The following is a 57671-nucleotide window of genomic DNA, read 5'->3' as shown; positions in this document are numbered from 1 at the left end:
GTCGCCGGCGTCCGCGCCGATGAGCAGCGCGTCGACGACGAACAGCAGGCCGAGCAGCAGGACGGCCCAGGGGGCCCGGCGCCCCGGGGGATGGGCGGCCGGGCCCCGGTCTGTGGTGGCGGACCGGCCCGGGGAGGTGGTGGTCAGGGCCATGGGTCCCCGTTCCGGTCCGGGAGGCGGGCCAGCAGCGCGTCCAGCGCGGCCGGTGAGCCGGGCCCGCCCAGGACGGCACGCCCGCCGACGACCCCGTCGGGCCGTACGTAGACGGCCTGAGCGGCGTAGCCGTGGGCGGCCTCCGCCCGGTCGTAGGGGGTGTCGGTGCGCGGGGCGGGCGCGCCGGGGCGGGTGCCGCCGATGAGCAGCACCTCGGCGGTTCCGCAGCGCCGTGCGGCGTCGGGACCGCTGTCCGTGGTGTCGGCGAGCACCACGACGGTGTGCCGGCCGGCGGCCAGGTACTGGTGCAGCGTCGCGGCGCCGGCCCCGGGCGAGCCGGCCCGGGTGTGCCGCAGGGTGAGCGGCAGGTCGGGGACCCGGCGCCCGGGGCGCAGCGCGCCGTCGGTGCCGTCCGCCGCCGACACCGCGGGCGATCCCGTCAGGTCGAGGTCGACCTGGGCCAGTTCGGGGACGAACCGCCGTTCCAGGAGTCCGCGCCGGGACAGTACGCGCATGGCCGTGTCCCGTACCGCGCGGGCGGGGCGGGAGCGCAGCAGCCACAGTTTGGTCTGCCGGTCGGCGTTGCGCACCGCGGTGACGGCGGTGGGCCGCCGCTCCGCCTCGTAGCTGTCGAGCAGCGCCGGGTCCGCGCCCCGGCACACCGCCGCGAGTTTCCAGCCGATGTCATAGCCGTCCTGGACGCCGGTGTTCAGGCCCTGCCCGCCCGCCGGGCTGTGGCAGTGCGCGGCGTCCCCGGCCAGGAACACCGCGTCCCGCCGGAAGGCGGCGGCGACCTTGGTGTGCACCTGGAAGCGGCTGGACCACCACAGGTCGCCGATCCGCCAGCCGCCGGGGCCGCGGGCGTCCAGCAGGGTCTGGAGTTCGGCCCGGTCGGGGGGTTCGGTGACCCCGCCGGCGGCCTGGTCGAAGAACACCCGGTGCCCGCCCTTGGGCAGCGCCACCACCACCAGCACACCGCGCGGGGTGAGGTGGTACTGCGCCTCGCGTTCGGGCGGCGGTACCGCTCCCGAGGCGTGAAGTACGGCGTCGCCGAGCAGGAACTCCCGCCCGTAGGTGCTGCCTTCGAAGGGCACGCCGAGCCCGGTGCGTACCGTGCTGTGGGTGCCGTCGGCGGCGATCAGCCAGCGGGCGGTGGCGGTTTCCCCGCCGCCGGCCCCGTGCGCCGTGCGCAGGACCGCGCTGGCCCCGTCCGGGGTGCTGGTCACGGCCTTGACCTCGGTGTCCCACTCGACGGTGCCGCCGAGCTGAATCAGCCGCTCGTACAGCAACTCCTCGGTGATGGGCTGCGGCACGCACAGCGGGCCGGGGAAGCGGGTGCCGGTCAGTGAGCCGAAGCCCACCTCGGCGACCCGCCGCCCCCCGGACCAGTACGACGCGCCGGCCAGCGGCAGTGCCCGTTCGGCGAGCGCGGCGGCGATGCCGAGCCGGTCCAGGACCTCCAGGGCGCCGCTCCACAGGATCAGTGCCTTGGGGGTGGTGGAGGGGCCGGAGCGGCGTTCCACCACGCGTACCGGTACGCCGTGCCGCAGCAGGGTGCAGGCGGCGGTCAGGCCGGTGGGGCCGGCGCCGGTGATCAGCACCGGCGGGGCACCGGCACGGGCACCCGAATCCGCACCCGTGCCCGGGTCCGTGTCCCCGCTCATCGGGTACCTCCCGTCGCGGTCAGCCCCAGGGCGTCGCGGACATCGGCGATGGCCTGGGCGGGGTCCTTGAACAGCACGGCCCGCAGGCCCAGGCGTTCGGCCGCCACCGTGTTCTCCTCCGTGTCGTCCAGCAGCAGGCAGTTCTCGGCGGGGGTACGCAGCCGGGCCAGCAGCCGCCGGTAGATTTCCGGGTCCGGCTTGCGCACACCCTCCTCGCTGGAGTCCACGACCACGTCGAAGAGTTCGTCCACCGGCACAGTGGCCCGCCAGCGCGGGCCCCACTCCCGGACGTTGTTGGTCAGCAGCGCCACCCGGTGCCCGCTCGCCCGCACCTCGCGGACCAGCGCCAGCACCTCCTCGTTGGTGCGCCGCCCCCGGAACCACAGTTCGCCGAACGGCCGGCCGGCCAGCACCTCGGCGGCCTGCGGCGGCAGCCCGGCCAGCATCCGGTCGGTGAACTCCGCCTCGGTGATGTCGGCGACCTCCAGCGCGGCCATCGGGCTGATCCCGTACCGCGCGGTGGCGCCGGCGAAGGCCGCGGCGATCGGCTCCAGGCCGATCCCGGTGGAGCGGGCGAAGACGGCGTAGGTCTCGGCCAGCGGATTGGTGAGCACACCGCCGTAGTCGCAGACCAGGACGCCGGGGCGGTCGGGACGGGTCAGCTCCACGGCGCGACCTCCATGGTGACCTCGCTGACGGTGGCGGAGCCCTGGGTGAGCAGGACGGTCACCGGTACGGCGATGACGCCCAGGTCCCCGGCGTGCCGCACCCCGCCGACCTGGGCGGTGGCGGTCGTCGTACGGTCCAGCTCGGCGAACGCGCCGAACGTGGCGGCGACATCGGTGACCAGCAGTGCGGCGGGCGAGAGCCCGTGCAGCCGGGCCACGGTGGCCACGGCCAGCTGGCGGGCGGCCTCCAGCTGGAGGTTGCCGGGTATGTGGTCCAGTTCGTGGTCGAACAGGTGCGGGTGGCCGGTGTTGACCACCAGCCGGGCCATCGAGTTGCCCGAGGGGTCCACCGTGGGTTCGGTGATGACCACGTTGCGCGGATCGCGGCGGCCCACCGAGCGGGCCTCGGCGGGTACCAGGCGTGGGCTGAGCACCAGCGCGGATTCGCCCCCCGGCGCCTGGCCGCGGCCCTTGGCGCGCAGCACCCCGAAGGCGCGGTGGCTGACGAAGGTCAGCCGGCCGGTGGCCTCCAGGGCGGTGTGCCCGTCCACCAGCAGCGCGCCGGAGAAGGAGAACCCGAGGACACGTCCGGCCCGGTTGCGGTCCGGGAGGACGGTGATCCTGATGACGGCGTGGGCCGGTCTGCTCCCGATCCGCAGGGCGGGCAGCGAGCGGACCGAGAAGCCCAGTTCCATGAAGATGAAGGCGCTGGCCAGCGGCACGTCGAGATGCCGGTGTGCCACCAGGACTCCGGACTGCCGGAGCACTTCGACCAGCAGCAGGAAGTCGTACGCGGCGGAGTGCTCGCCCACGACGTGCCCGCGCGGCAGTTGGGCGGCGACTTCGAAGGACAGGTGCCCGCCACCGGTATCGGTGGCGGGGGTGATGGTTACGTCCGTCCCCGTGGCGGCCGAGTCGGTGACGAACACCTCGGCCACGGACATGCGGTGAACCAGGGCTCGCGGCACGGTGGTGTCGTACCGCAGCTGGTCGGACGGGGCGGGCGTGGGGAGTTGCGTTGGCAGGGTCACGGCCGTTCTCCTCCAGGTCCGGTGAGCAGCGCCGAGCGGAAGGAGGCGCTGCTTGGTACGTCCGGGACCGACGATGGCGCGGGGCGCTGACCGATCGCTGGAAGGTCCGCTGAAGAACGGCTGAAGCGGGTTTGCCCGGCGCGCCTCGCATACGCGGACGGGGCCCGGCACAGAACATGGGCCGGGCTTGTGAAGGGTTGGTGCCGCTTCCCGGAGTCGGTCTTGTGAACTCCGCGCTGTGGCGGTAGCCGCGCCCGTCGCCAGGAACCTATGATCCCAACGGACTTCAGGGGGGAAGCCGATGGCGAAGAATGCGATCCGTTGTGAAGTGCTCGGGCCGTTACGGGCCCTGGACGGAACCGCCGAGATCGATCTGGGCCCGCCGCGGCAGCGTGCGGTGCTCGCGGCACTGCTGCTGCGCGGCCCGCGCCCGGTCACGGTCGACGGCATCATCACCGCGGTGTGGGGCGGCTCTCCGCCCGGGCACGCGGTCAATCTCGTGCAGAAGTACATCTCGGGACTGCGGCGCGCCCTGCCGCCCGGCACCCCGATCACCCTCACCGGCAGCGGCTACGTCCTGCGGCCGGAGGGCGGCCTCGACCTGTGGGAGTTCGAGGAACTGTGCGCGCGGGCCCGCACCCTGCGGGACGCCGGCCGGCCCGCCGAGGCGATCGACGCGCTCGGCCGGGCGGTCGGACTGTGGCGGGGCGACCTCGTGGAGGGCACCGACGGACCGGGCATCGAACTGGAGCGCGACCGGCTCACCGAGCGCCTGGTCGCCGCCGAGGAGGAAATGTACGGTCTGGGGCTGCGGCTGGGCCGGGGCGCCGAACACGTCCCCGAACTGGTGCGGCTCACCAGCCAGTACCCGCAGCGCGAACGGCTGCACGGCCTGCTGATGCGTTCCCTGGCCCAGTCGGGGCGGCAGACCGAGGCGCTGGACGTGTACACACGGGTACGCCGCCGGCTGGCGGAGGAGTACGGCGCCGACCCGGGGCCCGAACTGCGCGACGCCCACCAGTGGGTGCTCTCCGGAGCGGCCGACGAGCAGCGGCCCGGCCCAGGTGCCGGAGCCGGGGCCGGAGCCCGCGAGGTGGGCCGGGACGGTGGCGGGGACGGTGATGCGCGGGCCGCGGTCGCCCCTCCTGCGGGTCCGGCCCCGGCGGCGCTCGCCGGGGGGTACCCGCCGGTCGCCGAACCCGCCCAACTGCCCTACCCCGTCTTCGGCTTCACCGGCCGCACCGCCGAGGTCAAGCGCATCACCTCACTGCTGCTGTCCGGCGGCATGCCGGTGGTGTGCGTGGAGGGCACCGCCGGGATCGGCAAGACGGCGCTGGCGGTGCGCTGCGCCCAGCAGGTGGCGGCGTCCTTCCCGGACGGCCAGCTCTTCGCCGACCTGCGCGGCTTCGATCCGCTCGCCCCCGTCGAACCGGGCCAGGTCCTGGGGGAGTTCCTGCGCGCGCTCGGCGTCCCGCCGCGCCGCATCCCGCCCGCCGTGCACGAGCGCTCCGCCCTGCTGCGCTCCGTCCTCGCGCACCGCCGTGCCCTGCTGGTGCTCGACAACGCCGCCGACGCCGACCAGGTGCTGCCGCTGCTGCCCGGATCCGCGCACTGCGCCGTGCTGATCACCAGCCGCCGCCGGCTGACCGGGCTCGCCGTGCACAGCGGCGCGCACCGGGTGCAGTTGCCCGTGCTCAGCGTCAGGGAGTCGGACGCGCTGCTGCGGACCGTTCTGGGGCCGCCCGCCGCCGGTGACGAGGCCGCCATCGCGGAGATCGCCCGGCTCTGCGGCCATCTGCCGCTCGCCCTGCGGGTGGTGGCCGCCCGGGCGGCGATCTCCCCGCACATCCCGCTGGCCGCGGTCGCCCGCCGGCTGGCCGCGTCGGGGCCGCTGGCGGGGGTGTCGGCGCCGGAGGACGAACGGGTCTCGGTCGCGGCCTCGCTGGCCCTGTCCTACCGGGGACTCGACACCACCGTGCAGCGGGTGCTGCGGCACATCGGACTGATCCCGGGCCCCGACCTCACGCAGGCCGCCGCCGCGGCCGTCGCGGGCGTCGCCGAACCTGTCGCCGGACGGGCGCTGTCGGTGCTGTCGGCCGCGCACCTCATCGAGCAGCACCACGCCGACCGGTTCCGCTTTCCGCACGATCTGCTGCGCGAGTACGCCCGGCAGCGGGTCTACGCCGAGGAGGACCGCGGCGAGCGCGAGGCGGCGGTACGCCGGCTGTCCGCCTGGTACCTGCGGACCGCGTCGGTGCTGGGCGGCGGCTCCGGGCACCCGCACGTGGTAGGCCCGCACGGCCGGATGGAGACCGCGGAGGGTGGCCGGGACGGGCCGGCCGGCCCGGAGTCCGCGCTGCCGAACGCCGAGGCCGAGCTGCCCAACTACGCGGCGATGGCGGCCTACGCCGCCCGGCACGGCCCCTACCCGGTGGCCTGGCGGCTCGCCGGGACGCTGCACGACCTGTGCAAACGGCGCTCGCTGGTCGCCGAGTGGCTGACCATGGCCGAGGCGGGGCTGCGCGCCGCCGAACGGGCCCAGGACGCGCGGGCAGCCGCCGAACTGGCCCTGACCCTGGTGGACGCCTCGCTCACCGCCGGACTGATGGCCCAGGCCGAGCGGCACGCCCAGCGCGCGCTGGCCATCGGCGAGGAGTACGGCTGGCCGCGCATCCGGGCCGCCGCCCACGAGCAACTGGGACGCAGGCACTGGACGATCGGCGAACTCGGCGCGGCCCGCGAACGGCTGACCGAGTCCGTACGGCTCTACGGGGAGGGCGGGGACGGCAGTCATCTCCACACCGCGACGGCGCTGTGCGCGCTGGCCCGGGTGGAGGCCGACTCCGGCGCGCTGGAGCGGGCGTCCGGTCTGTACGGGAAGGCGCTGCGGCTGAGCCGGGCGGAGGGCGTACCGCACCTGGAGAGCATGGTGCTGGTCGAACTCGCTCTGGTGCACCGGGCGCTGGACCGTTCCGAGTCGGCGGCGCTGTCCTTCGAGGCGGCGCTGGCGCGCAGCCGCGCCAACTGCACCGGGCACCGCCCGCAGGCGCTCGCGCTGGCCTATCTCGCCGAACTGGACGCGGAGCGCGGGCGGGCCGAGCTGGCCGGGGAACGCGCGGCCGAGGCGGTACGGATCGCCCGGGACCAGGGCGACCAGTGGGCGCTGGCCGAGGCGCACAACGCGGCCGGCCGGGCCCTGGCCGCCCTCGGTGACCCGGCCGCCGCGGTCGGCCACCACCGGGCGGCGCTGGAGCTGGCCGGCACGCTCACCTACCGGCGGGCCGAACTGCACGCCGTGGTCGGGCTGGCCGCCACGACCACCGAACCCGGCTGGACCGGCCGGGCCACCGCACTGGCCGCCGCCCACGGCTACGACCTCGGCCAGCTGGGCGGCGCGCCCGCTCCCTGAGAGGTGTCGCGGACCGATCCGTTGTGGGTGGGGATGTGCACGGGGTTGCGGCTGCGGCAGCCGCCGCCGTTGCCCGGGATCTCGCCGGCCGCCGTGTGCCGGGTGATCCAGCGGTCGCGGCCCCCGGGCACAACCGCGCCGTCACCGCAGGAGCACAGCCTTCCGCCGGCCCTTCAGCGGTCGATCTCCTCGAACAGGGCCTCCCAGCGGTCCAGGACCCGGGGGAGGTCCAGGGGGGCCACGTGGTTGCGGGCCGCCGCGCCGTAGTGGTGGCGGCGGGGCGTGTCGGTCATCAGGTGGGTGAGGGCCTGGGTGAAGGCGTGGGTGTTGCCGGGCGGGACCAGGGTGCCGGTGTGGCCGTCCTTGATGAGTTCGCGCACGCCCGCCGACAGGTCGAAACTCACCGTCGGGACGCCGCAGGCCGCCGCCTCCGCCACCGCCATGGGGCGGCCCTCGCGGTCGCTGGTGAGGGCCAGCAGCGACAGTTCGCGGTAGGCGGCGGCCATGTTCTGGACGCTGCCGCGGAAGTGGACCCGTTCCGCCACGCCCCGCGAGGCCGCGTGCGCCTCCAGCGTGCCGCGCAGCGGCCCGTCGCCGAAGAGGTGGAGTTCCCAGTCGGGCGCCCGGGTCGTGGTGTCCGCGAACGCGTCGATCAGCCGGTCCAGCCGCTTGACCGGCTCCAGACGACCCACCGCCCCGATCCGCCGGGTGTCCAGCCGGGCGGCCAGACCCGGGCTGAACGGCAGCGGGTTGGGGATGGTGGCCGCGTTGGGGAGGCGGTCGCGGCGGAAGAGCGCGGCGTCGCCCTCGCTGAGGAAGACGGACTTCTCCAGCTCCGGGTAGTGCCGCAGGATCAGCCGCAGGTTGGCGGAGGCCCGCGCCTGTTCGTACGACTCGTGGTACTGGCCGATGCCCCGCAGATGCGGCCATTCGGCGGCGCGCAGCCAGTCGGCCGCCCACGGTGAGCCGATGATCAGGTAGCCGGTGTCGACGGCGGCCAGCCGTTCCTTCAGTTTCACCAGCGCCTCGTCGCGGTGGTCCGACCGCGCGCGCTGTTCCCTGATCCGGGACCAGTTCAGCCGCTCGGCGAAGGTGTTGGCCCGCCAGGGTTCGGGTGCCGGCTCCGGGTAGAGCGTGGTGTGCCGGTAGCCGGGGTCCGGCTGGTACGTGTGCGGCTCGGGGCTCGGCCGGATGCCGATCAGCTCCACCCGGTGCCCGCGCCCGGCGAACCCCTGGGCCAGGGTGTGCAGCACCCGCTGGGAGCCGCCCATGGAGTCCACGTCGATGCCGATCAGGAAGATGTTGCGGTGTTTCATCAGGCGATTCCTTCGAAGAAGCGTTCCACCACGGCCCAGCTGGCGCCGCCGGTCTCGTAGGTCGTGAAGCGGTTCTGGAACGCCGCGTACCGGTCGGCGTGCTCCTTCTGCACCCGGTCCAGGTCGTTCACCACCTCCACCAGTTCCCCGGTCTCCGTCAGCACCGGGCCGGGCGCGATCTCCGCCAGGTCGTAGTACGCGCCGCGCGCGCTGTTGCGGTAGTGCTCGTAGTCGTCCGCGAACAGCAGGACGGGCCGCCCCAGGTTGGCGTAGTCGAACATCACCGAGGAGTAGTCCGTCAGCAGCGCGTCCGAGGCCAGCAGCAGATCGTTGATGTCGGGGAAGCCGCGCCCGTCCCGCACCACCGGGGCCACCTCGCGCGGCACCTCGAAGCGTTCGTAGTAGTGCGGGCGGACCACGATCGTCCACTCCTGCCCGATGCCGGCCGCCAGTTGGGCCAGGTCCACCCGCAGCGACGCGCCCGAGCCGCGTGCCCCGTCCCGGAACGTCGGCGCGTACAGCAGGACCTTGCGCCCGTCCGGGATCTGCAGCCGCACCCGCGCCGCCTGCGCCCGGTCCCTGGCCTCCACCTCCCGCCAGCGCACCAGCACGTCGTTGCGCGGCAGCCCGCAGCGCAGCAGCTCACCGGTGTAGCCGTTGGCCCGGACGAAGGTGCGCTCGAACTCCTCGCTCGGCGCGATCAGCAGGTCCCAGCGGGCGACCGCTTCCCGGTGCTGCCGCTGCTTGTCCTCGCTCCCGAAGCGCAGTTCGGGGATGTCGAAGCCCATGTGCTTGAACGCCTGGCCGTGCCAGGTCTGCAGGTAGCGGGTGCCGCGCGGTTTGCCGTACGCGGCGGGGAAGCCGTGCGAGTCGACCCAGTAGCGGGCGCGGGCCAGGGTCCGCACGTACTCCCAGCTGCCGCGCCGCACCAGCGGGACGCCGGGCGGGAAGCCGGACGGGTCGCCCGCGTGGGACCACACGGCGTTCAGGGGCAGTCCGCGCCGCACCAGTTCCTCGTAGATGTAGCGGGGGCTGTCGGCGTAGCCGCGCCCCTCCAGCGCTTCGAAGACCACCAGGTCGCGGTCCCGGGGCAGCCGCTTCAGCTCCTGGTACGTCCAGGTCTTCAGGCGGGGGCCGGACAGCCGGCGGCTGACGCGGGCGGTCTTGCGGCGGACCGGGCCGAGGGCCGGGGCGATGACCTCGGCGCCGGCCAGCAGTCCGGAGCGGGACCAGGTGAGTTCGAGGCGGCCGGCGCCGCGTTCCTCCACGGCGACGCCGATGGAGTGTCCGGCGAGCCGGGTGCGGCGGGCGGGCAGATCGCCGGGGGCGAGCAGGATGTCGGTGCGGCGCAGCCCGAGCCGTTCCAGGGCGATCACCGGGTGGCGGCGGCCCTTGAACCCCTTGGCGGCCATGGGCACTTTGCGCAGGTCGACCTCGATGTCGGCCTCGTAGCGGTCGGTTCCGGCCGGCACGTAGGCGAAGGGGACGCGCAGCGGCTCGCCCGAGGTTGCCAGCCACAGTTCGGCGGTGATGCCGTCGGGGTCGGCCAGCAGCCGGGCCGGGTCGTACGTGCGCAGGCCGAGGCGCAGTTTCGCGCCGGCGGTGGTGACCCGGGTCAGCTCGTGCCGTACGGGGCGGGAGGTGAAGGGCTGGGCGTCCAGCTGCCACTCGGTGATGTCGAGTTCGGCGAGCGCCTCGGGGTCGTCGGGCAGGTGGTCGCCCCAGTAGGTGCGTTCGCCGTCGCGGATCACGGCGGGCGGGGCGAGCAGCGGGCGGCCCAGGGTGCGGGCGGCGGCCTGGGCGTCCTCGAAGCGGCCGGCGGTGAGCAGGTACTGGCACACGCGCTGTTCGCGGGGGAGCTCGGCGCGCGCCTGCGGGGTGATCCCGGTGCTGAGGTACTCGGAGACCACCTCGGTGAACTCCCCGATCCACTCCAGGTCGCGGAAGGGCAGGTCGCCGAGGTAGAGCCGCAGGTCGTGACGGAGGAACTTGGTGTCCTTGGCGGGGCGCAGCGCGGCGTTGCCGCTGTCGGTGAGGAAGGTGTCGATGAGCCGGGCGGCGTGCACCCGGTCGCGGACGTTGGCCATCTTGTGCCGGCTGGAGGAGATGGACAGCTGGCCGGGGTCGTGGGCGAGGTACCAGGTGTACACGGGCCAGGGCACGACGGCGAAGCGGTCGGCGAGGGTGAACGCCTTCGCGGTGAACAGCTGGTCCTCGTAGTGCATGCCGGTCGGGAAGCGCAGCCGGTGGCGGGCGATGAACGCGGCGCGGTAGAGCTTGTTGGTGGACAGGTGGTCGGTGAAGAACTCGGGCGCCCGCGCGATGCCGTCCACCACGCGCACATCGCTGTCGAACAGCTCCGGGTACCACAGGGCGCGGGCGCCGTTCTCCTCGTTCACCCGGGTGACCTCGCCGGTGACGAAGTCGACGCCGGTGGCCTCGGCGGTCAGCAGCAGGGATTTGCAGGCGTGGCGCGGGAGTTCGTCGTCGCTGTCGAGGAACATCAGGTACGGGGCGCGGGCGGCGTCGATGCCGGCGTTGCGGGGGGCGCTGCAGCCGCCGCTGTTCTCCGGCAGCCGCAGGACGCGTACCCGGGGGTCGGTGGCGGCCAGTTCGCCGGCGACCCGTTCGGTGTCGTCGGTGGAGCAGTCGTCCGCGATGATCACCTCCAGGTTGCGCAGGGTCTGCCGCAGGACGGAGTGGACGGCGCGGGGCAGCCGGTGGGCGTCGTTGTAGGTGATGACGACGACCGTGACGTCCGGTGTCAGCGTCGTGTCGGTCATGGGGTTGCGCCCCCTCGGGGTTCGATGGGTTCGATGCGGTCCACCTGGTAGAAGCCGGCGACACAGCGCGCGGCCCAGTCGCCCTCGGCGTTCTTGGCCATGAAGGGCTCGGTGAGCCCGGCGATGTGCAGCGGCTGGTAGCCGACGGCGGTGGCACCGGCGGCGGCCTCGGTACGGATGCGGGCGTCCTGCGCGTCCCAGGCGGCGGCGCGGTCGCGGGTCTCGGTGGCGAGGGACCGTACGTCGGGGAGCAGTCCGGCCAGGGCGCCCAGGGTGGCGGCGGTGGTGAGCAGGGCGGCCACGGTGCGGGCGCGGGGGCGCAGCCGGGTGGCGAGGACCTGGCCGGCGAGCATGCCGTAGCAGCACAGGGCGAGCAGCAGGGGCAGCAGGAAGCTGTTCCAGGTGCGGTAGTACGTCCAGCCGCCTTCCCCGTAGCCCAGCCGCAGGGCGGCGACGACGGCCAGGGAGGTGAGCGCCACCGCGAGGGCGGGGACGGCCAGGGCGAGCCGGCCGGAGATCCCGGGCAGCGCGGGCAGGACGACCATGCCGGAGTCGGCGCCGCGCCGTACGGGGGTGTCGGTGGCCGGCTGGGGGTACCCCCGGCCGGAGGCTGGCGGAGGGTGGGGCGCGGTCAGCGGGGGCAGCGACAGGGGTGCGGTGCGCAGGGCCAGGCCGAGCAGGACGCCGACGGTGAACGCGCCGAGCCACACCCAGGAGCCGGCGGCGCGCCCGAGGAACTCCCACACCCGCAGCCAGTCGTGCACGGTGGCGGAGAGTTCGGCGGTGGAGAAGGGGTCGCCGGCGGGCGGGTGCACGCGCCGCCGGGCGCGGGCGCCGGGGGAGGTGTAGAGCAGGGCGAGCCCGGCGAGCAGGCCGAGGCATCCGGCGGCGCACCAGGTGAGGACGTAGTGGCCGTCGGGGGTGCGGCGGCGGGCCAGGGCGGCGAGTCCGGCGAGGCCGGCCAGGACGAGGGCGACCGCGCTGAACGCCTCGCTGAGGGTGCCGAGGAAGACCCCGGCGGCCAGCACCCCGAGCACCGCGGCACGGCGGGCGCGCTTGCCGCGCCGCTGGGCCCACAGCGCCCAGACGATCAGCCAGAGGCCGATGATCGCGGGCAGGGTGTGGGAGATGGTGGAGGGGGCCCACAGCAGGGTCTGGTAGGGCAGCGGCGAGGCGTACACCAGCAGGGCGGGCAGGACGAGGGCGGCGGCGATCAGGGCCGGCAGTGGAGCCTCACGGCCGGTGCGGACGGCCAGGGTGCGGCCCAGGACGACGAGTCCGGTGGCGAGGGTGAGGAGCAGGAAGGCGGGCAGCAGCTTCGGGCCGAGCAGCCCGGCGGTGTAGGTGACGCCGTTGAGGAAGGCGTTGGCGATCCGGCCGTTCTGGGTGGTGTAGAAGTCCCAGGTGATGCCGTGGACGCCCATCTCGCGGGTCTTCCAGGCGGCGCACCAGTCGTCGGAGGTGGGACGTACGTACCGTCCCAGGGCGGCACTCACCGCGAGCAGCGCGCCGGCTCCGGCGGCCACCGCGAGTGCCGGGCGGCGGCGCGATGCGGTGGTGCGCGGTGTCACCCGGACGCCCTCCTTCGCATGTCGCAAATGGGATGAAATAGGTGCATTGCACCATACTGAGGCACGCCGGGCTGTCCACGGCAGCGCGGATCCCGCGCGTTGTGCGGGAGATCGGGAGATCCGGGACAACCGGAAGGAAAGCTCGGCCATGAAGCTGTCCGTCGTCGTCCCCTGCTACAACGAAGAGGCCGTCATCGACCGCTTCGACCAGCAGCTGCGCACCAGCCTCGACCGGCTCGGCGTCGGCTACGAGCTGTGTTACGTCGACGACGGCAGCGCCGACAACACCCTCACCCGACTGCGCGCCCTGCGCGTCGAACACCCCGCGAACACCCGCTACCTCTCCTTCAGCCGCAACTTCGGCAAGGAGGCCGCCATGCTCGCCGGACTGCGGGCGGCCGACGGCGACGCGGTGGTCCTGATGGACGCCGACCTCCAGCACTCGCCCGAGCTGATCGGCCACATGCTCCAGCTGCACCGGCGCGGCCACGACCAGGTGGTGGCCAAACGCGACCGCTCCAGCGACAAGGCGGTGCGCGGCCTGCTGTCCCGGCTGTACTACCGGGCCGTCAACCGCTGGGTGGACGTGCGGCTGACCAGTGGCGTCGGCGACTTCCGGCTGCTGTCCCGGGCGGCGGTGGACGCGCTGCTCTCGCTGCCCGAGAACAACCGCTTCTCCAAGGGACTGTTCTCCTGGATCGGCTTCGACACCGTCACCTTCGACTGCCGCGACGCCGAACGGCAGGGCGGCGGGGGCAGCAAGTGGCGGTTCGGCTCGCTGCTCAACTACGGCATGGACGGCCTGATCTCCTTCAACAACCGGCCGCTGCGGATGGCCATCTACACCGGTCTGGCGCTGGCGGCACTCGCCGCCGGGTACGCCGGCTGGGTGATCGTCACCGCCCTGAGCGGCGGGGTCACCGTTCCCGGATACGTCACCCTGGTCGCCATCATCGCCGGGCTCGGCGGGCTCCAGATGCTGATGCTCGGCCTGATCGGCGAGTACATCGGGCGCATCTACTACGAGACCAAGCGCCGGCCGCACTACCTGGTGAAGGAGAGCGGCGAGGTGCGCTCCCCGGCGCCCGCGCCCCTCGCCGGCGCCGGCCAGGCTCCGGCACCGGGATCGGCCCCGGCCCCGGCCGTCGAGCCGGCCCCCGCCGAGGACCTCGAACGATGACGACGGTGCCCCGGGCGGCCCAGCTGGCCCAGTTCGGCCGGTTCGCCCTGATCGGCGTCGTCAACACCGGCACCTTCTACCTCTGCTACCTGCCCCTGCACCGCTGGCTGCCGTACTTCTCCGCCTTCACGCTCGCCTACCTCGCCAGCATGGTCGGCTCCTTCTTCCTCAACACCTACTTCACCTACCGCACCCGCCCCAGCTGGCGGAAGTTCGCCTTCTTCCCGCTGACCCAGCTCACCAACTACCTCGCACAGAGCGCCGGCCTGTATCTGCTGGTCAGCGGCGCAGGACTGAACAGCACCACCGCCCCGCTGCTCGCCGCCGCCGGCGCCGTACCCTTCACCTATCTGGTGTCCCGGCGCATCCTGCTGCCCCATCCCCGCGAGGAACCCGCTCCATGAGTCTGTCCCGCCGCGCGCTGCTCGGGGGCGGGCTCGCCTCCGTCCTCGGGGCCGCCACCCTCATCGAGGCCCTGCGCCCCATACCCGGCGGTGAGGACCACGACGCGCTCCCGGACCCGGCGGAGAACGCCTCGGTCGTGCAGATCATCGCCCACCCGGACGACGACCTGTACTTCATGAACCCCGACGTGAGCTGCACGCTGGGCGGCCCCGCCGCGCTCACCACCGTGATCCTCACCTCCGGCGAGTCCAACGGCGTCAACGGCAACGGCGGCCCCGGGCGGCCCTCCCCGAGCGAGGGCCACGAACGCTTCGCCCGTGCCCGGCAGAACGGACTGCGCGCCGCGTACGCCCACATGGCCACCGGCGACCACAACAGCCGCTGGAACTCCGTCATCCTGTCCACCGCCGGCGGCTTCCCCGCCCAGTGCGACACCCTGCTGGCGCGCCCCTCCCTGCGGCTCATATGGCTGCAACTGCGCGAGGCGCGCAAGGTCTCGGACGAGGTGCCGCAGTCGCTGCGCGGACTGTGGCGCGGCCAGGTCGGGACGCTGGAATCGCTGCGGGCGCGCGGCAGTGTGGTCGGTGAGGACTTCACGGTGACCGGCGACCAGCTGACCGCCGCCCTCACCGGACTGCTGCGGGCCTCCGGCCCCACCCATGTCAGGTTCCAGGACCCGACCCCGGACCGGCGCCCGGGCAAGAAGGTGTACGCCGACCACCAGGACCACATGTACGGGGCGAGGTTCGCCCAGCTTGCGCTGGAGCGGTACGCGGCGCAGGACCCCGCGCACTTCAGCGTGCAGAGCTACCTCGGCTACCGGGGCGGCACGCTGCCCCCCACATTGAGCCCGGCCGCCGTCGAGGCCAAGGCGCGCACCCTGCACATCTACGGCGGGGTCGGCGCGACCTGCGGCGACCCGGACGGCTGCGGCGACTACAAGACGGGCGCCACTCCCGTGCTGCGCTGGGTGCCGGTCATGCGCGACCCGCGCGAGATGGGCACCGACTGGCTGCACCGGCTGGACGACGACGGGGTGCTGGCCTGCGCGGTGCTCAGCGGACGGCTCGCGCTGTGGCGGAGGGAGGCGGGCGAGACCCGGTGGGAGGGCCCGGAGCTGCTGCCCGGGACGGGCATCGACGACGGGCTCGTCATGGTGCGCCACCCGGACGGGCGGCCGGCGGTGTACGGGACCCGTACGGTCGGCGGCGCGCCGGGCGACGCCGGGTACCGGCGGGAGGTGATCGCCTCGGTGGGGCTCGGGCCGTGGGAGTCGCTGGGCGCGCCGGGCGGCACGGACGCGGAGGCGAGCTGGCAGCTGTCGGTGCCCGCCGTCGGGGTGGACGCGGCGGGGCGGGTGGTGGTCGCGGTGCGGAACGCCGAGCACGGACTGAGCGCCCGCACCCGGGACCCGGGGGCGGGGGAGTGGGGCCCCTGGCAGGACCTGGGCGGCTCCAACGCGGGGAGCCGGCCGGTGGCGGCGACCGCCAGGGACGGCCGGATCAGAATCCTGGTGGCCACGCACGAGAAGGTGCTGCTGTGGCGGCAGCGGGCCGACGGCGGGTTCGGCGACCCGGTGGACGCCGGACTGCCCGCCGTCACCGGGCCCCTGACGGCGCGGCAGGCGGGTGCCGGGGTGAAGCTGTACTTCCGCGAGCCGGGCACGGGTGCTTTGCAGACGGCGGTGGTGGACGGGGTGGAGGGCGCGAAGCCGCAGGTCACCTTGATGCCCGGCGGGGTGGGGTGCGGGCCGGTGGCGGAGGCGGACGACGCGCTGGTGGCGGTGCGGGACGAGGCGGGCCGGGTCGCGGTGGCCGTATCGCCCGCGCCGTGGGTGACGGAGAGCCATATGGCCGTGGGCAATCCGGCGGCGGTGGCCACGGCCAGGGGCCGGGCGACGGTCGCCTACCTGGGCGCGGACGCCCGGCTGCGTTCCACGGAGTTCGACACGGCCTAGCCGCTCTTGGGGCGGGCGCGGACGTGCATGCGCTCGCCCTGCGGGCCGAACAGGCTGAGCAGTTCCACCGGCCGGTTGTCGGCGCTGCCGAACCAGTGCGGCAGCCGGGTGTCGAACTCGGCCGCCTCCCCCTGCCCCAGCTCCAGGTCACGGTCGGCCAGCAGCAGTCGCAGCCGGCCGCTGAGCACGTACAGCCACTCGTACCCCTCGTGGGTGCGCTGATCGGGGACCGGCTGCCCCTCCGGCTGGCCCGGGATGATCATTTTGTACGCCTGGAGCGGCCCCGGGTGGGCGTTGAGCGGGACGACGGTACGCCCGCCCTGGATCTGGCGCGGCGCCAGCCGTACCCGGGGATCACCCACCGGCGGGGCTCCCACCAGCTCGTCCAGCGGCACCTGGAACGCCTTGGCGAGCGGCAGCAGCAGTTCCAGCGAGGGTCGGCGCTGCCCGGACTCCAGCCGGGAGAGGGTGGAGGTGGAGATGCCGGTCACCTCCGACAGCGCGGCCAGCGTCACCCCCCGCTCCTGGCGCACCCGCCGCAACCGCCCCCCGACCTCGGCCAGTACATCCGTGAACTCCATGGCCCCAGCGCACCACGGCGTCCCGATTATGGCAACTCGTTCTTGCCGGATGTGGCTGGCGCCACCACCGGATCCGGGGCGGTGAAGGTCTCGTTGTTGGCCGGGACGCCCACGCCGGTCCAGGTGAAGGGGATGCCCTGGGCGTGGCGCGGGTCGGGGTGGTCCATCAGCTGGAAGTGCACGTGCGGCTCGCTGGAGTTGCCGGTGTTCCCGCACTCCGCCAGCGGCTGGCCCGTGGTCACCCGGTCGCCCTCGCGCACCCGCAGCGAGCCGCGCCGGACATGGGCGTACAGCGCGTACCGGCCCTCGCCCAGGTCGATGGTCACGTGATTGCCGATGACGCGGTGCGGGCCGGCGATGTCGCGCAGGAAGCCCTCGGCGAGCAGATAGGCCAGGGCGGGCCAGGAGTTGCGGCTGCGATGGTCGCGCTGGGAGTCACGGGCGCTGACCACGGTGCCCTCGGCCACCGCGAGCAGCGGGGCGCCGAACGCCGGGAAGTCGCGGTTGGGGCGGGACAGCGGCCACCAGCCGAAGGCGGGGCGCGAGCCGTCCGCCGGTTCGGCGACGATGTCGATGGCGTGGCTCTGGCCGTAGCCGTGGGTGCCGTGGCTGGGGACCTTGTCCGCCGGGCTGTTCATGGCCAGCCAGCGGCCGGTCACCGGGGGCGCGACCTCCAGCGGCGGCGGGTACTCCCGGTTCCTCGGCGGGCGGGTGGAGACGTACGTGACCATCACGCCCGACAGGAGGAAGGCCCACGCGAGGAATGACGGAATTCCGTAGAAGATCTCCAGCACGGCGAGGGCGAGGAACGCGGTCCAGCAGGTGCGGGCCAGGGCCGGGGCTATCGTGCGAAAGGTGTCCATGGGGGGCTCCTCGGGACGTTCAGCCGGGTGACTGGGTGATGGCCAGCGCCGCCAGCAGCGGGATGACGCGGGTGACGGGGATCTCGTGCCGGCCGCGCTGGGGGGTGTGCAGCCAGCCGGCCGTGGTCAGCTGCCGCAGGTGGTGGTAGATCTGGCCGGTGGTGCCCAGGTCCTCCAGTGCGGCCAGTTCGGCCACGGTGCGGCGGCCGTGCACGATCTCCCGCAGCAGCCGCATCCGTACCGGATGACCCAGCGCCGCGAAGGACTCCGCCGCCTGCTCCCAGTCGGCGGCCAGCACGGTGTCGGTGGCCAGGCCGAACTGCCACTCGGTGAACTCCTCGGTGGGCAGCCGCGCCGAGCCGGTGAACAGCACTCCGCCCGTGCCGTCCCCGGGCAGCCGCGCGCGCAGCCCTTCCAGTGCCCAGAAGTCCCCGGCGGGCCCGGACCCGCTTCCGCCGGCGGGGCCCGCGTCCGCGCCGCCGGACCCGCTCTCCAGGGCGGCCACCCGGCTCTCCAGCGCCGCCACCCGTTCCTCCAGGCCGTCACTCATACGGAATAGCGTACATCTTGTACGTGATTACCGAATGAAGCGCCAGCCCGTCCAGGCCGACGTGATCATGTCCCGCACCCCGCGCCGCGCGCTCCAGCCCAGGTGCTTGGCCGCCGCGTCCGTCCGCGCCACCACCCGCGCCGGATCGCCCACCCGACGCGGCCCCACCTGCGGAATCAGCGCCTCGTGATGCGTCAGCACACCGATCTGCTCGGCCATCTCCCGCACCGAGACCCCTTCCCCGCGCCCGATGTTCAGCGTCAGATCCCCCGCGAACGGCTGCTCCGACAGCGCCCGCGCCGCCGCCACATGGGCCTGCGCCAGATCCTCGACATGGATGTAATCCCGTACACAGGTGCCGTCCGGGGTCGGATAGTCGTCCCCGAAGATCAGCGGCGGCAGCCCCGCGTCCAGGCGTTCGAACACCATGGGGATGAGGTTGGAGACGGAGGTGTCCGCCAGCTCAGGTGCCGCGGCGCCCGCCACGTTGAAGTACCGCAGGCAGGCCGTGGAGATGCCGTGCGCCCGCCCGGCGTTGCGCACCAGCCACTCGCCGATCAGCTTGGTCTCGCCGTACGGGCTGATCGGCGCGCACACGGTGTCCTCCGTCACCGGCCCGTCGTCCACGGGGGTCCCGTAGACGGACGCCGAGGAGGAGAAGACGAATGTCTCGATCCGCGCCCCGCGCACCGCCTCCAGCAGGATCTGCAGCCCGTGCACGTTCTCCCGGTAGTAGCGCAGCGGCCGGGTGATCGACTCCGCCACCTGCTTCTTCGCCGCCAGATGGATGACCGCGCCCACCTCGTGCCGGGCGATCGTCTGGTCCAGCAGCACCCGGTCCAGGGTGCTGCCCTCCACCAGCGGCACCCCCTCCGGCACCCGGGCCCGCACCCCCGTGGACAGATCGTCGTACACCACCGGCCGCTCGCCCGCCGCCAGCAGCGCCCGTACGACGTGGGCGCCGATGTAGCCCGCTCCGCCGGTGATCAGGAAGGTTGTCATCCGGGTTCTCCTTCGGTCAGTTCTTGAGCATGCGGTGCAGCCGGGCCGTCGCCACCCCCGTGGCGCCGCGCACCCCGGGGGCGACCCGCAGCGCCAGCGCACCGTGCGAGGTGGTGTACGGCTGCACCAGCAGCAGCCCGTGCCGCCGGCTGGGCAGCACGGTACGGCGCGGGGCCGCGCCCACGGGCCGTACCCCGGTGACCACCGTCCGGCCCCTGGCGCAGCGGATGCCCGCCCTGATGTCCCACACCGCCAGGGCGGCGTCGGTGGCGGGCAGCGCGGTCAGGTCCAGCCGGGGGGAGGCGACCCAGCCCGTGCCGTCGGGGAACAGCGCCACGCTGCGCCGCTGCCCGAGCCGGCCGCGCTCGCGGTGCCACAGTTCCACGTCCACCCCGTAGATGTCGGCCGCCGCCAGTCGCCCGTACAGCTCGTGGACGCGCAGCCGCAGGACGGGGTACGCGCCGGGTCCCGCGAGTTCGGCGTCCACGGTGAGCGGCAGCGCCTCCAGGGGGAGGTGGTCCAGGCCCTCCAGGGGCAGGTCCGGCAGGTCGGCGGACCAGACGGGATGGCCGCCGGAGGTGGCCAGCGGGGGCAGCAGCCGGGGCGGGGCGGCGGTCAGCGCCGCCATCCTGGCCAGTTCGCGGGGGGCGGGCGAGGCCAGCAGCAGGGCGGTCAGCCAGCGGTGCGCGGGGCGGGCCGCGGCCCGTTCCGCCGGGGCGAAGGCGGCCAGGTGGGCGCGGGTCAGCGACCACCACCAGCGCTGGAACTCCGCTCCGCGCGAGGGGAGTTCGCGGATGTACAGCGGGAGGTCGTGGTCGAGGAACTTGGTGCGGGCCGCCGCGGCGAGCCGCTCCGCGCCCGCCGTCCGCAGCACGTCGACGGCCTGCCGGTGCGCTTCGAGGCGGCCCGCCCAGTGCTCGATGCGCCCCCGGTCGAGCGAGATGGACAGGGTGGCGGAGCGGCGGCGCACCTGCCAGACGTACACCGGGTCCGCGATCACGGCCAGCCGTGGGGCGGCGGCCAGGACCCGGGCGGTGAAGACGAAGTCCTCGTAGGGGAAGCGGCCTTCGGGGAAGGTGATGCGGTGGGCGCGCAGGAAGTCGCGCTCGTAGAGCTTGTTGACGCACAGCGTGTCGTGGACGAGTTCCGGGTGGCGGCGCGGCGGGTCGTACACGGCGGGCGCGGCGGGTGCCTCGAACAGGGCGGGCTGCCAGGGGCGTTCGGTGCCGGCGGGCAGTTCGCGGCGTACGCACCGGCCGGCGGTCACCGGCGCGTCGTGCCGGGTTGCGGCGGTGAGCAGCGCTGCGGCGGCGCCCGGCGGCAGCAGGTCGTCGCTGTCCAGGAACATGACGTAGCGGCCCCGGGCCGCCGCGAGGCCGGTGTTGCGGGGGGTGCCGCAGCCGCCGCTGTTGACGGGGTGGCGCAGCAGCCGCAGCCGGGGTTCCCGGGCGGCGAGCCGTTCCAGGACGGCGGCGGTGGCGTCGGTGGAGGCGTCGTCGACGGCGATCACCTCGGCAACCGCGGGGCCTTGCGCGAGCGCGGAGCGCACCGCGTCGGCGACGTGGGCGGCGTCGTTGTAGGCGATGACGACGACGCTGACGCTGCGGGAGGTCATGGGGCGCCACCCTGGCGGGCCGGTACGGGGCCTGCGGCCCTGCGGGGCTCGGGGCCGGTGACGCGGTGGGCGCGCGGCTGCCGAGGCTGCGCTCCGCCGGGCTCCGGCCGGGGACCGTCCCCGGCGGGCGGGGTGACCGGGGGGACGGAGCGGCCGTCGAGGAAGACCTCGCGGACGACGCGTTCGGCGGCCCGGCCGTCGTCCCCGGAGGCGAAGCGGGCCCGGAACGCCGCTCGGCGCCGGGCGGCGGCCGGGTCGTGCCACAGCGGGCGGGCGGGGTCGGTGAGCAGCGCGAGGAGTTCGTCCTCGGTGCGGGTGACCGGGCCCGGCGGGCAGTCGGGGAGTTCCAGGCACACACCGCGGGCGGTGCGGTAGTCGGCCCAGTCCTCGGCGTGCACGACGATCGGCCGGTCCAGGAGCGCGTAGTCGAAGATCACCGGGTGGTAGTCGGTGATCAGCACATCGGCGGCCAGGCACAGCTCGATGAGCGAGGGGCGGCCGGCGGCCGGGGGCGTCTCCGGGGCGTGGGTCAGCAGGAGATGACCGGGGCCCAGGCGGGCGGCGAGGCCGGGCACGTCGAGGCGCGGGATGGCCGGGGCCGGCTCGTAGGGGCGCTCGGCCGGTGCGTACAGCAGGACGAGCGCCTCCTCGGGGATGCCGAGCCGGGCCCGCACGGCGCGTACGTCCTCGGCGGTCGCGGTGACCAGCCGGTCGGCCTGCGGGGAGCCGTACTCCAGGAGGGCGTACGTGCCGGGGTAGGCGTGCCGCGCGGTGCGGGTGGCGTGCGGTCCGGCGGACAGGGCGGCGGTCCAGCAGTCGATCTGCCGCAGCAGAGAGGGCAGATCGGCGGGGCCGTCCGGGCCGTGCGGCCGGGCGATCGGGGTGCCGGTGTGGGTCTGCAGCCGCAGCTGTCCGGTGCGCGGGGCGCGTGGGACGGAGCCGGGGAACGGGGCGTCGCTGATGAGGTAGCGGGCGCGGGCCAGTGCGCGGGCGGTGGCCGGGGAGTGCGGGTGCAGCCGGCGCGGGCCGCCGTCGGGCAGGTGCGGGGCGTGTTCGGGGCCGGCCACCCAGACGGTGCGCAGGTGCGGGGCGAGGGCGCGGGCTGTTGCCTCCAGGGCGGCGGGGTGGCCGGTGTAGGCGCCGGTGGCGGGCAGGAACACCGCCAGTTCGGGCCGCAGGGGGCGCAGGAGGTGCAAGCGGTAGTGGAGATGGAACGCGGCGGCGCGCACTCCGCGACCGCAGGCCGCCAGCCGGGGGAGGAGGAACCGGACGGCGCGGCGGACGGTCCGTGCGGTGGTGGCGCGCAGCCGGCGGGCGAGGACGGGAAGGCTGCGGGTGCGGCTCCTGGCGTCGGTGAGCGCGGTGGCCCCCGAGGTGGCCCGGTGCCGGGCGCACAGCGCGGCGGCCCGCCGGAAGAACTCGGCGCGGGTGGCGGGCGGGAGCAGTCCTGGCCGCTGGTGGAGCTCGGTGAGGTGGGCGACCATCCGGTGGTAGAGGGCGGCCCGCCAGCGGGGCGCGGTGACGGTCGAGAACAGCCGGTCGTACTGGCGCAGGACGTCGAGGTGCTCACGGCCGCGGGGCGGGTGCGCGGGCATGGCGGCCCGGCGTACGCAGCAGCGGTCCAGGACGGCGACGGACCCGGCGGCCAGCAGGGCCTGCGGGCCGAAGGGGATGTGCTCGTAGTGGCCGGGCGGGAAGCGCAGCCCGAGGCGGTCCAGCAGATCGCGGCGGTGGGCGCGGGTGTGCGCGGCGGGGTCCAGCCACAGCAGCCCGGGGCGGTCGGCGAGGGTCATCACCTCGGGGGGCTGCTGGCTGTACAGGCCGCGCGGGGCGTCGCCGGTGGTGTCCCGGAACAGCAGTAGCTGCGGGTCGCCGGTGGCGCGCAACCGCGCGTCGATGGCGGGCAGGGCGCCGGGGGCGAGGGTGTCGGTGGCGTCGAGGAAGAGGACGTACGTGCCGCGGGCCCGTTCCAGGGCGGCGTTGCGGGCGGCGCCGGGGCCCGCCGGGTACGGCAGCCGCACCCGTACGAGGCGGTGGTCGGCGGCGGCGTACCCCCTGATGACCTGGTCGCTGGTGCCGGATGACGCCTCGTCGACGGCGATCAGTTCGAGGTCGGCGAGGCGCTGGCCGAGGACGGAGGTCAGGGCGGCGTGCAGCTGCTCGGCGGATGCCTGGTGGACGGTCACGATGACGCTGAAGCGGGGCACGGCACCACATCCACCGGACGAGGGAGCAATACACGGACCATCCGACAATCGCTCAAGTGGTAGGGGAATCGGTGGATGCCCGGGAGATCGCCCGCCGGGTCCCTCCGTTCGGAGCAATCCCGGCGCCGGGGCGGGCGGTACGGTCCGGGCGACCCCCCGGATTCGACCGGCCCGTCGCCGCCCGGGACATCCCTCGCCCCCACCACCGTCGCCCGCGCGAGGTGCCACCGTTCGGCCGGGTCGGGCCGGACGTCAGCATGGTGCCGGGCGGGAGCACTCCGGCCACGGCGCGGGAACACCGGGATCCCCGGTCCTCTCGTGCTACAGCAGCGTCATGCCTCCTCGTGAGATCAAAAGGAGTGGACCGGTCCACCGGACCACCTCACACTTCTGCCATGACGGAAGCAGAGCTGTTGCCGGAGGTCGAGCACTACTACACGCACGGCACCGACGAGGACGCGCGCCTGACCCGTTCCGCCGACGGGCGGCTGGAGATGCTGCGGACACAGGAGATCCTGCGCCGCTTCCTGCCACCCGCCCCGGCGCGGGTGCTGGATGTCGGAGGCGGTACGGGCGTTCATGCGCGATGGCTCGTCGAAGACGGATATCACGTGGACCTGATCGACCCCGTCGCGCGCCACGTCGAGCAGGCCAGCAAGGTGTGCGGGGCGACGCTGGGGGACGCGCGGAGCCTCCCGGTGCCGGACGCCGGCTACGACGCGGTGAACCTGCTGGGCCCGCTGTACCACCTCCCGGACCCCGCGGACCGCCGGCAGGCGCTGGCGGAGGCCGTACGAGCGGTTCGGCCGGGCGGCCTCGTCGCTGCGGCGGGTATCAACCGCTACGCGAGCGTCTTCGATCACGCGGCGGCGGCACAGCTCCACACCGACCGTATGCAGGAGTCCGTTTCCGAAATCCTCGCGTCCGCCCTGCACGACGGCCGCGGGCGGTTCACCGTCGCCTACTTCCACCGTGCCGAGGAACTCGCCGAGGAGTTGCGGGAGGCCGGACTGGTGGACGTCCAGGTGTTCGGGGTCGAGGGCCCGACGTGGTCACTGCTGAAGGCCGTGGAGCACCACTCAGGTGCCGCACCGACTGAGGCGTTGTTCCGGTCGGCCCTCGCGGCGGCCCGGTTGGCCGATCCCTACCCCGAACTGCTCGCCGCCAGCTCGCACTTGCTGGCCGTCGGCCGGTCCCCGGGCGCCACCGCATGAGGTGGTGGTCCGCCGCCACCTCACGCCGCCGCGCCTCGGGCGCACACAAGGGGGCCGTCCCGACCGGGACGGCCCCCTCGCGCGCGTGCTCCGCCGCGGTTACTTGACGGAACCCGCCATCACGCCGGTGACGAACTGCCGCTGGAAGGCGAAGAAGATGCCCAGCGGGATCAACATCGACAGGAACGCGCCCGGCGCCAGCACCTCGATGTTGCTGCCGAACTGGCGCATCTCCTGCTGGAGCGCCACCGTCATGGGCGGGGAGCTGGAGTCGGCGAAGATCAGCGCCACCAGCATGTCGTTCCACACCCACATGAACTGGAAGATGCCCAGCGCCGCGATGGCCGGGCCGCCCAGCGGCAGCACCACCCGGGTGAACAGCCGCAGCTCGCCCGCCCCGTCCAGCCGGGCCGCCTCCAGCAGCTCGCGCGGGATCTCCGCGAAGAAGTTCCGCAGCAGGAAGATGGCGAACGGCAGCCCGAAGGCGGAGTGGAAGATGACCACGCCCACCGTCGTCTCGAAGATGCCGAGCGTGTTGAACAGCCGCGCCACCGGAATCAGCGCGACCTGCACCGGCACCACCAGCAGCGCCACCACCAGCACGAACAGCCAGTCCCGGCCGGGGAAGTCCAGCCAGGCGAAGGCGTACGCGGCCAGCGCGCCCAGGATGATCACCAGCACGGTGGAGGGGACGGTGATCGCGATCGTCGTCCACAGCGAACTGGTGAAGGCGTCATTGCTCAGCAGCGCGCTGTAGTTCGCCCCCGTGAACTGGCCCGGGTCCGTCAGCGCCTCCCACCAACCGGAGGACGCGATGTCCCGCGGATCGCGGAAGGAGGACGCCAGCAGCCCGGCGGTGGGCAGCAGCCACAGGACGGCCAGGACCGTCAGCACCACCCGGACCGCGCCGCTGCCCGCGATCGCGCCGACGCGCGAGGCGAACGACGGCTTCGGCGGGCCGGCCGGGGTTTCCGTACGGTGCGGCGGCGGGTTGGGGGCGGCCGTGGCGGCCGCTTCGGTCGAGGCGCTCACCGCTTCTTCTCCTGTCGCAGCCGCCGCACATTCATGATCATCATCGGGATGCACAGCACCAGCAGCAGTACCGCGATGGCACTGCCCAGACCCTGATTCGCCCCGCCGCCGAACGACGACCGGTACAGCTCAAGAGCCAGTACGTTGGCGTCCGCCTGGGAGGAACTCGGCGCGATCACGTACACCAGGTCGAAGACCTTCAGCACATTGATCATCAAGGTCACCAGCACCACCGCGAGCAGGGGTGCCAGCAGCGGCACGGTGATCCGGCGGAACACCTGCCACTCGTTCGCGCCGTCCACCCGCGCCGCCTCCAGGGTCTCCCGGGGGACGGCGGCCAGGCCGGCGGCGATCAGCACCATCGCGAAGCCCGCCCACATCCATACGTAGCTGGCGATGATGGCGGGCGTCACCAGCGCCGGGCCGAGCCACTCCACCCCGTTGTACGCGGCGGTGAAGTTGCTCGCGGCCAGCCGCAGTTGCGTACCGTCCGCGTCCTCGGCCGGCAGGCTGAAGGTGCCGTCACCTCCAGTGGTGGCCGAGGCGGCGACGGAGCCGTCCTCCCGTACCGCCTCCACCGTGATCCCCGACAGGGCCTTCTCGCCCGGGTCGATGACATCGGGGGCGCCCCCGCCGCCGGGTGCGAAGTCGAGCCACACGGTGCCGGTCACCGCCCCCGGGTCGGCGGCGGCGGGCGCGGCCTCCGCCGCGCCCTCGGCATCGGCCGGCTTGACCCCGACCAGCGGCAGCAGCGCCGGCTCCCCGGCGCGTGCCGGAGTGGCCAGCAGGTACGAGCCGTCCTCCTGCCCCGCCAGCTCCCCGTTGGGGCGCGGACGGGCGTCGGGCCACTCGGCCCCGCCGGAGAAGGTGTCGTGCACCGCCACCACCGCGGCGTTCGCCAGACCGCGGTCCGGGTCCTGCTCGTACACCAGCCGGAAGATGATGCCGGCGGCCAGCATGGAGATGGCCATCGGCATGAAGACCACCAGCTTGAACGCGGTGGCCCAGCGGATGCGTTCGGTGAGCACCGCGAAGATCAGCCCCAGCCCGGTGGCGACGGCCGGGGCCACCACGATCCAGATCAGGGTGTTGCTGAGCGCCTTGCGGGTCGCGTCATTGGTGAACAGATCCTGGAAGTTGTCCAGGCCGACGAAGGTGCTGCCCGACGCGTCGAAGAGACTGCGCTGGATCGAGTACCCGATGGGGTAGACGATCAGCGCGCCGAGCAGCAGCAGGGCCGGCAGCAGAAAGCAGGCGACGGCCCAGGGACGAGCCCTGATGACCGCCACTGCCTTGGCGGAAGCCATGGTCGTAAGTCAGCCCCGCTCCGTGTCAGTTGCCGTACGCACGCACGGCCTGGGCCTCCAGGTACTCCTGGGCGCCCTCGATGTCGGCCGGGTCGCGCAGGAAGTTCTGCAGGCCCTGCCACATGCCCTGCCCGGTGGTGCCGCCGAACGCGGCGGGCGCCTGGTCGGACATGTCGAAGCGGAAGTTGTCACCGGCGGCGATCAGCGCGGCGGCGATGTCCTGCGTGACCTGGTCCGGGTACGCCTCAAGCTCCAGCGCGTGGTTGGGGGAGAGGTAGCCGCCCGGGCCCGCCCAGACGCGCGCCGCGTCGGTGGAGGCCAGGAACGCCAGCAGCGCCTCCTGCGCCTCGGTGGCGGTGCCGTCGGTGGTCAGCGCCACCGCGGCGTCGCCCGCCGTCACCACCGGGGCCTCGCCGTCCACGGCCGGGAACGGGAAGACCAGCGCGTCCTCGCCGACGACCGCGTCGGTGTTGCCCGCGATGAACGCGGCCACGAAGTCGCCTTCGTACACCATGCCGGAGGACGGGGCCTCCAGGTCCGAGAAGGTGTTGGTCACGGAGGCGGGGAAGTCGGTCTGCAGCGCGCCGGAGGCGCCGCCCGCCAGCAGGGTGTCCTCGCCGAAGAGTTCGCCCAGGGTGGTGAGCGCGTTGGTGACGGTCTCGTCCGTCCACGGGATCTCGTGCGCGGCGAGCTGGTCGTACGCCTCGGGGCCGGCCTGCGAGAGGTAGATGTTCTCGAACCAGTCGGTGAGTGTCCAGCCGTCGGCGCCGGCCACCGACACCGGGGTCGTGCCCGAGTCGGACAGCAGCCACGCCGTGTCGATGAACTCCTGCCAGCTGGTGGGCTCGGTGGCGCCCGCGGTCGCGAAGGAGGTGGCGTTGTACCAGACCAGCGACTTGTTGGCGACCTTCACGTACACGCCGTACTGTTCGCCGTCGTACGCGCCCAGGTCCTGCCAGCCCTGACCGAAGTTGGCGTCCAGCTGCTCCTGGACGGTGGGGCCCAGCGGGGCCAGCCAGCCCTTCTCCGCGAACTCGTGCAGCACACCGACCTGCGGCACCATGACGATGTCCGGCGGGGCGCCGCCCTCGATCTTGGTGCCGACGAAGTTGGACACGTTGTCGCTGCTGGGCACGAAGCTGACCTTCGCGCCGGTGCGCTCCTCGAACTCGTCGAGCACCGCGACGAAGTTGTCGCGCTCGGCGCCCGTCCACACGGCCGCCACCTCCAGCGACTGGCCGCTGAGGTCGGGCAGTTCTATGGAAGCGGCGTGCTCGCCGTCGCTGTCGTTGCCTCCGCTGCCGTTCCCCCCGTCGCTGTCGCTGTCGCCACTGCACGCCGCCGTGAAGGCGAGTGCGGATACGACGGCCACCGCCGCGGCCGCGCGGGCCGTTCTCCGGGGTCCCCGAATCGAACTGCGCATGAGTTCCGTCCTCCATCGATCTGGCGTGGCGGGCTCACGGCACTCGGTTGTGCGGTACCGGGCATGCCACGCCGCACGTCCTTGTGCCCCTCGTCCTACGCTCCGGCGTCGGGGCAGGCAAGAGCAGCTGTGGTGCCAACCCCCCTTTGTGACTACCCCGTTATCGGTTGTCGCAGCTCAGCGAGGGAAAGCGTTCGAATGTGTGGACGTATGTCGGAGTGTGTGGGTCAAACGAGAGAGGCGGTGCCCGCGGGGTCCGTGCGGCCCGCCCGCGCCGCCGCCGAGGCCAGCAGCGCGATATCGGTCGGCCCGTTCCCCAGCTCCCGCACCGGCCGCCGGGCGGGCGGATCGCCCGCCGTGGCCCAGTCGACCAGGGTGACGGTGGGCCGCAGCGTCGCGGTGCGCGGGATGCGGCCGGTGACCCGCCCCACCTGGAACGGGATCAGCTGCCCCGAACCGGTGCGCAGTTCGGCGCGCCCGGCGGGCGAACCCGACAGCGTGACGCGTGCCCAGGCCGTGTCCGGCAGCCGCCCCCCGGGGGTGCCGGTGCCCGGCGCGCCGCCGGAACCGGCCGTGATGAGATGCACGCCGAGCCGATGCCCCTGGCGGGCGATCGACTCCAGCACCCGTATGACGGAGCCGGCGGCCGGCCGCCCCGGCGCGCCGAGCGGCGGCGCCAGCAGCAGGTCCAGATCGTCCACCAGCACCACCAGCCGGGGGAGCGCGGCCTCGCGGCGCGGGTCGTCGGCGGGCGGCCGGGGCGCGACCACACCCGGTGCCGCACCGGACGCCTCCTCGCCCAGCAGCAGGGCGCGCCGCTTCAGCTCGGCGCGCAGATCCTGCGCGAACGCCCGCATCCGTACCGGGTCCGAGGCCGCCAGATGCCCGGCCGCCTGCGGCAGTTCGGCGGCCGGGCGCAGCCCGCCGCCGGTCGCCGACCCCTCGATCAGCAGCAGTGACAGGGCGTCCGGGCCGGCCGAGGCGGCGAGCGACACGGCCAGCGAACACAGCAGTTCGGTACGTCCCGAGGCGGGAGGCCCCGAAATCATCAGCGGCGCGCGGGCGGCGGCCAGATTGGCCTCGACCGGGCCCGTACCGCCCAGGCCGAGCACGAACGGCAACCCGGAGCGGTGCGCCCAGCGCTCGCGCAGGGTGGCCGGGGTGACCCGGGGCAGTGCCAGGACATCGAGCAGCCGGACGCTCTCGGGCAGCGGCTGCGGGGACGGCGCGCCCACGGCGCCGTCCTCCTGCTCGCGCAACGGCGCGAGCGCCCGCGCGAACCGCTCGGCCCACGCCGGGGAGACGGCGTCGGCGGTGATGACCGGTCCCGGCCGCCCGTCCTCGCCGATCAGCCGCAGCGAGGTGGCGACGGCTCCGCTGAGCACTCCGGCGGTGCCGCAGGCCCGGAAGGCGGCGCAGGAGCGCCGGGCGGCGGCGAGGGCCTCGTCCAGGGGAGAGGCGGGCGTGGCCGGCGGGGTCTCGGTGAGCACCAGCAGATGGATGCCGGCGGCCGGCCCCTCCGCCGCGAGCCGCGCGGCGGCCTCGCGGGCGGCGGCGCTGCCGGGGTCGCCGTCGAGCAGCACGACGGTACGCGGGCCCTCGTCCGGCTCCCGGGCCACCTGGGAGAGTTCGCGCAGCCGCGCGGTGATCTGGGCGGGGTCGAAGCCGAGCAGCAGCCGGCAGTTCTCGCCCCGGGCGGGGCGCAGATGCGGCAGCCAGCCGAGCCAGGACCACTCGCGGGCCCTGCCGTCCGCCAGCACGGCGATCCGCAGGGCGGAGGGGGCGTGCAGGGCGGCCAGTTGGGCGAGGACGGTCCGCGCCAGACCGGTCAGCCGCTCGCGCGGCCCGGCCAGCCCGAGCGAACCCGCCCGCGGCAGGCCGATGGTGACCGGCAGCAGCGGCCCGGCGGGGCGCTGGGTGGTGCCAAGACGAACTGTGTACGCCTCGGGGTGCGCGGCGTCGCGCGCCCAGAGCCGGGGGTCGCCCTCCAGCGCGGACAGCAGTATGGCGGCCGGATCCGGCCACCGGGCGTCGGCGGCGGCCGCCTCGGCCCGCGCGGCGGCGGCCTCCTCGGGGTCGGCTCCGCGCCCGGCTCCCCGCCCGACCCGCAGCGCCCAGCCCACGATCCCCTTGCGCTGCCGGACGGCCTGCTGTCCGACGAGCGTGACCTGCCCGTCCGGTCCTTGCTGCCCCTCGTGCGGACGGTGGCCCTCCGGGCCGGAACCGATCCGGGGCCGCTCCTGCGGCGGGGGCGGGGCGGCGATCCGGGTGGTGCGCGGCTGGTCGCCGTCGGCGTCGGGCAGCTCACCTTCCGCGTGAGCGCCGGCGCCTGCCGGGGGGTGCTGGGCGGCACCCGTGGCGGACGGCTCCGCGCCGGCTTCCGCCGCGCTTCCGCGCCGGCCGCCGGTCCGCGGCGGGTTCACCCCCGGGACGTCCATGGTGCCGGGGCGTTCCGCAGGCCCGGACCGTACCCGGTGGGCGGAGGCATGGCGCTCGGCCTCGGCCGCCGCGCCCCCGCCCCGGACCGGAACGTCGGTGCTCGCGCCGGCCGGCGCGAGCGGGTGGCCGGAGGCAGGCCCGCCCTCGGGCCCGGCGGCGGCGTCCCGGCCCGGGGCGCCGTGCGGGCTCGGGCCCCGGGCGGCTCCGGCCGTGACCGGGCCGTCGTGCGCGCGCCCTTCGTCCACACCTGTGTGCTCCCGGCGCGGGGCGGAGGGCCGATCGCCGCCGTTCGACGGGGCGGGCACGCTCCGGGCGGTACATCCGGTGTCCAGCACGTCGCGGGCCTCGTGGCCGCCGGTGGCCCGGTCGTTCCCGCCGGCGGACGAGGACTCGCGGCGCGGGGTGCGCCCGACGTCCGGCGGAGCGCCGGTGTCCCGGCCGGAAGCGGTACCGCCGGTGCGGCCCCGGGGGGCCGGGCGGGTGCTGTCGAAGAGGTCGCGCTCGCGCACGCCGGTGCGGCCGGTGCCGTCCTGATCGCCGGCACCCGGGCCGGGGGCGCTGTCCGTGGTGGTGTCCGTGGTGGTGCCGCACTTCTCCCGCGCGCGGTCGCGGTCGCCCTGCTCCGAGGGGGGCGCGGTGGCGCCGGCCCGCTCCCGGGCGTCGCCCGGGGAGGCGGAGTAGAGGTCGGGCTCGCCGGCGCCCGCGGAGCCCCGGGCCCCGGGGACCGGCGAGGTCGCGGTGCCGGGGCGCTCGTCGTGCCGCCGGGCCACCTCCGGGGCGTGGGGCGGCCGGTCCGCGCCCGTGTGGTGGGCGGTCCGCTCCTCCCGCCACCGGGGTGCCCCGCCCGCGCCGGAGCCCTCGGACGCGTGGCCGTCGCGCTGGGCCGGCATGGTGGCGCCGTCCCGCGAGCCGCTCTCCCGGACGTGGCCGGCCGCCCGTTCCGCCTCCGGGGCGTAGCCGCCGGGCCGGGCCCGGGCGGCGGACGCCGCCGCGTCGTGCCGGGACGTGCCCCCGTCACCGGCCGGTGTCACGCCGTCCGGTCCGGCCTCCCCCACCGGTGTGCCCCCACCGGGCAGCCCGGAGGCGGATCCCCGTGCGGCCCCGACCGCCCGAACCGTCGCCGCGGGGACGACCCGCAGCGTTGATTCGCCGAGCCGCAGCGGTGCGCCCGCCGGGAGCGGGGTGGCCGGGGCGGTAACGGGCCGGCCGTCGATCTGGGTGCCGTTGGTGGAGTCGAGGTCGGTGACCGTCACCGAGCCGTCCGGGCCCAGCGTCAGCGCGCAGTGCAGCCGTGACACATCGGGGTCGCGCAGCGCGACGTCCGCGCCGGAGGACCGCCCGATCCGTACCTCGCCGCCGTTCAGCAGGTGCACCCCGCCCGCGTCGGGCCCGGCCACCACCAGCAGCCTGGCCGCCGGGGCGGGCGGGCGCGGCCCGGTGAGCGGCTGGTGGAAGGAGAGCACCGCGCCCTCCACGAGCGGCGGCTGGCCCAGCAGGGCGAGCTGCGGGTCCAGGCGCTCGTCCTCGCAGTACACCGTGCCCGGCGCACCCGCGCCCGGCACCGCAGCGGCGGCCAGCGAGCCGAGTACGTCGGCGAGCGGGGTGTCGGCGGGAGCGGTGATCTGGACGTCCACCCCGCCGTCGGCGGTGCCCCGTCCCAGAACGGTCAACCTGATCTGGATCGGCATCGGCCCTCCCGCTCGCCCCGCCCGCCCGGTGTCATCTCCGGTCGGTCGTCTGCTCGTTCGCCCGAACGCATCCGTTCGATCGCATCGGATGCTGATGGTGAAAGCATCCTCGCACCCGGCGCTGACACCTGGCCCCGTCAGCCGCAGTTAATGATCTTGATTGCCCGGATCTGACCAGATCTGATCGCTCAGCCGGTCCTCCCGCCGGGAACCAGCTCCCCGCGGCGCGGCATCGTAACCTTCCGAACAGACGGCCGCCCGGGTGCACCGGCGACGGCATTAGAGTGGAGAACTCGGTCTCGTCACCACACGTCCTCACTCGTCATCATCACCACCATCAGCGAAGCATCAGGGAGCACACGTGCGGCCGGTCGGCAGCAAATACTTGCTCGAAGAGCCCCTCGGGCGCGGCGCTACCGGGACCGTGTGGCGGGGGCGCCAGCGGGAGGCCGCCGGGGACGAGGCGGCCGTCACCGGCGCACCGGGCGAGCTGGTCGCGATCAAGGTGCTCAAGGAGGAGCTCGCCCACGACCCCGATGTCGTGATGCGCTTCCTGCGCGAGCGTTCCGTGCTGCTGCGCCTCACCGACGACAACATCGTCCGCACCCGCGACCTCGTCGTCGAGGGCGAGCTGCTCGCCCTCGTCATGGACCTCGTCGAGGGCCCCGACCTGCACCGCTACCTGCGCGACAACGGACCCTTCAGCCCCGTCGGCGCCGCCCTCGTCACCGCCCAGGTCGCCGACGCGCTGGCCGCCGCGCACGCCAAGGGCGTGGTCCACCGCGACCTCAAGCCCGCGAACGTCCTGATGGCCGGCGGCGGACAGGACGGCGCCCCGCTGCGCCCGCTGCTCACCGACTTCGGGATCGCCCGGCTCGCGGACTCACCTGGGGTGACCCGGGCCCACGAGTTCGTCGGCACCCCCTCCTACATCGCCCCCGAGTCCGCCGAGGGCCGCCCGCAGACCTCGGCCGTGGACGTGTACGCGGCCGGCGTCCTGATGTACGAGCTGATCACCGGCCGTCCCCCCTTCGCCGGGGAGAACACCCTTCAGGTCCTCCAGCGCCACCTCAGCGAGCAGCCCGCACGGATCGACGGGCTGCCGGAGCCGCTGTGGACGGTCATCGAACGCTGTCTGCGCAAGAGCCCCGACGAGCGGCCCAGCGCCGTGAGCCTGGGCCGGGCGCTGCGCACCGTGGTGGCCGGGATCGGCGAGCACGCCACCCAGGAGCAGGCGGACGCGGCGTACGGGGTGGCCGCGCTGCTGGCGCCCGACAGCGCGCCGGTGAAGGTGACGGGCCCGGGCGGGCCCGATGCCCAGCCGACACAGGCGCTCTCCGGGGGGTCCTACGATCCCGGCGCCGCCACCAGCGTGCTGCCCTCCGCCGGTGGGGCCGGCGGTGCGGGAGCCGGTGCCGGTGCGGGTGCGGACGGTGGCCTGGACGGCACCCGGGTGATGCCCGCCCAGCAGGGCCCCGACGAGCCGCAGGCACCGCCGCCGTGGGCGGACCAGATGCGCGCCGCCCGGGACCGCAACGAGCAGACCCAGTTCCAGCAGCTCGACCCCGAGCAGGACCCCCTCTACCGCGCGCCGCAGCGACAGCCGCAGCGCCGCCAGCCCCCGCAGCCCCAGCCGCAGCCTCAGCGCCGTCCGCAGCGGCGTAGCTCGGCGGCGGCCGGGCACTTCGGGTACGCGGACGAGCAGCGCTATCAGCAGCAGCCGCAGCCCCAGGCGCAGCCGTACCAGCAGCCCCCGCAGCGGTACCAGGAGCCCCCGCGCCGCCGCGAGCCGGAGCGCGACCGCGAGCCGCGCGGCCGTTCGCGCAGCGCCAATCCCATGCGGATCCCCGGGCTCGGCTGCCTCAAGGGCTGCCTGTTCATGGTGGTGATCATGGCCGTGATCGCGTTCCTGCTGTGGAACTTCACGCCGCTTCCGGAGTGGGTGGCCGAGGGCCAGAGCTTCTGGGAAGCGACCAAGGACTGGTTCAACACCGTCGGGGAATGGCTCGGTCTGGTGGAGAAGGCGCAGGACGTGACCTCCGGCTCCTGACACGTCGGTGACCTGGGGGATTTGTCGACTTCTGGAGATGGATTCCGGCCGCCGCTTGCCCACAAAGCGGGGCAAGGCGGGCGGCCGGGGCCGCCGATGGCCGGATCGCCGTCGTAGCCTCACGCCATGGCACGGAACATCGGCAGCCAGTACACGACCCACCGCGTCCTGGGACGCGGAAGTGCCGGAACGGTGTGGCTCGGGGAAGGGCCGCAGGGCCCTGTCGCCATCAAGCTGCTGCGCGAGGACCTCGCCACCGACCCGGAACTGGCGGAGCGCTTCGCCCACGAGCGGCACGCCCTGCTCGGCCTGGAGCACCCGCACATCGTCGGCGTGCGTGACCTGGTGATAGGGGGCGAGGACGGCCAGGACCTCGCCCTGGTGATGGACCTGGTGCGCGGCCCCGACCTGCGCACCCACCTGGAACGGGAACGGCGGCTCGCCCCGCACGAGGCGGTGGCCATCACCGCCCAGATCGCCGCAGGCCTGTCCGTCGCGCACGCGGCGGGCATCGTGCACCGCGACATCAAGCCGGAGAACATCCTGCTGGAGCCGGCCGCCGACGGCACCGGCACACCGCCGACCGCCCTGTTGACCGACTTCGGCGTCGCCAAGCTGATCGACGAACCCCGGCACGGCGGCAAGGGCGGGGTGGTCGGCACCCCCGACTACGTCGCCCCCGAGATCGTCGAGGGCCTGCCGCCGCGCGCGGCCGTGGATATCTACGCCCTGGTGACGGTGCTGTACGAGCTGCTGGCCGGCTTCACTCCGTTCGGCGGCGGGCACACCGGGGCCGTACTGCGCCGCCAGGTGACGGAGACGGCCGCCCGGCTGCCCGGGGTGCCGGACCCGCTGTGGGAAGTGCTGCAGCAGTGCCTGGCGAAGGCCCCGGCCTCGCGGCTGCGTGCCGCGGAGCTGGCCTCCCGGCTGCGCGAGATCCTGCCGTCGCTGGAAGGACTGCCGCCGCTGGACATCGGCGACCCGGACGGGGCGGACGAGCCCCAGGAGCCGGCGGACCCGCCGCGGCCGGCGCCGGGGCCGCTGCCGGCCGCCGTACCGCTGGTGCGGGCCGACATCCCCGACGACGAGCGGGCCACGCACACCCGGATGCGGGTGCCGGACGCCGAGGAACTGGCCGGCGGCGCGCACGGCACGGCGCGCACGCCCCGCGCCCCTGGCCAGGCCCGCGCCGGCTCGGCCCGCCACGCGGCGGCGGCCCGCCGCAAGCGCCGGCTGGCGATCACGGTGGCGGCGGGCGTCCTGGCCGTGGTGGCGGTCGGCGGCTGGCTGCTGACCGGGGGCGGCGACGACGACAGCAACTCCCACCGGCCCCCGCACACCACCACCGGCGAACCCGCCCTCGCCCCCTGATACCCGGCGGGCCACCGGACACGGACCGCACCGTGGCGCCGTCCGGCCTCGCCTCGTGCGGGGTACGGGGCGGGCACGACGGACCGCCGCGGCGGGGACGGGCGTCGTGGGGACACCGGTCCCCTCCGAGCACGCGGCCACCCGGCCCCGGGCTCGGTCGCACCGCCGGGAGACGGCCCTGCGCCCGGCTCCGGCCGGGCCCCGCAGGGCCCTGCGCCCGCCCGGAGGGCGACTGGCGGCGGGGTGGGATGCGGCAGCCGTTACGCTGGTGTATGTGGCAGCCGTCGATGTATCCGAAGCTCTGAAGTCTCTCGCCTCCACCATGGAGTCGATCGAGGCCGTCCTCGACCTTGACCAGTTGAGGGCCGATGTGGCCGCGCTGGAGGAGCAGGCGGCGGCGCCCTCGCTGTGGGACGACCCCGAGCACGCCCAGCAGGTCACCAGCAAGCTGGCCCTGCTCCAGGGCCAGGTGCGCAAGACCGATGAACTGCACAGCCGGATCGACGACCTCGAAGTGCTCTTCGAGCTGGCCGAGGCCGAGGACGACGCCGACACGCGGCGCGAGGCCGAGGCGGAACTGGCGGCCGTCCAGAAGGCCGTGGACGAGTTGGAGGTCCGCACCCTGCTGTCCGGCGAGTACGACGGCCGCGAGGCGATGATCAGCGTCCGCGCCGAGGCCGGCGGGGTCGACGCGGCGGACTTCGCCGAGCAGCTCCAGCGGATGTACCTGCGCTGGGCCGAGCGCAAGGGCTACCCGACCGAGGTGCTGGACACCTCGTACGCGGAAGAGGCCGGCATCAAGTCGACCACCTTCACCGTGAAGGCCCCGTACGCGTACGGCACGCTCTCCGTCGAGCAGGGCACCCACCGCATGGTGCGGATCTCGCCGTTCGACAACCAGGGCCGGCGCCAGACCTCCTTCGCGGGTGTCGAGGTGCTGCCCGTGGTGGAGCAGACCGACCACATCGACATCCCGGAGAACGAGATCCGGGTCGACGTGTTCCGCTCCTCGGGCCCCGGCGGGCAGTCCGTCAACACGACCGACTCCGCGGTCCGGCTGACCCACCTGCCGACCGGCATCGTCGTCTCCTGTCAGAACGAGAAGTCCCAGATCCAGAACCGCGCGGCCGCGATGCGCGTCCTTCAGTCGAGACTGCTGGCGCACCAACGCGCCGAGGAGCAGGCCAAGATGGACGCGCTCAAGGGCGACGGAGGCAATTCCTGGGGCAACCAGATGCGCAGCTACGTGCTTCAGCCGTACCAGATGGTGAAGGATCTGCGGACGGATCACGAGGTCGGCAACCCGCAGGGAGTTCTCGATGGTGACATCGACGACTTCCTCGAAGCGGGAATCCGGTGGCGCAAACAGCAGGAGAAGTAACCTTCACCCAATTCTCACGCCAGGCAGGGTATTTAACGGACATCCCGCTTGACGCTCGCATGACGAGCGGGAAAGCTGTTCGCGGCATGCCTGTGTTCTGGGGTGCGTGTTGCAGCGGGGTGCGTACCGGCACGAGCCGCGGGTGCCCTCGCCGCACCGCCGCAGCCCTTGAGTGAGGCTGCGACCCCACGACAAGACATTGTCGAGACTCAATAACTACAGGGGGTAGTGGATTTATGGCCAGTTCCAAGACGCGCGCCAACGTCGCGCGGGTGGCCGCGGCTGCGATCTTCGCGGCCGGTGCTTCGCTCGCCGTGGTCGGCACCGCCAACGCGACCACCGCGAACAAGTCCGGTGAGGTTTCGGCGAACGACAACGGTGGTGTGATCGAGGGCGTCCTTGAAGGCGTTCTCGGTGGCGATGACAGCACTGGTGGTGACGACAGCACTGGTGGCGATGACAGCACTGGTGGCGATGACAGCACTGGTGGCGATGACAGCACTGGTGGCGACGACAGCACTGGTGGTGACGACAGCACTGGTGGTGACGACAGCACCGGTGGTGACGACAGCACTGGTGGTGACGACAGCACCGGTGGCTCCGACAACGGTGGCTCCGACAATGGTGGCTCCGGCAACGGTGGCTCCGACAATGGTGGCTCCGGCAACGGTGGCTCCGGCAACGGTGGCTCCGGCAACGGTGGCCCCGGCCCCGGTGTGAACGAGGGCGCCACCGGCAACGACCCGGAGCCCGACACCCAGGGCGGCAGCAGCCCGATCGAGCAGAACCCGCCGGCCGAGGACATCACCGAGACCGTGCCGGACGCCACCACCCCCGCCGGGGAGACCCCGAACGGGGAGCGTGGCGAGCTGGCCGAGACCGGTGCCTCCGGTGGCGAGGCGCTGCTGATCATCGGTGCCGCGACCATGATCGCCGGTGGGGTGGCCTTCCGCTACCTGCCGCGTCTGGTGAACAAGGGTGCTGCCGCCGCCTGACGACGGCCCGCACCTCACACGTCACTCGCGTAACGCCTACGGGCCCGGAGCGATCCACTCGCTCCGGGCCCGTACGGCTGTCCCGGCTGTCTCCGCGGTCCGCCTCAGGCGGGTCTGGCCACCAACAGGGCCACGGCCACCAGCGCCAGCAGCGCCGCCATCAGCAGCGCCCCCGGGCCGCCCAGCGGCCCCCACGCCCCCCGCTCCTCACGCATCCGGGCCCTGCGGTCCCGGCACACGGCGCACCGGCCCTCGCTCACGCGCCCGGCGCAGTTCGCGCACACCAGCCAGTCTGCGGCGGTCATGGCGATCGTCTCCTCTCATGTCCCCCTCCTTACCTACTGTGCCAGGCTTTGGCCGTAACCGCAGACGCCAGATCAGGGCAAAGCGGGTGGTAGCGGTCGCTGTCTGCGCACCATGCGCCGCGTCGCGTAAGGTCTGTGCCCAGCGAGGGGGGAGCCTCCCCCAGCCATCGGCCGGGAGATACCGCCAGGGGCTTCCGCCGCATGTACCCAGCCTTGACGTGGTGTAACCGTGATCCGATTCGACAATGTCTCCAAGACGTACCCCCGGCAGACCGCGCCGGCACTGCGCGATGTCTCCCTGGAGGTCGAGCGTGGTGAGTTCGTCTTTCTGGTGGGCTCCTCCGGCTCCGGCAAGTCCACCTTCCTGCGCCTGCTGCTGCGCGAGGAGCGCTGCAGCACCGGCACCGTGCACGTCCTGGGCAAGGACCTCGGCCGGCTGTCCAACTGGAAGGTGCCGCAGGTGCGCCGCCAACTGGGCACCGTCTTCCAGGACTTCCGCCTCCTGCCGAACAAGACGGTCGGCGAGAACGTCGCCTTCGCCATGGAGGTGATCGGCGAGGCGCGCGGCAAGATCCGCAAGACCGTGCCCGAGGTCCTCGATCTGGTGGGCCTGGGCGGCAAGGAGGAGCGGATGCCGGGCGAGTTGTCCGGTGGTGAGCAGCAGCGGGTGGCGATCGCCCGCGCGTTCGTCAACCGCCCCATGCTGCTCATCGCCGACGAGCCCACGGGCAACCTCGACCCCGATACCTCCGTGGGCATCATGAAGCTGCTCGACCGCATCAACCGCACCGGCACCACCGTGGTCATGGCGACGCACGACGCGCAGATCGTGGACCAGATGCGCAAGCGGGTGATCGAGCTGGAGAAGGGCCGACTCGTGCGTGACCAGACGCGCGGCGTGTACGGCTACCAGAACTGACCTCCGGCGCTTCACGCACTCACCCCCGCACTGAAAGGACGCCATGCGCGCCCACTTCGTCCTGTCGGAGATCGGAGTCGGTCTCCGCCGCAATCTCACGATGACCTTCGCGGTCATCGTCTCCGTCGCCCTCTCGCTGGCGCTGCTGGGCGGCTCCCTGCTGGCGAACCAGCAGGTCAACAGCATGAAGGACTTCTGGTACGACAAGGTCCAGGTCTCGATCTTCCTCTGCAACGAGAACGACGCCGACAACGCTCCGCAGTGTGCGCGCGGCGCCGTGACCGAGGATCAGAAGGAGGAGATCCTCGGCGAGCTGGAGGCCATGCAGCTGGTCGACGAGGTGTACGAGGAGTCCGCGAGCGAGGCGTACGACCGCTACCAGGAGCAGCAGCAGGGCCAGCCGATCGCCGCCGTGGTGACGCCCGACCAGATGCAGGAGTCCTTCCGGGTCAAGCTGGTGGACCCCGAGCGGTACGACGTGGTCGCGACGGCGTTCGCCGGGCGCGACGGCGTCTACTCGGTGGAGGATCAGCGGGCGCAGCTGGAGAACCTGTTCGCGCTGCTGAACGGTGTCAACTACGCCGCCCTGGGCCTGATGGCGCTGATGCTGGTGGTGGCGCTGCTGCTGATCGTCAACACGGTGCGGGTGTCGGCGTTCAGCCGCCGCCGGGAGACCGGGATCATGCGGCTGGTGGGCGCGTCCAGCTTCTACATCCAGATGCCGTTCATCCTGGAGGCGGCGATCGCGGGGCTGCTGGGCGGCCTGTTCGCCTGTGTGCTGCTGATCGGGGTCAAGTACTTCGCGATCAACAACTTCCTGGCCCAGGAGATCCCGCTGATCAACTTCATCGGCTGGGACGCGGTGATCTCGGTGCTGCCGTTCGTGCTGGCGGTGGGTGCGCTCATGCCGTCGGTGGCGGCGTTCTTCGCGCTGCGCAAGTACTTGAAGGTGTGACGCGGGTGTGATGAATCACGCCACGCACCTCCGAAAGGCCCTCCGCGCGCCCCGGTCCGGTGACCTACACTCCCGTCCATGTCAGGTCCGACTGATCGGCTGACGCCCCGGTCTGTCCGGCGTGGGGCGGCTTTGGCCTGTGTGTTCGCCGGTGTGCTCATGTCGGGGGCCGCGACCGGCTCCTGGATCGAGGAGCCGGAGGGCGAGGGCGCCGACAGCGTCCCCGTGGCGGCCGGCGACGACGCGCCACGGGACGCGGGTGACGCCGCCCGGCTCGTCAGCCGCAGCGGTGACCGCTGGGCGGCGGCGTACTCGCCGCAGGAGTACGAGCGGCTGCGGCTGTCCCTGGAGGGCGAGTACGTGGGCACCGGGATAGCGGTCAGCCGCACGGCGGACGGCCGGATCGTGGTCAACGAGGTGCACGCGGACAGCCCGGCCGAGCGGGCCGGGATCCTGCCGGGCGACGAGATCGTCACCATCGACGGGGCCGGACTGGACGGCGGCGCGGTCACCGACGCGGTCGGGCGGCTGCGCGGCAGCGACCAGCCGGCGGCGGCCGGGCCCGGCTCCACCGTGCTGCTGGGCCTGGTGCGGGCCGGGGAGCGCTGGGAGGCCGAGGTGGCCAGGGCCCGGCTCACGGCCGAGACGGTGTCGGTGACCCGCGAGGTGCCCGGGGTGACCCGGATCCATGTCTCCTCCTTCACCCGGGGTTCGGCCGGTCAGCTGCGCGAGGCGGTGGGCGGCGTCCCGGCCGGGGACGCGGTGCTGCTGGACCTGCGCGGCAACGGCGGCGGGCTGCTGACGGAGGCGGCGCAGGCGGCCTCGGTGTTCCTGGACGGCGGCCTGGTGGCGACGTACGACGTGCACGGTGACCAGCGGGCGCTGCACGCGGAGCCGGGCGGGGACACCCGGACGCCGCTGGTGGTCCTGGTGGACGGCGGCACGATGAGCTCGGCGGAGCTGCTGGCGGCGGCGTTGCAGGACCGCAACCGTGCGGTGCTGGTGGGCTCGCGCACGTTCGGCAAGGGCACGGTGCAGATGCCGAGCGAGCAGCCGGACGGGTCGGTGGCCGAGCTGACCGTGGGGTATTACGCGACGCCCTCGGGGCGGACGGTGGACGAGGAGCGGCCGGTCGAGCCGGATCTGCCGGTGGACGCGGGTGAGGACGCCGAGGAGAAGGCGCGCACGGTGCTCGACGGGCTGGCCGCCGGGCCCGGCTGAGGGCGCGGTCCGCGGTGCCCGGGCGGCCCGGCGGGTGGCCGTTAAACGGGCGGCGGCGCGGCGGCGTGGCGCCGTAGACTGATCACGTCATGGCTAAGAAGAAGAAAGAGACGGCGATCGGGTCGGGGCGCAAGCTCATCGCGCAGAACAAGAAGGCGCGGCACGACTACGAGATCCTGGACACGTACGAGTGCGGCCTGGTGCTCACGGGCACCGAGGTGAAATCGCTGCGCCAGGGCCGGGCCTCGCTGGTGGACGGCTTCGGGCAGCTCGACGGGGGTGAGGTCTGGCTGCACAATGTGCACATTCCGGAATACGCGCAGGGCACCTGGACCAATCATGCCGCGCGCCGCAAGCGGAAGCTGCTGCTGCACCGCGCGGAGATCGACAAGCTGGTCGGCAAGGTGCAGGAGTCGGGTCTGACGCTGGTGCCGCTGGCGCTGTACTTCACGAACGGCAAGGTGAAGGTCGAGCTGGCCGTCGCGCGCGGCAAGCGGGAGTACGACAAGCGGCAGACGCTGCGGGAGAAGCAGGACACCCGGGAGGCGGAGCGCGCGATGTCGGCGGCCCGCCGCCGGCAGCGCGCCTGAGCGGCACGGAAAAAGCCCGGGCGTCGCGGCACCGGGTGGCGTACACTGGTGCACAGCGGGTCCCACGGGGCCCGGCTGTTTGTTAACTCAACATGGGGATGATCGGTTTCGACAGTGGTTGTCGAAGCAGGGGAAGCGAGCCGAGGAAGCGGCAATGATCTCGTAAACCATATGTCGCAAAAAAATAATCGCCAATACCAAGCGCGATTCCTTCGCCCTCGCTGCATAAGTAGCGACTGGTGAGGTGCCAGCCCGGGCCTGTTCCCGTCCCGGTTCCTGGTATCAGCTAGGGGACTTCACCGTTAGCCTCGGTCACGGAGGCTTGCGGGACATTTAACAGTGACTGAGCCCGTCGGAGACTTGTCCGCGTGATCTCCGGGGCCGAGAAAATCGCAGCGGACTGCGCTCGGAGAAGCCCTCTTTCCACGTCACTGGACGCGGGTTCGATTCCCGCCATCTCCACTGTTTCACCGTCAGGCCCCGGCCCGCGTTCGCGCGGGCCGGGGCCTGCGTTTGTTCGAACCCCGGGGTGACTGTCCGTGGGGCCCGGTAGGGTCACCGGCATGGCAGACAGTGCACCGGGGTGGGGTCCTCAGGGCCGGCCAGAGCCCGAGACGACCGGCGGAAACCGAACGAAGTGGATCATAGGGGGCGCGGTGGCCGTCACCGTGCTGGCGATCGGCGCCGTCCTGCTGCTGCGCGACGGCGACGAGGACCCGGCGAGCGCCGCGCGGGCGGAGAGCCAGAAGTTCCTGGACGCCTGGGCGGAGGGCGACCTGGAAGGCGCCGCCGCGCGCACGGACGACGCGGAGGCCGCGGGTTCGCTCCTGGAGTCGGTCCAGCGCAACCTCGGCGCCGAGGAGACCGCGCTCACCATCAGCGGGGAGCCGGTGCGCGCCGAGGCCGGCGAGGGAGTGCCCGAGGCCGCGTACACGGTGCCCTTCACCGCCTCCTTCACCCTGCCCGGGGTGGGGGAGTGGTCCTACGAGTCCTCCCTGTACGCCGCGCCCGACGGGGCCGAGGAGGACGCCTGGCACGTGCACTGGGAGTCACCGCTGGTCCACCCCGAGCTGTCCGAGGGCCAGACCCTGGTGCTGAGCACCGACCAGTCGGAGCGCGCTCCCATCCTCGCCGCGGACGGCAGCCAGCTGGCCGGTCCCTCCGTCGTGTGGGACCTGAGCGTCTGGCCCGCCCGGCTGAGCGACCCCGATGCGGCCTACGAGGCGCTGGACGGACTGGAGGTGGGTCTGGACACCGAGGCGCTGGCCGACCGGGTGGAGGCGTCCGACCCCGACCAGGCCGTGTCCGTGGTGAGCCTGCGCGACGAGGTCTTCCGCGAGCACGAGGACGCGCTGCGCGCGGTGGAGGGCCTCCAGTTCGCGGAGGACAGCCGCCCGCTGGCGCATCTGGCGCGCACCGTGGTCGGCGGCCTTGACCCCGCGACCGGCGCCGGGTCCTCCGGGCTGCAGGGCCGGTACGAGGAGCAACTGGCCGGCACCCCGAGCGCCGCCGTCGTCATCGCCGACCGTGAGTCGGGGGACGCGGTGGAGGTGCTCTACGAGCAGGAGGGCGGCGAGCCCGGCACCCCCGTGCAGACCACCATCGACGCCGATGTGCAGCGTGCCGCGGAGGCCGCGCTGGAGGGTACGGACCAGGCCGGCTCGATCGTGGCGGTGCGGCCCTCCACCGGGGAGGTGCTGGCGGCGGCCGACTCCCCGCTGGACGGCGGGGACCGCTCGCTCAGCGGGCAGCTCGCGCCGGGGTCCACCTTCAAGGTGATCACCACCGCGGCGCTGCTGGAGGGCGGCACCGCGCCCGGCGAGGCGATCGGCTGCCCGAAGTACGAGACCGTGGAGGGCTACCGCTTCCAGAACCAGAACGAGTTCGAACTGGGCCCGGCCACCACGCTGCACGAGGCGTTCACCGCCTCCTGCAACACCGCCTACATAGCCAACCGGGACCGCTTCGAGCCGGACACGCTGCGGCTGACCGCCGAGGCGTTCGGCATCGGCGTCGCATGGGACCTGGGCGCCGGTTCGTTCGACGGCAGCGTGCCGGACGCCGAGGGCGCCAACGACCTGTCGGCCTCGCTGATCGGGCAGGCCCGCGTGCAGGCCAGCCCGCTGGTGATGGCCTCGGTGGCGGCCACCGTCGCCGAGGGCGCCTTCCACCAGCCGGTGCTGGTGCCCGACGCGGTCGCCGAGCCCACGCCCGCGCCGTCCGAGCTGAGCGCCGACACCTACGCGGCGCTGCGCTCGATGATGCGGGACACCGTCACCGACGGCACCGCCACCGTGCTGGGCTCCGTGCCCGGCACGCCGCACGCCAAGACCGGAACGGCCGAGTTCGACACCGGCGACGGTGAACTGTCCACCAACGCCTGGCTGATCGGCTACCTCGGCGACGCGGACCTGGCCTTCGCCGTGCTGCTGCTGGACGGCGGCTCGGGCGGCGCCACGGCGGGCCCGGTCGCGGTGGACTTCCTCACCGGCTTCCAGGAGTAGAACGCGAGCCAGGCGACCGCCGCCGCCAGCGCGGCGGCGGTCAGCGGAGTGGCGTAGCCGGCGGCGCCGGGCGGCAGATGTTCGGCCGCCCAGCCGCCGGCCGCCGCGCCCGCGGCGATGCCGGACAGCAGGGCCGTCACCGCCAGGGACATGCCCTCGTTGAGCCGGGGCGCCGGGGTCAGCTCCTGGAGCAGCGTCATCCCGGTGACCATGGTCGGCGCCGTCGCCATCCCGGCGATCAGCAGCACCGGCACCAGCGGCGGCAGCGCGCCGGTGCCCGCCGCCACCAGCAGCGGCAGCGCCATCAGCACGGCCATGAGTGTCACCCAGCGCACCAGCCGGCGCCGTACCGGGGTGGTCCCGGGGGCCAGCAGCCCGAACGCGAGCCCGGCCGCCCCCGAACCCAGCGCCTGCGCCGCCAGCACCGCGCCCGCCCACGCCTTCAGCCCCAGACCGTCCGCGTACGCGATCGTCACCACCTCCAGCGAGCCGAACACGGCGCCGGTGCACAGGAAGGTGGCCAGCAGCGGCGGTATCCCGGGCAGCAGCAGCGGGGCCGGCCCGGTGCGGGCCCGCCCCGGGCCACGGGGGGCGACCGGCGGCTCGGTGCGGCGCTGGGCCGCGAACAGCACACCGCCGGTGATCAGCAGCGTGACCGCGGTGAGAGTGCCGGCCGCCGGGAACAGCGCGGTGCACAGCCCGGCGGCGATCAGCGGGCCGAGCAGGAAGCACAGTTCGTCCATGGCCTGTTCGAAGGAGTTGGCGGTGTGCCGGGCGGCGGGATCGTCCCGGTACAGGTGCGCCCAGCGGGCCCGCGACATGCCACCGGTGTTGGGGGTGGCCGCCATGAGCGGGACGCAGCAGAACCAGGCCCACAACGGGGCGCCGCCGGTGACGCACCCCAGCAGCCCCAGATGTCCGGTGCCGGTCAGCAGCACGGCCGGGACGGTGATCCTGGCCTGCCCGTACCGGTCCACGAGCCGGGCCAGCAGCGGGCCGCCGACGGCGGAGGCGGCGAGTGTCGCGGCCACGACCGCGCCGGCCAGCGCGTACGAGCCGTGCAGCCCGGTGATCAGCAGCACGGCGGAGATGCTGAACATGCCCATCGGCAGCCGGGCCAGCAGATTGGGCAGCGTGAAGGCGAGCGCGCCCGGTGCGTCGAACAGCCGGGCGTACGGGCCGCGCGGGCGCCGGGGTCGGCGGCAGCGGCGGTGACGGTCGGGGGAGAGGGGAACGTGGACGAGGGTGTGGCCGGTGAGGGCGAACTGCATGGGGATCACCTTCGGACCGGGCCGTGCGGGGCGTCCAACACCTGATCGGCGGCCATTCACACAACCCGGTAGTGAATCGGCCCCGACCGGCGACAATGAGGGAATGCCCGCCGACCGTGACACCGATCCACGGCTGCTGCGCGCCTTTGTCGCGGTGGCCGAGGAGTTGCACTTCACCCGCGCCGCCGCGCGGCTGTTCGTCGCGCAGCAGGCGCTGTCCCGGGACATCAGACGGCTGGAGGAGCAGTGGGGGACGCGGCTGTTCGTCCGCAGCACCCGCCAGGTGACGCTGACGGCCGAGGGCGAACGGCTGCTGGCACCGGTGCGCCGGGCACTGGAGGCGCAGCGGGACCTCGCGGCGGCGGTGCGCGGCGCCGGGGCGGGGGCCCGTCCGCTGGTGGTGGATGTGTCCGCGCCGGTGACCACGGCCCGGCTGATCCTGGACGCCGCCCGGGAGTCGGCACCCGGGGTGGAGTTCGTGGCCCGTTTCCACAGCGGCCTGGCCGGGGCGGTGGCGGAGATGACGCGCGGCCAGCTGGATGTGTCCTTCGGCCGGTTCGCGGGCCTTGACCCCGGGGTCCGCGCCGGGCTGGACCACCGGCTGGTGCGCTACGAACGGACGGCGGTACTGCTGCCCGCCGACGATCCGCTGGCCCGCCTCGCCGAGATCCCGCTGGAGCGGCTGGCCGGGCGTGAGCTGTACGCGGGCGCCGGCAATCCGGAGACCACCGAGTGGACGGACTACGCGGAGCGGCTGTTCGCCGGGCGCGGCATCGCGGTGGCGCCGCCGTTCCCGCGCATCGACGGCGAGGAGGAGTTCGTCCGGCTGGTGCGGGCGCGCGGGTGGTGGGTGCTGGCCAGCGAGCAGTTCACCGGGGTTCCCGGCATGGTGCTGCGCCCGCTGACCGATCCGGTGCCGCTGTCGCCGGTCTCGGTGGTGTGGCCCCGCGCCCTGCGGCACCCGGGGCTGGCCGCGCTGCTGGACACGGCGGCGGCACTGGCCGCCACCGGGAACTGGCTGCACCGCCCGCCGGGCGCCTGGCTGCCCGAGCCGGACCGCCGGTTCGTGCCGACGGCGGTCCCGCCCTCCTCGCGCGGATCGTGAGAGGTCACGTGGCAGGAGCGCCGGCCCGTACCGCTTCGCTGACGAGGCGTACGGCCCGTGCGACGCTCTCCGCCGTGGCCCGGGAGGAAGGCTGCTCGGATTCATGGATGAACGCGGTGGCACCGCGGCGGCTGCCGACGTAGTCGACGATGCCGTGCTCGATCTGCGTCCGCAACGCGCGTTCGTATCCGTGACGCTCGAAGCTGCCGGCGTCGTCGCCGGCGATGGGCAGCAGATGCGTGGTGAGCCGCTGGAGCCTCGGACGCAGCTCCGACCCGACCGAGTAATCGAAGGCCCAGCCGTTGACGAACACGCGGTCGATCCACCCCTTGAGCAGCGCCGGCATGGACCACCAGTACACCGGGAAGACCAGGACGAGGTCGGTGGCGCGGTCGAGACGACGGTGCTCCCGGGCCACGTCGGGAGCGTGGGCGCCGCCTTCCTGGTAGTGGCGGCGGTCCGCCGGGGTGAACCGGGGATCGAACCGCTCCTGGTGCAGGTCCGCCACCTCGACGGCCCGGGGACGGAGGGCCGAGGCGAGTTGCCGCGCCACGTGGTGCGTCAGGGAGCCGGGGTCCGGGTGTGCGGTGACCAGCAGGGTCAGTGGGTCGCCGTCATCAGGTGTCATGTCAGTGCCTCCATGGGGGCGGGATACGGATCGGGAGTCGGGTACGGGGCCTCACGTCGTCCGGGAGCGCCAGTGCGCCCGCGACCAGCGGCGCGTACCGGCGCGCAGCCGCAGTCGGGCGGCGATCCTGCGTCCCGTCGTGCCGGTCGCACCCGGCACAAGCTGCGTGTTTCACGTCATGGCTCCTACAGAACACCCACGGGACGCACGATCACATGGGTGAGAGGCCGCAATGCCTTTGCGATCGTCTAGCCTGTCGCTATGGACGTGACCAGTGACCTCTTCCGCGGAGTGCGGGCCCGCGGCTCCCTGTTCGGCAGTTCGACGCTCTCCGCGCCCTGGTCACTGCACTTCGTGGACGGTGCGCCGCTGACCCTGTGCACCGTCCTCACCGGGGCGGGCTGGATCGTGCCGGAGGGCCATCCGCCCGAGCGCCTCGGTGCCCACGACACGATCGTGGTGCGTGGTCCCACGACCTTCACCTTCGTGGACGAGCCCGGCAGCACGGCCGAGCCGATCATCTGCGGAGAGGACTGCGCGACGCCCGAGCAGGGCGGCACCCGGCACCGGCTGGGCTGGCACGATCCCGGGGAAGGGGGCGGCGACGACAGCGGTGCGACGACTCTGGTGGTCGGGGCCTACCCGGTCCGCGGCGAGATCAGCCGGCGGCTGATGGACGCGCTGCCGGTCGTGCTGCGGGTGGACTGCGGAGGCACCGGCGACCCGGTGCTCGACCACCTCGCCGCGGAGGTGGCCCGCGACGAACCGGGCCAGCAGGTCGTGCTCGACCGCCTCCTCGACTGGATGCTGGTCTGTACGCTGCGCACCTGGCTGGACAGGCCCGGTGGCCGCCCCCCGGCCTGGTGGAACGCCCAGAAGGACCCGGTGGTCGGCCAGGCGCTGCGCCTCGTGCACGGCGAGCCGGCGGCGCCGTGGACGGTGGGCGAACTGGCCCGGCGTACCGGGGTGTCCCGCTCGACACTCGCCAAACGGTTCGCCGATCTGCTCGGTGAACCGCCGCTGGCCTATCTCACGCGCTGGCGCATGACGCTGGCGGCGGATCTCCTGGTCGAGAAGGGGTCCTCGACCGTCGCGCACGTCGCGCGTGCCGTCGGTTACAGCGATCCGTTCGCGTTCAGCGTGGCGTTCAAGAGAATCCGGGGCATCAACCCCAGCGAGTTCCGCCGCCTGGCCGAGACGCGGTGACGCGGTGGTGTGTCCGCGAGGGCGGCCGGCTGCGGACGCCCGCGTGCCGCTCCTCCCCCGTCGGCCCCACCCCGGACGCCCGCCATCGGCGCCTTCCCGACGAACGGTGCGGGCCCGAAGAGGATCGCCCGGACGAAAACCTAGCCGAGCCAGCCGTTCAGCGCCGCCCTGGCCCCGGCCTGGAACCGGCTGGTGGCGCCCAGATGGGCCATCAGCTGGGAGACAAGACGGCTCACGGAGCGCCGGGAGATGCCCAGTTGCTCCGCGATGTCGTCGTTCGACCTGCCGACCGCCATCAGCCGCAGCACCTCGCGCTCCAGGCCGTTGGGCACGCCGTCCCCCGCCTCCCCGGCGCCCGCGGTCACCGGGATGTCGATGCCGTCGTCCCAGCAGTGGTCGAAGACCTGGCACAGGAAGCTCAGTGCGGAGGGGTCCCGTACCAGCGCCACCCCGGTCCCGGTGTGCAGCGGGTCCAGCGGGAGGACCGCGCACCGCCGGTCGTAGATCAGCATCCGCGAGGGCAGCGTCCCGGCGCTGCGCACCTGGGCGCCCGCCGCGCCGATCGTCTCGGCGTAGCGCAGGCCGACGCGGTGGGTGCGGGCGCTGTGCTGCATCAGGACGCGGATGCCGACGCCGCGCGACAGCAGCTCCAGGTCGAGCGGGACGGCCGCGTCGATCGCCTCGTCGGTGGGGACGCCCGGCATCAGGGTCTCCACCGATTCGGTGCAGGTACGCGCCAGGTCGTCGATGACGGCACGGGTGTTGCCGATGCCCTCGACGACCTCGATGCTGATCTCGGCGGACCGCATGCCGCGCGCCGCCACGTACTCGCCCGACAGTGACTGGAACTGTTCCCTCGCGGCCGCCATCGTGATGCGCTGGGCGAGGATGTCCGCCTCCACGGGGGCGAGCAGCTGGTCGGCGGCGCTCTCCGGGCTGACCGCCACCCAGCCGCCCGCCGGGGACGGCTGGAGCAGGCCGAGCCCGTACAGCAGGGCCTCGGCGCGGGTGACCTCGCCGGGGCGCAGCCCGGCGCGGGCGGCGAGCCGGTCGGCGTCGTCCGCGGGGTGCCGTACCCGTAGCAGGTAGACCTGGAGTGCGGTGGCGTCGATGTCCTCGACCTCGTGGATCGTCATCTAGGAGAGCCAGCCGTTCAGGGCTGCCCGGACGCCGGCCTGGAACCGGCTGTCGGCGTCCAGTTGTTCCAGCAGCCGGGCCACCACGCGGCTCACCGAGCGCGGGGACATGCCCAGTTGGTGGGCGATCGCCTCGTCCTTCTTCCCGGCGGCCATCAGCACCAGGACGTCGCGGTCCACGCCAACGGGTGCCGAGCCCGACTTCTTGGGCCCCTCGACGAAGTCCGCCGCCCGGTCCCAGTAGTGCTCGAAGAGCTGCTGGAGGAAGCCGAGCACGGTGGGGTCGCGCACCAGCGCCACACCCGACTTGGTGTGCAGCGGGTCCAGCGGGAGGACGGCGCAGCTGCCGTCGTAGATGAGCATCCGGGAGGGCAGCGCGGTGATGCTGCGCACCTGGGCGCCGGCCTCGATGAGGGTGGTGACGTACCCGACGGTCGGCTGGTGCCGGCGGGCGGTGTGCTGCATCAGTGTGCGGGCCTTCACGCCGCGTTCGAGGATCTCCAGGTCGCCTGGGGTCGCGGCCTGGATGGCGGCCCGGCTCTGGCCGCCGCCCGGGTGCAGTGCGTCGACCGACTTGGCGCAGGTGCGGTCCAGGTCGGCTATGACGGCGCGGGTGTTGTCGATACCCTCGACGACCTCGATGCTGCTCTTGGCGGAGCGCATGCTGCGGGCTTCGAGGTAGTCGCCGGAGAGCGCGTGCAGCCGGGCGCGGGTGGCGGCCATGGCGATGCGGCGCTGGAGGATGTCCTGTTCGATGGGTGCCAGCAGGGCGTCGGCGGCGCTTTCGGGGGAGATGGCGACCAGTCCGCCGCCGGGCGAGGGCCGCAGCAGGCCCAGTTCGGTCAGCCGGGCCTCGGCGGAGGCGGCCTCGGCGGTGGAAATGCCGGCCCGGGTGGCGATCTGTGCCACCGAGTCGGTGGGATGAATGACGCGAAACCGGTAAACCCGTGTCGTCGCGGCGTCTATTTCCCCGGGTTCGTACACGCTCATCTTCCTCGCATGACGTCAGTAAGCACCTTGGCGTCAACTGGACAGGCGAGATGATGCCACAGGGACTCTATCGACTTCCTCGTGAATGCTCGTGAGCATGATTGGGCCAACATGCCATTCATGTTCGCCTATGTGGACACGGAAGAGGGATCCCGTGAAGAAGTTTGCTCTGAGCGTTATCGCAGCTCTCCTGCTCGTGGGTGCCTCCGGTGGGGTCGCCATGGCTGCCGGGTCCCCGGCCGCCAAGGGCGAGGTCATCACGACCGGCAGCCTCTGGGACTGACCACGGCCCGCTGATACGACGGATCGGATCGGTGGACAGGAAAGTGGTGCGGTGATGGCCCAGGCCCCGCTGGCGGTGCTGCTGAGCCCGCGCCTCGAAGAGGTACGGGCGGCCCGGGTGGTCGGTGCCCGCACTCTTGTCCTCGCTCCCGACCGGGCGGCTCCGGGGATCCGGGAGGCTGTCGCGGCGGCGCACGACGCGCTGACCGTGGACTGGCTGGATCACCAGGGGCTGCTGATGGCGATCGGTCATCTGGCCGGTCATCCCGCCAGGGTGTCGGTGTTCGGCTTCGCGGAGGCCAGTGCGCTGGTCGCCGCGCGGGTGAACGAGGCCCTGCGGTTCCGGGGCAATCCGCACGCCGCCGTCGCGTACCTCACGGACAAAGTGGCGCTGCGCGGCAAGGTCAATCAGCTCACCGGTACCCCCGTCCGGTTCGAGCAGTGCGACCGGGTGACGCATCTGGTGGCCGCCGCCGAGCGGGTCGGCTTCCCGTGCGTCGCCAAGCCGCGCACCGGTTCGGGCGGCCAGGAGGTGCATCTTCTGCGCGATGTCGCGGATGCCGCACTCCTGGCCGCCGAACTGGTGAGCGAACCGGCGCTGATCATCGAGGAATTCCTGGAGGGCCCCGAGTACAGCGTGCTCGCCCACTCCAGGGACGGTGAGCACACCGTGCTCGCCGTGGCCAGAAAGCATCTGTCGGACGGCCCCGGGTTCACCGAGGAGGGCCACGATCTGCCGGCCGACCTCGGCCCGGGGGACGCGGCGGCGATCGGCGACCTGGTCACCGCCACCCTGGGGGCCGCCGGCCACCGGGCGGGACTGTCCCTGACCGAGGTGGTCCGTACCGCACAGGGACCGCGGCTGATCGAGTCGCACGCCCACCCCGGCCCAGGCCGGCTCGGCGACCTGCTGGCGCTGGCCACCGGCACCGACCCGGTGGCGCTCGCCGTCGCCACCGCACTGCGGCTGCCCGTACCGGCGCCGCACCCCTCGTCCGGCCGGCGGTACGCGGGCATCCGCACCCTGCGGCTGCCCCCCGGCCGGCTCGACGCCGTGCACGGGATCGACGAGGCGTACGCCCTGCCGGGCGTCGCCGACATCGGCATCACCGTTCGCGTCGGAAGCCATGTCCCGGAGGCCACCAGCCGGGCCGCCGGGCATGGCTTCATCACGGCCGTCGCGTCCTGCCCGCAGGAAGTGGAGGCGGTGCTCGGCAAGGCTCTGGGCCTGCTGCGCCCGGTGGTCGGCGGCGCGGATCCCGGAGCGTCCGGGCGGCCCGCGCATCCCGAGAAGGAGGAGGAGCACACTGCTGCCTGAGCTGCTCCCCGGGATGGGATTCCCCGCGACCCCGGCCCCACGGGCAGACCTGCTGCTTCCCCTCCCCGGCCTGTTCGCCGGACCGCCCGCCCGCCCCGGCTACGTCGTCCTGGAACGCCTGGACGTGCACGGCCGGGTCGAACAGCGCGGCGTCCTGGGCGCTCTGAGCCTGCACGGCACCGAAAGCGGCCACATCCTGCGGCACCAGCAGGTGGGCGAGCCCGAAGTGCGGCTGCACACCCGGCTGCTGCGCGAGCGCCGCGCCCCGGCCGAACCGCTGCTGCTGGCCGCCCCCGACCCGGGCGCGTTCCGCCGCTGCATCGACGAGACCGTCCGCCGCCCGCCGGACCGTACGGGGCCGGCCACCCGCGGCGGCACCCAGCGGCTGTGGGCGGTGGCCGGCGAGTGGAGCCGGCGGCCCCCGGCGCTGCCCCCGGTGCTGCTGGCCGACGGCCACCACCGTCTTGAGGCGGCCCGCCGGCTGCACCGCGGCCAGCCCGCCCGGATGGGCGACCGGCTGCCGGCCCTGGTCGTGGACCACGGCCGCTACCCGCTGCGGCTGGCGGCCACCCACCGCACGATGCCCGGCCTCGACCCGTACCGGGCGGCCGATGTGGCCTCCGGCTTCGCCCGGGTCACGGAGCTTCCGGCCGGCTCGCCGCGCCCGGTGCCGCGCGCAGGCACGTTTTTACTCACCGGCAAGTCCAGGATCTGGGCCATCTCCCGCGTCTCCCCGGTCACCACGGCGCGCCGGCTGCGGTTCCTGCCCTCGGAGTGGGCCGAGCTGTCGGCCGCCATCAGCGACCACGTCCTGATCCCGATCCTCTGCGAGGACCAGGGACTTGACCCCACGCCCGGCTACACCGAGCGCCATCCGGCCGACGACGAGGCCGGGCTGATCCTGCCGCCGCCCACCTGGGAACAGATCTGGTCGGGCGCCGCCGGCGGCACCGTGATGCCGCCCAGGACCACCTCGCTGGGCCCCGCCCCGCTGCCGGGACTGCTGCCCCCGCTGCCCTGCTGATTCGCCGTGGCCCGGCCGGGAGTTGCCGCATAGGCTCACCGCCATGACGGATATCGGTGTGATGGTGCCGCGCGATCTGGCGGCGGAAGGGTTCATCCAGTACGTGCGGCGGGCCGAGGAACTGGGCTTCGCCGAGGTGTGGGTGGTCGAGGACTGCTTCTTCCGGGGCGGCTTCACGCAGGCCGCCGTCGCGCTGGCGGTCACGGAACGGATCCGGGTGGGGATCGGCATCCTGCCCGCCGTGCTGCGCAACCCGGCGCTGACGGCGATGGAGGCGGCCACGCTCGCCCAGCTGTACCCGGGCCGCCCGGTCCTGGGCGTCGGGCACGGCATGCCCGGCTGGATGCGGCAGGTCGGCGCGTACCCGGCGTCGCCGCTGGGCGCGCTGGGCGAGCATCTGCGCACCGTCCGGGCGCTGTTGCGGGGGGAGACGGTGCGCGACGAGCGGCTGGACGCGGTGACGCTGGATCTGCCGGTGCCGGTGGTGCCGCCGGTGCTGGCCGGAGTGCGCGGGCCCAAGTCGCTGGCGCTGTCCGGGCGGGAGGCGGACGGCACGATCCTGGCCGAGCCGGTGACCCCCGAGTATCTGGCGGCGGCGCGCGGGCACATCGGCGCGCGGGCGGTGGCGGAGGGGCACCGCGTGGTGGCGTACAACGTGGCGGCGGTGGACGACGATCCGCAGGTGGCGCGGGCGGCGGTGCGGCCGGCGCTGGAGTGGATCGGCGAACCGGACTGGGCGCCGCACATCTCCCCGCTGCCGTTCGCCGCGGAGTTCGCCCGGCTGCGCGAGGAGAGCGCGGACCGTACGGAGTTCGCCGCGCGGCTGCCCGGTGAGTGGGTGGATCAGCTCGCGGTCACCGGCACCCCCGGGCAGGCCCGGGAGCGGATCGCGGCGCTGCACGCGGCGGGCGCCGGCAGCGTGGTCCTGATGCCCGCGGGGCCCGACCCGCTGGTGGCGCTGGAGGGGCTCGGGCGGGTCCTGTGACCGTTCGGGCACATGTGCGGGAAAACTCTTCGCGGATCGGTGCAACCGTTCGGGCGCGATCGGTGTCGTAGGGGTCGGGGAAACACGGGGGTGCAGGAGGGGAGCGAAGGGCCCGGCGGGGGAGCCGGGCCCTTCGGAGTTTTCCACAGCCCCCTTCGCCCCTGTCGGTGCCGGTGGATACCGTGCGGGCATGTCGTCGCACAGCGCGGTGCTCGAGGGGGTCCTGGAGCGCATCACCTACGCCAACGAGGAGAACGGGTACACCGTCGCCCGGGTGGACACCGGGGGCGGTGGCGGTGAACTGCTCACCGTCGTCGGGGCGTTGCTCGGGGCCCAGGTGGGGGAGTCGCTGCGGATGCGCGGCCGCTGGGGCTCGCACCCGCAGTACGGACGGCAGTTCACGGTGGAGAACTACACGACGGTGCTGCCCGCCACCGTCCAGGGCATCCGGCGCTACCTGGGCTCGGGGCTGATCAAGGGCATCGGGCCCAGGACCGCCGAGCGGATCGTCGAGCACTTCGGGGTGGCCACCCTGGAGGTCATCGAGGCGGACGCGGGCCGGCTGATCGAGGTGCCGGGGCTCGGCCCCAAGCGCACCCGGCTGATCGCCGCGGCGTGGGTGGAGCAGAAGGCCATCAAGGAGGTCATGGTCTTCCTGCAGAGCGTGGAGGTGTCCACCTCCATCGCGGTGCGGATCTACAAGAAGTACGGGGACGCCTCGATCTCCGTCGTACGGAACCAGCCCTACCGGCTGGCCGCCGACGTGTGGGGGATCGGCTTCCTGACCGCCGACCGCATCGCGCGGGCGGTCGGCATCCCGCACGACAGCCCCGAGCGGGTGCGGGCCGGGCTGCGCCACGCGCTGTCCCTGGCGAGCGACCAGGGGCACTGCTTCCTGCCCGAGGAGCGGCTGATCGCGGAGGCGGTGAAGCTGCTCCAGGTGGACACCGGGCTGGTCATCGACTGCCTGGGGGAGCTGGCGCAGGACCCGGAGGGGGTGGTGCGCGAGCCGGTGCCGGACCCGGAGGATCCGCACGGCACCGTGATGGCGGTGTACCTGCCGCCCTTCCACCGGGCCGAGCTGTCGCTGGCCGGTCAGGTGCGGCGGCTGCTGCGGGCCGGGGAGGACCGGCTGGCGGCCTTCGCCGGGGTGGACTGGGGCCGGGCGCTGGGCTGGCTGGCGGAGCGCACCCGGGCGGAGCTGGCGCCCGAGCAGGAGGCGGCGGTGCGTCTGGCGCTGACCGAGAAGGTGGCGGTGCTGACCGGCGGCCCGGGGTGCGGGAAGTCGTTCACGGTGCGCTCGGTGGTGGAGCTGGCGCGGGCGCGGCGGGCGAAGGTGGTGCTGGCGGCGCCGACGGGGCGGGCGGCGAAGCGGCTGGCGGAGCTGACGGGGGCCAGGGCGTCCACGGTGCACCGGCTGCTGGAGCTGAAGCCGGGCGGCGACGCGGCGTACGACCGCGACCGGCCGCTGGACGCGGATCTGGTGGTGGTGGACGAGGCGTCGATGCTGGATCTGCTGCTGGCCAACAAGCTGGTGAAGGCGGTGCCGCCGGGCGCGCACCTGCTGCTGGTGGGGGATGTGGACCAGCTGCCGTCGGTGGGCGCGGGCGAGGTGCTGCGAGATCTGCTGGCGGACGGCTCCCCGGTGCCCGCGGTCCGGCTGACCAGGATCTTCCGGCAGGCGCAGCAGTCCGGGGTGGTGACGAACGCGCACCGCATCAACGCCGGCCGGCCGCCGCTGACGCGGGGGCTCGCGGACTTCTTCCTGTTCGCCGAGGAGGACACGGAGGCGGCCGGGCGGCTGACGGTGGACGTGGCGGCGCGCCGGATTCCGGCGCGGTTCGGGCTCGATCCGCGCCGGGACGTGCAGGTGCTCACCCCGATGCACCGCGGTCCGGCCGGGGCGGGGGCGCTGAACGGGCTGCTCCAGGAGGCGGTGACCCCGGCCGGGCCCGGGCTGCCGGAGAAGCGGTTCGGGGGCCGGATCTTCCGGGTGGGCGACAAGGTCACCCAGATCCGCAACAACTACGAGAAGGGCGCCAACGGCGTCTTCAACGGCACGGTCGGGGTGGTGCGCGACCTGGACGCGGACGAGCAGCGGCTGGTGGTGCGCACCGACGAGGACGAGGACGTGGAGTACGAGTTCGGTGAGCTGGACGAGCTGGCGCACGCGTACGCGGTGACGATCCACCGTTCGCAGGGCAGCGAGTATCCGTGTGTGGTCGTCCCGGTGACGACGAGCGCCTGGATGATGCTCCAGCGCAATCTGCTGTACACGGCGGTGACGCGGGCGAAGCGGCTGGTGGTGCTGGTGGGTTCGCGGCGCGCCCTGGATCAGGCGGTACGCAGCGTCTCGGCGGGGCGCCGGTTCACGGGGCTCGACATGCGGCTCGCGGGGTGACGCCCGTGCCGGCGGGCGGGCCGTCGGCGGGCGCCGGCCCGGCTGCCGGGACAGAATAGGCCGCATCATCCCGGTTCCAGCGGCACGGCGTGCCAGAAACTGGGCTGATTGCCGACCCTGAGTGCACATATTGGCCCCGGATGGGGGACACTGGGAGGGAGTCAGGGCACCCCGAAGGAAACTCGAAGGACCTCGAAGAAGAGGACAACGTCGGTGAGGGATGACGTGAGCGAACACCGCGACGGCGCGCAGTCCGTAGAACTGAACTACGACGGCGCCACCTACAGCTACCCGATTGTGAACAGCACCATCGGGGACACCGGCTTCGATGTCAGCAAGCTCCGGGCCCAGACCGGTCTGGTGACCCTGGACTCCGGTTACGGCAACACCGCGGCCTATAAATCGGCGGTCACCTATCTCGACGGTGAGCAGGGCATTCTGCGCTACCGGGGCTATCCGATCGAGCAGATCGCCGAGCGCGGCTCGTTCCTGGAGACCGCCTATCTGCTGCGCAGCGGTGAGCTGCCCACGGTGGACGAGCTGGCGACCTTCCGCAACGAGATCACCACGCACACGCTGCTGCACGAGGACGTCAAGCGTTTCTACGACGGCTTCCCGCGCGACGCGCACCCGATGGCGATGCTGTCCTCCGTGGTCAGCGCGCTGTCCACCTTCTACCAGGACAGCCACAACCCGTTCGACGAGCGGCAGCGGCACATCTCGTCGATCCGGCTGCTGGCCAAGCTGCCCACGATCGCGGCGTACGCGTACAAGAAGTCCGTGGGCCAGCCGGTGGTCTACCCGCGCAACGACCTGGGCTATGTGGAGAACTTCCTGCGGATGACCTTCTCGGTCCCCGCCGAGGAGTACGTCCCGGACCCGGTGGTCACCAACGCGCTGGACAAGCTGCTGATCCTGCACGCGGACCACGAGCAGAACTGTTCGACCTCCACCGTGCGGCTGGTCGGCTCCTCGC

General features: G+C 73.6%; 43 protein-coding genes and 1 other RNA gene (2 of these 44 running past the window's edge). 22 read left to right on the top strand and 22 right to left on the bottom strand.

Going from position 1 to position 57671, the window contains the following annotated elements:
- The 4 genes in view from SXIM_RS08770 to SXIM_RS08755 are tightly spaced (each overlapping or abutting the next) and all read right to left on the bottom strand, a layout consistent with a single transcriptional unit that may run on beyond the window.
- Positions 1-153 carry the 5' portion of an MMPL family transporter gene (locus SXIM_RS08770; protein ID WP_053116142.1) on the bottom strand. The gene continues 2139 nt to the left of window position 1, outside the view, so only the first 153 of its 2292 coding nucleotides appear in the window; it begins with the start codon at positions 151-153; its stop codon lies off the left edge, out of view.
- The gene (locus SXIM_RS08765; protein ID WP_078846876.1) at positions 144-1817 is read right to left on the bottom strand and encodes an FAD-dependent monooxygenase; all 1674 of its coding nucleotides are present in this window, start codon (positions 1815-1817) and stop codon (positions 144-146) included. The genes SXIM_RS08770 and SXIM_RS08765 overlap by 10 nt, the downstream gene beginning before the upstream one ends.
- Entirely contained in the window at positions 1814-2485 is a 672-nt protein-coding gene (locus SXIM_RS08760) for an HAD family hydrolase (protein WP_030725045.1), read from the bottom strand. Before SXIM_RS08760 ends, SXIM_RS08765 begins: the two co-directional genes overlap by 4 nt.
- On the bottom strand, positions 2476-3516 hold the full coding sequence (locus SXIM_RS08755; protein ID WP_046723535.1) for an AfsA-related hotdog domain-containing protein: 1041 nt from the start codon (positions 3514-3516) through the stop codon (positions 2476-2478). The genes SXIM_RS08760 and SXIM_RS08755 overlap by 10 nt, the downstream gene beginning before the upstream one ends.
- Positions 3517-3817: 301 nt before the next feature.
- Between SXIM_RS08755 and SXIM_RS08750 the strand changes: the two genes are divergently transcribed.
- Positions 3818-6925, top strand: coding sequence for an AfsR/SARP family transcriptional regulator (locus SXIM_RS08750; RefSeq protein ID WP_078846875.1), 3108 nt, complete (start codon positions 3818-3820; stop codon positions 6923-6925).
- A 173-nt stretch (positions 6926-7098) separates the two neighbouring features.
- On the opposite strand, the gene SXIM_RS08740 is transcribed toward SXIM_RS08750, so the two are convergent.
- Genes SXIM_RS08740 through SXIM_RS08730 form a run of 3 tightly spaced genes read right to left on the bottom strand, consistent with a single transcriptional unit; the run spans position 7099 to position 12595 of the window.
- Positions 7099-8241, bottom strand: a complete 1143-nt coding sequence (locus SXIM_RS08740) for a glycosyltransferase (protein ID WP_046723533.1) — start codon at positions 8239-8241, stop codon at positions 7099-7101.
- Positions 8241-11024 carry a bifunctional glycosyltransferase/CDP-glycerol:glycerophosphate glycerophosphotransferase gene (locus tag SXIM_RS08735; RefSeq protein WP_046723532.1) on the bottom strand — a complete coding sequence of 928 codons (2784 nt, stop codon included), beginning with the start codon at positions 11022-11024 and terminating at the stop codon, positions 8241-8243. The genes SXIM_RS08740 and SXIM_RS08735 overlap by 1 nt, the downstream gene beginning before the upstream one ends.
- Entirely contained in the window at positions 11021-12595 is a 1575-nt protein-coding gene (locus tag SXIM_RS08730; RefSeq protein WP_053116140.1) for a DUF6056 family protein, read from the bottom strand. Before SXIM_RS08730 ends, SXIM_RS08735 begins: the two co-directional genes overlap by 4 nt.
- 148 nt (positions 12596-12743) lie before the next feature.
- Between SXIM_RS08730 and SXIM_RS08725 the strand changes: the two genes are divergently transcribed.
- From SXIM_RS08725 to SXIM_RS08715, 3 genes are read left to right on the top strand one after another with little or no spacing between them, the layout of a single operon-like run.
- A complete protein-coding gene (locus SXIM_RS08725; RefSeq protein WP_046723531.1) occupies positions 12744-13775 on the top strand; it encodes a glycosyltransferase family 2 protein in 1032 nt (343 codons plus the stop codon).
- On the top strand, positions 13772-14179 hold the full coding sequence (locus SXIM_RS08720) for a GtrA family protein (protein WP_030725064.1): 408 nt from the start codon (positions 13772-13774) through the stop codon (positions 14177-14179). Before SXIM_RS08725 ends, SXIM_RS08720 begins: the two co-directional genes overlap by 4 nt.
- The gene (locus tag SXIM_RS08715) at positions 14176-16137 is read left to right on the top strand and encodes a PLL family lectin (RefSeq protein WP_046723529.1); all 1962 of its coding nucleotides are present in this window, start codon (positions 14176-14178) and stop codon (positions 16135-16137) included. Before SXIM_RS08720 ends, SXIM_RS08715 begins: the two co-directional genes overlap by 4 nt.
- Here SXIM_RS08715 and SXIM_RS08710 read toward each other — a convergent pair.
- The 6 genes from SXIM_RS08710 to SXIM_RS08685 are packed head-to-tail and all read right to left on the bottom strand — an operon-like array spanning position 16134 to position 22955.
- Positions 16134-16718: a helix-turn-helix domain-containing protein gene (locus tag SXIM_RS08710; RefSeq protein WP_030725070.1), complete on the bottom strand. Its 585-nt coding sequence runs from the start codon at positions 16716-16718 to the stop codon at positions 16134-16136. The two genes, SXIM_RS08715 and SXIM_RS08710, sit on opposite strands and share 4 nt — an antisense overlap.
- Positions 16719-16744: 26 nt before the next feature.
- Entirely contained in the window at positions 16745-17581 is an 837-nt protein-coding gene (locus SXIM_RS08705; RefSeq protein ID WP_046723527.1) for a M23 family metallopeptidase, read from the bottom strand.
- A 19-nt stretch (positions 17582-17600) separates the two neighbouring features.
- Positions 17601-18131 carry an ArsR/SmtB family transcription factor gene (locus SXIM_RS08700; protein WP_030725075.1) on the bottom strand — a complete coding sequence of 177 codons (531 nt, stop codon included), beginning with the start codon at positions 18129-18131 and terminating at the stop codon, positions 17601-17603.
- A gap of 27 nt (positions 18132-18158) precedes the next feature.
- Complete coding sequence (gene galE / locus SXIM_RS08695; protein ID WP_030725078.1) at positions 18159-19133, bottom strand: UDP-glucose 4-epimerase GalE; 975 nt, start codon at positions 19131-19133, stop codon at positions 18159-18161.
- Positions 19134-19149: 16 nt separating this feature from the next.
- Complete coding sequence (locus tag SXIM_RS08690) at positions 19150-20748, bottom strand: glycosyltransferase family 2 protein (RefSeq protein ID WP_030725080.1); 1599 nt, start codon at positions 20746-20748, stop codon at positions 19150-19152.
- The gene (locus SXIM_RS08685) at positions 20745-22955 is read right to left on the bottom strand and encodes a bifunctional glycosyltransferase/CDP-glycerol:glycerophosphate glycerophosphotransferase (protein ID WP_046723525.1); all 2211 of its coding nucleotides are present in this window, start codon (positions 22953-22955) and stop codon (positions 20745-20747) included. The genes SXIM_RS08690 and SXIM_RS08685 overlap by 4 nt, the downstream gene beginning before the upstream one ends.
- A gap of 395 nt (positions 22956-23350) precedes the next feature.
- Here SXIM_RS08685 and SXIM_RS08680 point away from each other — a divergent pair, with 395 nt between their 5' ends.
- Positions 23351-24169, top strand: a complete 819-nt coding sequence (locus tag SXIM_RS08680; protein ID WP_030725086.1) for a class I SAM-dependent methyltransferase — start codon at positions 23351-23353, stop codon at positions 24167-24169.
- A gap of 99 nt (positions 24170-24268) precedes the next feature.
- Here the strand turns inward: SXIM_RS08680 and SXIM_RS08675 are convergent, their stop codons facing one another.
- The 4 genes from SXIM_RS08675 to SXIM_RS28525 all read right to left on the bottom strand — a co-directional run bounded on the left by SXIM_RS08675 (position 24269) and on the right by SXIM_RS28525 (position 32058).
- Positions 24269-25201 carry a carbohydrate ABC transporter permease gene (locus SXIM_RS08675; protein WP_030725090.1) on the bottom strand — a complete coding sequence of 311 codons (933 nt, stop codon included), beginning with the start codon at positions 25199-25201 and terminating at the stop codon, positions 24269-24271.
- Positions 25198-26508 (bottom strand): ABC transporter permease, encoded by a 1311-nt coding sequence (locus SXIM_RS08670; protein WP_030725092.1) that lies wholly within the window; start codon positions 26506-26508, stop codon positions 25198-25200. Before SXIM_RS08670 ends, SXIM_RS08675 begins: the two co-directional genes overlap by 4 nt.
- Before the next feature lie 25 nt (positions 26509-26533).
- Positions 26534-27931, bottom strand: a complete 1398-nt coding sequence (locus tag SXIM_RS08665; protein WP_030725094.1) for an ABC transporter substrate-binding protein — start codon at positions 27929-27931, stop codon at positions 26534-26536.
- A 227-nt stretch (positions 27932-28158) separates the two neighbouring features.
- Complete coding sequence (locus SXIM_RS28525; protein ID WP_053116139.1) at positions 28159-32058, bottom strand: FHA domain-containing protein; 3900 nt, start codon at positions 32056-32058, stop codon at positions 28159-28161.
- A 361-nt stretch (positions 32059-32419) separates the two neighbouring features.
- Here SXIM_RS28525 and SXIM_RS08650 point away from each other — a divergent pair, with 361 nt between their 5' ends.
- From SXIM_RS08650 to SXIM_RS27315, 4 genes are all read left to right on the top strand, one after another.
- Complete coding sequence (locus SXIM_RS08650; RefSeq protein ID WP_043176713.1) at positions 32420-34108, top strand: serine/threonine-protein kinase; 1689 nt, start codon at positions 32420-32422, stop codon at positions 34106-34108.
- 126 nt (positions 34109-34234) lie between these two features.
- Positions 34235-35479, top strand: coding sequence for a serine/threonine-protein kinase (locus SXIM_RS08645; protein WP_030725104.1), 1245 nt, complete (start codon positions 34235-34237; stop codon positions 35477-35479).
- A gap of 274 nt (positions 35480-35753) precedes the next feature.
- Entirely contained in the window at positions 35754-36860 is a 1107-nt protein-coding gene (prfB, locus tag SXIM_RS08640) for a peptide chain release factor 2 (protein WP_052385016.1), read from the top strand.
- A 236-nt stretch (positions 36861-37096) separates the two neighbouring features.
- Positions 37097-37855: a hypothetical protein gene (locus tag SXIM_RS27315; protein ID WP_046723523.1), complete on the top strand. Its 759-nt coding sequence runs from the start codon at positions 37097-37099 to the stop codon at positions 37853-37855.
- Between the two features lie 104 nt (positions 37856-37959).
- Here the strand turns inward: SXIM_RS27315 and SXIM_RS08625 are convergent, their stop codons facing one another.
- On the bottom strand, positions 37960-38160 hold the full coding sequence (locus SXIM_RS08625) for a hypothetical protein (protein WP_046723521.1): 201 nt from the start codon (positions 38158-38160) through the stop codon (positions 37960-37962).
- Positions 38161-38389: 229 nt separating this feature from the next.
- On the opposite strand from SXIM_RS08625, the gene ftsE reads away from it, so the two are divergent.
- The 6 genes from ftsE to SXIM_RS08595 all read left to right on the top strand — a co-directional run bounded on the left by ftsE (position 38390) and on the right by SXIM_RS08595 (position 44349).
- Positions 38390-39079 (top strand): cell division ATP-binding protein FtsE, encoded by a 690-nt coding sequence (ftsE, locus tag SXIM_RS08620; RefSeq protein WP_030725116.1) that lies wholly within the window; start codon positions 38390-38392, stop codon positions 39077-39079.
- Between the two features lie 43 nt (positions 39080-39122).
- Positions 39123-40034, top strand: a complete 912-nt coding sequence (ftsX, locus tag SXIM_RS08615) for a permease-like cell division protein FtsX (protein WP_030725119.1) — start codon at positions 39123-39125, stop codon at positions 40032-40034.
- Positions 40035-40112: 78 nt separating this feature from the next.
- Positions 40113-41255, top strand: coding sequence for a S41 family peptidase (locus SXIM_RS08610; RefSeq protein ID WP_078635012.1), 1143 nt, complete (start codon positions 40113-40115; stop codon positions 41253-41255).
- An 89-nt stretch (positions 41256-41344) separates the two neighbouring features.
- Complete coding sequence (gene smpB, locus SXIM_RS08605) at positions 41345-41845, top strand: SsrA-binding protein SmpB (RefSeq protein ID WP_030725125.1); 501 nt, start codon at positions 41345-41347, stop codon at positions 41843-41845.
- Positions 41846-41939: 94 nt separating this feature from the next.
- Positions 41940-42310: a transfer-messenger RNA gene (gene ssrA / locus SXIM_RS08600) on the top strand.
- A gap of 191 nt (positions 42311-42501) precedes the next feature.
- Entirely contained in the window at positions 42502-44349 is a 1848-nt protein-coding gene (locus SXIM_RS08595; RefSeq protein ID WP_078846873.1) for a penicillin-binding transpeptidase domain-containing protein, read from the top strand.
- Here SXIM_RS08595 and SXIM_RS08590 read toward each other — a convergent pair.
- A complete protein-coding gene (locus SXIM_RS08590; RefSeq protein ID WP_046723519.1) occupies positions 44238-45620 on the bottom strand; it encodes an MFS transporter in 1383 nt (460 codons plus the stop codon). The two genes, SXIM_RS08595 and SXIM_RS08590, sit on opposite strands and share 112 nt — an antisense overlap.
- Positions 45621-45723: 103 nt before the next feature.
- Between SXIM_RS08590 and SXIM_RS08585 the strand changes: the two genes are divergently transcribed.
- The gene (locus SXIM_RS08585) at positions 45724-46725 is read left to right on the top strand and encodes a LysR family transcriptional regulator (RefSeq protein WP_046723517.1); all 1002 of its coding nucleotides are present in this window, start codon (positions 45724-45726) and stop codon (positions 46723-46725) included.
- Positions 46726-46729: 4 nt separating this feature from the next.
- On the opposite strand, the gene SXIM_RS08580 is transcribed toward SXIM_RS08585, so the two are convergent.
- The gene (locus SXIM_RS08580; RefSeq protein WP_046723515.1) at positions 46730-47353 is read right to left on the bottom strand and encodes an NAD(P)H-dependent oxidoreductase; all 624 of its coding nucleotides are present in this window, start codon (positions 47351-47353) and stop codon (positions 46730-46732) included.
- Between the two features lie 261 nt (positions 47354-47614).
- Between SXIM_RS08580 and SXIM_RS08575 the strand changes: the two genes are divergently transcribed.
- Positions 47615-48559, top strand: coding sequence for an AraC family transcriptional regulator (locus SXIM_RS08575; RefSeq protein ID WP_046723513.1), 945 nt, complete (start codon positions 47615-47617; stop codon positions 48557-48559).
- 140 nt (positions 48560-48699) lie between these two features.
- Here SXIM_RS08575 and SXIM_RS08570 read toward each other — a convergent pair whose 3' ends face one another.
- Complete coding sequence (locus SXIM_RS08570) at positions 48700-49695, bottom strand: helix-turn-helix domain-containing protein (RefSeq protein ID WP_046723512.1); 996 nt, start codon at positions 49693-49695, stop codon at positions 48700-48702.
- Positions 49696-50604, bottom strand: a complete 909-nt coding sequence (locus SXIM_RS28520; RefSeq protein WP_030725141.1) for a helix-turn-helix transcriptional regulator — start codon at positions 50602-50604, stop codon at positions 49696-49698.
- A gap of 418 nt (positions 50605-51022) precedes the next feature.
- Between SXIM_RS28520 and SXIM_RS08560 the strand changes: the two genes are divergently transcribed.
- The 5 genes from SXIM_RS08560 to SXIM_RS08540 all read left to right on the top strand — a co-directional run.
- Positions 51023-52285: an ATP-grasp domain-containing protein gene (locus tag SXIM_RS08560; protein WP_052384948.1), complete on the top strand. Its 1263-nt coding sequence runs from the start codon at positions 51023-51025 to the stop codon at positions 52283-52285.
- A 13-nt stretch (positions 52286-52298) separates the two neighbouring features.
- Positions 52299-53309 (top strand): DUF1015 family protein, encoded by a 1011-nt coding sequence (locus tag SXIM_RS08555; RefSeq protein ID WP_030725146.1) that lies wholly within the window; start codon positions 52299-52301, stop codon positions 53307-53309.
- A gap of 43 nt (positions 53310-53352) precedes the next feature.
- Entirely contained in the window at positions 53353-54294 is a 942-nt protein-coding gene (locus SXIM_RS08550) for an LLM class flavin-dependent oxidoreductase (RefSeq protein ID WP_046723510.1), read from the top strand.
- A gap of 190 nt (positions 54295-54484) precedes the next feature.
- Entirely contained in the window at positions 54485-56695 is a 2211-nt protein-coding gene (recD2, locus tag SXIM_RS08545; RefSeq protein WP_046723508.1) for an SF1B family DNA helicase RecD2, read from the top strand.
- A 225-nt stretch (positions 56696-56920) separates the two neighbouring features.
- On the top strand, positions 56921-57671 hold the 5' portion of the coding sequence (locus tag SXIM_RS08540; RefSeq protein WP_030725153.1) for a citrate synthase. 554 nt of this gene lie beyond the right edge of the window; only the first 751 of its 1305 coding nucleotides appear in the window; the start codon lies at positions 56921-56923; its stop codon lies beyond the right edge, outside the window.

The sequence above is a fragment of the Streptomyces xiamenensis genome (genome assembly GCF_000993785.3).
Classification (GTDB): domain Bacteria; phylum Actinomycetota; class Actinomycetes; order Streptomycetales; family Streptomycetaceae; genus Streptomyces; species Streptomyces xiamenensis.
Note: the sequence above shows the minus strand (reverse complement) of the source record. Positions and strands in the feature narration are given on the sequence as shown.

Bases quoted from the DNA above. Each gene is read 5' to 3' on its own strand.
- SXIM_RS08570 (WP_046723512.1), bottom strand. From the start codon at position 49,695: ATGACGATCCACGAGGTCGAGGACATCGACGCCACCGCACTCCAGGTC.
- ftsX (WP_030725119.1), top strand. From the start codon at position 39,123: ATGCGCGCCCACTTCGTCCTGTCGGAGATCGGAGTCGGTCTCCGCCGC.
- SXIM_RS08765 (WP_078846876.1), bottom strand. From the start codon at position 1,817: ATGAGCGGGGACACGGACCCGGGCACGGGTGCGGATTCGGGTGCCCGT.
- SXIM_RS27315 (WP_046723523.1), top strand. From the start codon at position 37,097: ATGGCCAGTTCCAAGACGCGCGCCAACGTCGCGCGGGTGGCCGCGGCT.
- SXIM_RS08665 (WP_030725094.1), bottom strand. From the start codon at position 27,931: ATGCGCAGTTCGATTCGGGGACCCCGGAGAACGGCCCGCGCGGCCGCG.
- SXIM_RS08670 (WP_030725092.1), bottom strand. From the start codon at position 26,508: ATGGCTTCCGCCAAGGCAGTGGCGGTCATCAGGGCTCGTCCCTGGGCC.
- SXIM_RS08700 (WP_030725075.1), bottom strand. From the start codon at position 18,131: ATGAGTGACGGCCTGGAGGAACGGGTGGCGGCGCTGGAGAGCCGGGTG.
- SXIM_RS28525 (WP_053116139.1), bottom strand. From the start codon at position 32,058: ATGCCGATCCAGATCAGGTTGACCGTTCTGGGACGGGGCACCGCCGAC.
- galE (WP_030725078.1), bottom strand. From the start codon at position 19,133: ATGACAACCTTCCTGATCACCGGCGGAGCGGGCTACATCGGCGCCCAC.
- recD2 (WP_046723508.1), top strand. From the start codon at position 54,485: ATGTCGTCGCACAGCGCGGTGCTCGAGGGGGTCCTGGAGCGCATCACC.
- SXIM_RS08690 (WP_030725080.1), bottom strand. From the start codon at position 20,748: ATGACCTCCCGCAGCGTCAGCGTCGTCGTCATCGCCTACAACGACGCC.
- SXIM_RS08555 (WP_030725146.1), top strand. From the start codon at position 52,299: ATGGGATTCCCCGCGACCCCGGCCCCACGGGCAGACCTGCTGCTTCCC.
- SXIM_RS08585 (WP_046723517.1), top strand. From the start codon at position 45,724: ATGCCCGCCGACCGTGACACCGATCCACGGCTGCTGCGCGCCTTTGTC.
- SXIM_RS08710 (WP_030725070.1), bottom strand. From the start codon at position 16,718: ATGGAGTTCACGGATGTACTGGCCGAGGTCGGGGGGCGGTTGCGGCGG.
- SXIM_RS08680 (WP_030725086.1), top strand. From the start codon at position 23,351: ATGACGGAAGCAGAGCTGTTGCCGGAGGTCGAGCACTACTACACGCAC.
- smpB (WP_030725125.1), top strand. From the start codon at position 41,345: ATGGCTAAGAAGAAGAAAGAGACGGCGATCGGGTCGGGGCGCAAGCTC.
- SXIM_RS08625 (WP_046723521.1), bottom strand. From the start codon at position 38,160: ATGACCGCCGCAGACTGGCTGGTGTGCGCGAACTGCGCCGGGCGCGTG.
- SXIM_RS08575 (WP_046723513.1), top strand. From the start codon at position 47,615: ATGGACGTGACCAGTGACCTCTTCCGCGGAGTGCGGGCCCGCGGCTCC.
- SXIM_RS08560 (WP_052384948.1), top strand. From the start codon at position 51,023: ATGGCCCAGGCCCCGCTGGCGGTGCTGCTGAGCCCGCGCCTCGAAGAG.
- SXIM_RS08715 (WP_046723529.1), top strand. From the start codon at position 14,176: ATGAGTCTGTCCCGCCGCGCGCTGCTCGGGGGCGGGCTCGCCTCCGTC.
- SXIM_RS08740 (WP_046723533.1), bottom strand. From the start codon at position 8,241: ATGAAACACCGCAACATCTTCCTGATCGGCATCGACGTGGACTCCATG.
- SXIM_RS08550 (WP_046723510.1), top strand. From the start codon at position 53,353: ATGACGGATATCGGTGTGATGGTGCCGCGCGATCTGGCGGCGGAAGGG.
- SXIM_RS08705 (WP_046723527.1), bottom strand. From the start codon at position 17,581: ATGGACACCTTTCGCACGATAGCCCCGGCCCTGGCCCGCACCTGCTGG.
- SXIM_RS08590 (WP_046723519.1), bottom strand. From the start codon at position 45,620: ATGCAGTTCGCCCTCACCGGCCACACCCTCGTCCACGTTCCCCTCTCC.
- SXIM_RS08735 (WP_046723532.1), bottom strand. From the start codon at position 11,024: ATGACCGACACGACGCTGACACCGGACGTCACGGTCGTCGTCATCACC.
- SXIM_RS08610 (WP_078635012.1), top strand. From the start codon at position 40,113: ATGTCAGGTCCGACTGATCGGCTGACGCCCCGGTCTGTCCGGCGTGGG.
- SXIM_RS08580 (WP_046723515.1), bottom strand. From the start codon at position 47,353: ATGACACCTGATGACGGCGACCCACTGACCCTGCTGGTCACCGCACAC.
- SXIM_RS08725 (WP_046723531.1), top strand. From the start codon at position 12,744: ATGAAGCTGTCCGTCGTCGTCCCCTGCTACAACGAAGAGGCCGTCATC.
- SXIM_RS08720 (WP_030725064.1), top strand. From the start codon at position 13,772: ATGACGACGGTGCCCCGGGCGGCCCAGCTGGCCCAGTTCGGCCGGTTC.
- SXIM_RS08750 (WP_078846875.1), top strand. From the start codon at position 3,818: ATGGCGAAGAATGCGATCCGTTGTGAAGTGCTCGGGCCGTTACGGGCC.
- SXIM_RS08645 (WP_030725104.1), top strand. From the start codon at position 34,235: ATGGCACGGAACATCGGCAGCCAGTACACGACCCACCGCGTCCTGGGA.